The sequence below is a fragment of the Gracilibacillus sp. Marseille-QA3620 genome (assembly GCF_054950035.1).
Map to the genome: position 1 here is coordinate 3264456 of NZ_CM143102.1, position 57671 is coordinate 3322126.

56 protein-coding genes, 1 tRNA gene, 1 pseudogene and 1 other annotated feature (1 of these 59 only partly in view) are annotated in these 57671 nt (G+C 43.0%); of the genes and pseudogenes, 12 read left to right on the forward strand and 46 right to left on the reverse strand.

Annotated elements, in window-relative coordinates; genetic code table 11:
• The 3 genes from ACY8DX_RS16440 to ACY8DX_RS16450 form a co-directional block, all read right to left on the reverse strand.
• Positions 1 to 101 carry the 5' portion of an APC family permease gene (locus ACY8DX_RS16440; protein WP_439802578.1) on the reverse strand. 1246 nt of this gene lie to the left of the window's left edge, so 101 of the gene's 1347 nt are visible here — the first part of the coding sequence; its start codon is at positions 99 to 101; its stop codon lies off the left edge, out of view.
• 252 nt (positions 102 to 353) lie between these two features.
• Complete coding sequence (locus tag ACY8DX_RS16445; RefSeq protein ID WP_462405613.1) at positions 354 to 1157, reverse strand: GNAT family N-acetyltransferase; 804 nt, start codon at positions 1155 to 1157, stop codon at positions 354 to 356.
• Positions 1158 to 1272: 115 nt separating this feature from the next.
• Positions 1273 to 2271 carry an LLM class flavin-dependent oxidoreductase gene (locus tag ACY8DX_RS16450; protein ID WP_462405614.1) on the reverse strand — a complete coding sequence of 333 codons (999 nt, stop codon included), beginning with the start codon at positions 2269 to 2271 and terminating at the stop codon, positions 1273 to 1275.
• 144 nt (positions 2272 to 2415) lie between these two features.
• Between ACY8DX_RS16450 and ACY8DX_RS16455 the strand changes: the two genes are divergently transcribed.
• The 3 genes from ACY8DX_RS16455 to ACY8DX_RS16465 all read left to right on the forward strand — a co-directional run bounded on the left by ACY8DX_RS16455 (position 2416) and on the right by ACY8DX_RS16465 (position 5879).
• On the forward strand, positions 2416 to 2685 hold the full coding sequence (locus ACY8DX_RS16455; RefSeq protein ID WP_049669967.1) for a DUF1292 domain-containing protein: 270 nt from the start codon (positions 2416 to 2418) through the stop codon (positions 2683 to 2685).
• A 641-nt stretch (positions 2686 to 3326) separates the two neighbouring features.
• Complete coding sequence (locus tag ACY8DX_RS16460) at positions 3327 to 4889, forward strand: esterase/lipase family protein (protein ID WP_462405615.1); 1563 nt, start codon at positions 3327 to 3329, stop codon at positions 4887 to 4889.
• 189 nt (positions 4890 to 5078) lie between these two features.
• Positions 5079 to 5879 (forward strand): hypothetical protein, encoded by an 801-nt coding sequence (locus tag ACY8DX_RS16465; protein ID WP_439803223.1) that lies wholly within the window; start codon positions 5079 to 5081, stop codon positions 5877 to 5879.
• 242 nt (positions 5880 to 6121) lie between these two features.
• Here the strand turns inward: ACY8DX_RS16465 and ACY8DX_RS16470 are convergent, their stop codons facing one another.
• From ACY8DX_RS16470 to ACY8DX_RS16500, 7 genes are all read right to left on the reverse strand, one after another.
• Positions 6122 to 6457, reverse strand: coding sequence for a hypothetical protein (locus ACY8DX_RS16470; protein ID WP_049669961.1), 336 nt, complete (start codon positions 6455 to 6457; stop codon positions 6122 to 6124).
• 172 nt (positions 6458 to 6629) lie between these two features.
• Positions 6630 to 6803 (reverse strand): hypothetical protein, encoded by a 174-nt coding sequence (locus tag ACY8DX_RS16475; RefSeq protein ID WP_462405616.1) that lies wholly within the window; start codon positions 6801 to 6803, stop codon positions 6630 to 6632.
• 48 nt (positions 6804 to 6851) lie between these two features.
• Positions 6852 to 7076 carry a DUF1648 domain-containing protein gene (locus ACY8DX_RS16480; RefSeq protein ID WP_462405617.1) on the reverse strand — a complete coding sequence of 75 codons (225 nt, stop codon included), beginning with the start codon at positions 7074 to 7076 and terminating at the stop codon, positions 6852 to 6854.
• 181 nt (positions 7077 to 7257) lie between these two features.
• Positions 7258 to 7458, reverse strand: a complete 201-nt coding sequence (locus ACY8DX_RS16485; RefSeq protein ID WP_049669960.1) for a hypothetical protein — start codon at positions 7456 to 7458, stop codon at positions 7258 to 7260.
• 583 nt (positions 7459 to 8041) lie between these two features.
• Complete coding sequence (locus ACY8DX_RS16490; protein WP_462405618.1) at positions 8042 to 8458, reverse strand: hypothetical protein; 417 nt, start codon at positions 8456 to 8458, stop codon at positions 8042 to 8044.
• A gap of 445 nt (positions 8459 to 8903) precedes the next feature.
• Positions 8904 to 10805, reverse strand: a complete 1902-nt coding sequence (locus ACY8DX_RS16495) for a Xaa-Pro dipeptidyl-peptidase (protein WP_462405619.1) — start codon at positions 10803 to 10805, stop codon at positions 8904 to 8906.
• A 475-nt stretch (positions 10806 to 11280) separates the two neighbouring features.
• The gene (locus ACY8DX_RS16500) at positions 11281 to 12027 is read right to left on the reverse strand and encodes an SDR family NAD(P)-dependent oxidoreductase (RefSeq protein ID WP_462405620.1); all 747 of its coding nucleotides are present in this window, start codon (positions 12025 to 12027) and stop codon (positions 11281 to 11283) included.
• Between the two features lie 325 nt (positions 12028 to 12352).
• Between ACY8DX_RS16500 and ACY8DX_RS16505 the strand changes: the two genes are divergently transcribed.
• Both ACY8DX_RS16505 and ACY8DX_RS16510 read left to right on the forward strand, forming a co-directional pair.
• Positions 12353 to 12688: a TM2 domain-containing protein gene (locus tag ACY8DX_RS16505; protein WP_049669955.1), complete on the forward strand. Its 336-nt coding sequence runs from the start codon at positions 12353 to 12355 to the stop codon at positions 12686 to 12688.
• Positions 12689 to 13327: 639 nt separating this feature from the next.
• Complete coding sequence (locus ACY8DX_RS16510; RefSeq protein WP_462405621.1) at positions 13328 to 15310, forward strand: acyltransferase family protein; 1983 nt, start codon at positions 13328 to 13330, stop codon at positions 15308 to 15310.
• Between the two features lie 182 nt (positions 15311 to 15492).
• Here the strand turns inward: ACY8DX_RS16510 and ACY8DX_RS16515 are convergent.
• From ACY8DX_RS16515 to ACY8DX_RS16555, 9 genes and pseudogenes are all read right to left on the reverse strand, one after another.
• A pseudogene (locus ACY8DX_RS16515) lies at positions 15493 to 16851 on the reverse strand (IS3 family transposase).
• A 401-nt stretch (positions 16852 to 17252) separates the two neighbouring features.
• Positions 17253 to 17326 (reverse strand) — tRNA-Arg (locus tag ACY8DX_RS16520).
• Between the two features lie 174 nt (positions 17327 to 17500).
• Entirely contained in the window at positions 17501 to 18013 is a 513-nt protein-coding gene (locus ACY8DX_RS16525; protein ID WP_049669953.1) for a metallophosphoesterase family protein, read from the reverse strand.
• Positions 18010 to 18594: an XTP/dITP diphosphatase gene (locus ACY8DX_RS16530; protein ID WP_049669952.1), complete on the reverse strand. Its 585-nt coding sequence runs from the start codon at positions 18592 to 18594 to the stop codon at positions 18010 to 18012. Before ACY8DX_RS16530 ends, ACY8DX_RS16525 begins: the two co-directional genes overlap by 4 nt.
• A 45-nt stretch (positions 18595 to 18639) precedes the next feature.
• Positions 18640 to 19377, reverse strand: a complete 738-nt coding sequence (gene rph / locus ACY8DX_RS16535; protein ID WP_049669951.1) for a ribonuclease PH — start codon at positions 19375 to 19377, stop codon at positions 18640 to 18642.
• A gap of 121 nt (positions 19378 to 19498) precedes the next feature.
• Complete coding sequence (locus ACY8DX_RS16540) at positions 19499 to 20632, reverse strand: GerMN domain-containing protein (protein ID WP_462405622.1); 1134 nt, start codon at positions 20630 to 20632, stop codon at positions 19499 to 19501.
• Positions 20633 to 20769: 137 nt separating this feature from the next.
• Positions 20770 to 21585, reverse strand: coding sequence for a glutamate racemase (gene racE / locus ACY8DX_RS16545; protein WP_049669949.1), 816 nt, complete (start codon positions 21583 to 21585; stop codon positions 20770 to 20772).
• A 268-nt stretch (positions 21586 to 21853) separates the two neighbouring features.
• A complete protein-coding gene (locus tag ACY8DX_RS16550; RefSeq protein ID WP_049669948.1) occupies positions 21854 to 22078 on the reverse strand; it encodes a helix-turn-helix domain-containing protein in 225 nt (74 codons plus the stop codon).
• 109 nt (positions 22079 to 22187) lie between these two features.
• The gene (locus ACY8DX_RS16555; RefSeq protein WP_049669947.1) at positions 22188 to 22673 is read right to left on the reverse strand and encodes an acyl-CoA thioesterase; all 486 of its coding nucleotides are present in this window, start codon (positions 22671 to 22673) and stop codon (positions 22188 to 22190) included.
• 303 nt (positions 22674 to 22976) lie between these two features.
• Between ACY8DX_RS16555 and ACY8DX_RS16560 the strand changes: the two genes are divergently transcribed.
• The gene (locus tag ACY8DX_RS16560; RefSeq protein WP_049669946.1) at positions 22977 to 23480 is read left to right on the forward strand and encodes a DUF2798 domain-containing protein; all 504 of its coding nucleotides are present in this window, start codon (positions 22977 to 22979) and stop codon (positions 23478 to 23480) included.
• A 263-nt stretch (positions 23481 to 23743) separates the two neighbouring features.
• Here ACY8DX_RS16560 and ACY8DX_RS16565 read toward each other — a convergent pair whose 3' ends face one another.
• From ACY8DX_RS16565 to ACY8DX_RS16585, 5 genes are all read right to left on the reverse strand, one after another.
• Entirely contained in the window at positions 23744 to 25405 is a 1662-nt protein-coding gene (locus ACY8DX_RS16565; protein WP_049669945.1) for an FAD-dependent oxidoreductase, read from the reverse strand.
• A gap of 475 nt (positions 25406 to 25880) precedes the next feature.
• Positions 25881 to 26066: a hypothetical protein gene (locus ACY8DX_RS16570; RefSeq protein ID WP_156185553.1), complete on the reverse strand. Its 186-nt coding sequence runs from the start codon at positions 26064 to 26066 to the stop codon at positions 25881 to 25883.
• Positions 26067 to 26229: 163 nt separating this feature from the next.
• Entirely contained in the window at positions 26230 to 26991 is a 762-nt protein-coding gene (gene sdhB / locus ACY8DX_RS16575; RefSeq protein ID WP_462405623.1) for a succinate dehydrogenase iron-sulfur subunit, read from the reverse strand.
• Positions 26992 to 26993: 2 nt separating this feature from the next.
• Positions 26994 to 28754 (reverse strand): succinate dehydrogenase flavoprotein subunit, encoded by a 1761-nt coding sequence (sdhA, locus tag ACY8DX_RS16580; RefSeq protein WP_049669942.1) that lies wholly within the window; start codon positions 28752 to 28754, stop codon positions 26994 to 26996.
• A gap of 61 nt (positions 28755 to 28815) precedes the next feature.
• The gene (locus ACY8DX_RS16585) at positions 28816 to 29433 is read right to left on the reverse strand and encodes a succinate dehydrogenase cytochrome b558 subunit (RefSeq protein ID WP_049669941.1); all 618 of its coding nucleotides are present in this window, start codon (positions 29431 to 29433) and stop codon (positions 28816 to 28818) included.
• A 412-nt stretch (positions 29434 to 29845) separates the two neighbouring features.
• On the opposite strand from ACY8DX_RS16585, the gene ACY8DX_RS16590 reads away from it, so the two are divergent.
• On the forward strand, positions 29846 to 30301 hold the full coding sequence (locus ACY8DX_RS16590; RefSeq protein WP_049669940.1) for a YslB family protein: 456 nt from the start codon (positions 29846 to 29848) through the stop codon (positions 30299 to 30301).
• A gap of 40 nt (positions 30302 to 30341) precedes the next feature.
• Here the strand turns inward: ACY8DX_RS16590 and uvrC are convergent, their stop codons facing one another.
• The 7 genes from uvrC to ACY8DX_RS16625 all read right to left on the reverse strand — a co-directional run bounded on the left by uvrC (position 30342) and on the right by ACY8DX_RS16625 (position 37854).
• Positions 30342 to 32120: an excinuclease ABC subunit UvrC gene (gene uvrC / locus ACY8DX_RS16595; RefSeq protein WP_049669939.1), complete on the reverse strand. Its 1779-nt coding sequence runs from the start codon at positions 32118 to 32120 to the stop codon at positions 30342 to 30344.
• 149 nt (positions 32121 to 32269) lie between these two features.
• The gene (gene trxA / locus ACY8DX_RS16600) at positions 32270 to 32584 is read right to left on the reverse strand and encodes a thioredoxin (RefSeq protein ID WP_049669938.1); all 315 of its coding nucleotides are present in this window, start codon (positions 32582 to 32584) and stop codon (positions 32270 to 32272) included.
• A 161-nt stretch (positions 32585 to 32745) separates the two neighbouring features.
• On the reverse strand, positions 32746 to 33723 hold the full coding sequence (locus tag ACY8DX_RS16605) for an electron transfer flavoprotein subunit alpha/FixB family protein (RefSeq protein ID WP_049669937.1): 978 nt from the start codon (positions 33721 to 33723) through the stop codon (positions 32746 to 32748).
• A gap of 47 nt (positions 33724 to 33770) precedes the next feature.
• Positions 33771 to 34544: an electron transfer flavoprotein subunit beta/FixA family protein gene (locus ACY8DX_RS16610; RefSeq protein WP_049669936.1), complete on the reverse strand. Its 774-nt coding sequence runs from the start codon at positions 34542 to 34544 to the stop codon at positions 33771 to 33773.
• A gap of 126 nt (positions 34545 to 34670) precedes the next feature.
• Entirely contained in the window at positions 34671 to 35444 is a 774-nt protein-coding gene (locus tag ACY8DX_RS16615; protein WP_049669935.1) for an enoyl-CoA hydratase, read from the reverse strand.
• 22 nt (positions 35445 to 35466) lie between these two features.
• Complete coding sequence (locus ACY8DX_RS16620; protein ID WP_049669934.1) at positions 35467 to 36054, reverse strand: fatty acid metabolism transcriptional regulator FadR; 588 nt, start codon at positions 36052 to 36054, stop codon at positions 35467 to 35469.
• A gap of 99 nt (positions 36055 to 36153) precedes the next feature.
• On the reverse strand, positions 36154 to 37854 hold the full coding sequence (locus tag ACY8DX_RS16625) for a long-chain-fatty-acid--CoA ligase (protein WP_462405624.1): 1701 nt from the start codon (positions 37852 to 37854) through the stop codon (positions 36154 to 36156).
• A gap of 220 nt (positions 37855 to 38074) precedes the next feature.
• On the opposite strand from ACY8DX_RS16625, the gene ACY8DX_RS16630 reads away from it, so the two are divergent.
• Complete coding sequence (locus tag ACY8DX_RS16630) at positions 38075 to 39013, forward strand: GNAT family N-acetyltransferase (RefSeq protein ID WP_462405625.1); 939 nt, start codon at positions 38075 to 38077, stop codon at positions 39011 to 39013.
• 36 nt (positions 39014 to 39049) lie between these two features.
• Here the strand turns inward: ACY8DX_RS16630 and ACY8DX_RS16635 are convergent, their stop codons facing one another.
• The 5 genes from ACY8DX_RS16635 to zapA form a co-directional block, all read right to left on the reverse strand.
• Positions 39050 to 40009, reverse strand: a complete 960-nt coding sequence (locus ACY8DX_RS16635) for an alpha/beta fold hydrolase (protein ID WP_462405626.1) — start codon at positions 40007 to 40009, stop codon at positions 39050 to 39052.
• A gap of 275 nt (positions 40010 to 40284) precedes the next feature.
• Positions 40285 to 42642 (reverse strand): endonuclease MutS2, encoded by a 2358-nt coding sequence (locus tag ACY8DX_RS16640; RefSeq protein WP_462405627.1) that lies wholly within the window; start codon positions 42640 to 42642, stop codon positions 40285 to 40287.
• Between the two features lie 28 nt (positions 42643 to 42670).
• Positions 42671 to 44389 carry a DNA polymerase/3'-5' exonuclease PolX gene (gene polX / locus ACY8DX_RS16645; RefSeq protein ID WP_462405628.1) on the reverse strand — a complete coding sequence of 573 codons (1719 nt, stop codon included), beginning with the start codon at positions 44387 to 44389 and terminating at the stop codon, positions 42671 to 42673.
• A 109-nt stretch (positions 44390 to 44498) separates the two neighbouring features.
• Complete coding sequence (locus ACY8DX_RS16650; RefSeq protein WP_049669929.1) at positions 44499 to 45035, reverse strand: CvpA family protein; 537 nt, start codon at positions 45033 to 45035, stop codon at positions 44499 to 44501.
• Positions 45036 to 45042: 7 nt separating this feature from the next.
• On the reverse strand, positions 45043 to 45315 hold the full coding sequence (gene zapA / locus ACY8DX_RS16655) for a cell division protein ZapA (RefSeq protein ID WP_462405629.1): 273 nt from the start codon (positions 45313 to 45315) through the stop codon (positions 45043 to 45045).
• Positions 45316 to 45425: 110 nt separating this feature from the next.
• Here zapA and rnhC point away from each other — a divergent pair, with 110 nt between their 5' ends.
• Entirely contained in the window at positions 45426 to 46385 is a 960-nt protein-coding gene (rnhC, locus tag ACY8DX_RS16660) for a ribonuclease HIII (protein WP_049669927.1), read from the forward strand.
• A gap of 804 nt (positions 46386 to 47189) precedes the next feature.
• On the opposite strand, the gene pheT is transcribed toward rnhC, so the two are convergent.
• The 3 genes from pheT to ACY8DX_RS16675 all read right to left on the reverse strand — a co-directional run bounded on the left by pheT (position 47190) and on the right by ACY8DX_RS16675 (position 51777).
• A complete protein-coding gene (gene pheT, locus ACY8DX_RS16665) occupies positions 47190 to 49601 on the reverse strand; it encodes a phenylalanine--tRNA ligase subunit beta (protein WP_049669926.1) in 2412 nt (803 codons plus the stop codon).
• 23 nt (positions 49602 to 49624) lie between these two features.
• A complete protein-coding gene (gene pheS, locus ACY8DX_RS16670; protein ID WP_462405630.1) occupies positions 49625 to 50662 on the reverse strand; it encodes a phenylalanine--tRNA ligase subunit alpha in 1038 nt (345 codons plus the stop codon).
• 380 nt (positions 50663 to 51042) lie between these two features.
• The gene (locus tag ACY8DX_RS16675; protein WP_049672786.1) at positions 51043 to 51777 is read right to left on the reverse strand and encodes a TrmH family RNA methyltransferase; all 735 of its coding nucleotides are present in this window, start codon (positions 51775 to 51777) and stop codon (positions 51043 to 51045) included.
• A 128-nt stretch (positions 51778 to 51905) separates the two neighbouring features.
• Here ACY8DX_RS16675 and sspI point away from each other — a divergent pair, with 128 nt between their 5' ends.
• On the forward strand, positions 51906 to 52115 hold the full coding sequence (gene sspI, locus ACY8DX_RS16680) for a small acid-soluble spore protein SspI (RefSeq protein ID WP_049669924.1): 210 nt from the start codon (positions 51906 to 51908) through the stop codon (positions 52113 to 52115).
• A gap of 38 nt (positions 52116 to 52153) precedes the next feature.
• Here the strand turns inward: sspI and ACY8DX_RS16685 are convergent, their stop codons facing one another.
• The gene (locus ACY8DX_RS16685; RefSeq protein ID WP_462405631.1) at positions 52154 to 53242 is read right to left on the reverse strand and encodes a M42 family metallopeptidase; all 1089 of its coding nucleotides are present in this window, start codon (positions 53240 to 53242) and stop codon (positions 52154 to 52156) included.
• Between the two features lie 151 nt (positions 53243 to 53393).
• Between ACY8DX_RS16685 and ACY8DX_RS16690 the strand changes: the two genes are divergently transcribed.
• Together ACY8DX_RS16690 and ACY8DX_RS16695 are read left to right on the forward strand one after the other, a co-directional pair.
• Entirely contained in the window at positions 53394 to 53774 is a 381-nt protein-coding gene (locus ACY8DX_RS16690) for a hypothetical protein (protein WP_049669922.1), read from the forward strand.
• Between the two features lie 137 nt (positions 53775 to 53911).
• Positions 53912 to 54112: a hypothetical protein gene (locus ACY8DX_RS16695; RefSeq protein ID WP_462405632.1), complete on the forward strand. Its 201-nt coding sequence runs from the start codon at positions 53912 to 53914 to the stop codon at positions 54110 to 54112.
• Positions 54113 to 54161: 49 nt separating this feature from the next.
• Here ACY8DX_RS16695 and ACY8DX_RS16700 read toward each other — a convergent pair whose 3' ends face one another.
• The 6 genes from ACY8DX_RS16700 to infC all read right to left on the reverse strand — a co-directional run bounded on the left by ACY8DX_RS16700 (position 54162) and on the right by infC (position 57304).
• Positions 54162 to 55028: an aldose epimerase family protein gene (locus ACY8DX_RS16700; protein ID WP_049669920.1), complete on the reverse strand. Its 867-nt coding sequence runs from the start codon at positions 55026 to 55028 to the stop codon at positions 54162 to 54164.
• Positions 55029 to 55195: 167 nt separating this feature from the next.
• Positions 55196 to 55771 (reverse strand): TVP38/TMEM64 family protein, encoded by a 576-nt coding sequence (locus ACY8DX_RS16705; protein WP_462405633.1) that lies wholly within the window; start codon positions 55769 to 55771, stop codon positions 55196 to 55198.
• Positions 55772 to 55862: 91 nt separating this feature from the next.
• The gene (locus ACY8DX_RS16710) at positions 55863 to 56120 is read right to left on the reverse strand and encodes a DUF1294 domain-containing protein (protein ID WP_049669918.1); all 258 of its coding nucleotides are present in this window, start codon (positions 56118 to 56120) and stop codon (positions 55863 to 55865) included.
• Between the two features lie 64 nt (positions 56121 to 56184).
• Entirely contained in the window at positions 56185 to 56544 is a 360-nt protein-coding gene (gene rplT / locus ACY8DX_RS16715) for a 50S ribosomal protein L20 (protein WP_049669917.1), read from the reverse strand.
• 33 nt (positions 56545 to 56577) lie between these two features.
• Positions 56578 to 56778: a 50S ribosomal protein L35 gene (gene rpmI / locus ACY8DX_RS16720; RefSeq protein WP_049669916.1), complete on the reverse strand. Its 201-nt coding sequence runs from the start codon at positions 56776 to 56778 to the stop codon at positions 56578 to 56580.
• Between the two features lie 22 nt (positions 56779 to 56800).
• A complete protein-coding gene (gene infC / locus ACY8DX_RS16725) occupies positions 56801 to 57304 on the reverse strand; it encodes a translation initiation factor IF-3 (protein WP_049669915.1) in 504 nt (167 codons plus the stop codon).
• Between the two features lie 65 nt (positions 57305 to 57369).
• Positions 57370 to 57501, reverse strand: a sequence feature (ribosomal protein L20 leader region).
• Between the last annotated feature and the right edge of the window lie 170 nt (positions 57502 to 57671).

The window sequence follows — 57671 nt, forward strand, 5'->3', positions numbered from 1 at the left end:
ATAACCACTCCAACTACAATGGTAAGAGCTTCCTTCATGCCAATTTCTTTCTTTAACACTGCTCCTGCTGCATACATTTCTTTATCTTGTTGTTTTTGCATGATACCTCTTTTCCCTCTCAAAATTATTTATAAATAATAAAAATCTTAATTGATTTCTACGATATATTCAATATATACATTAAAAAGAATAGAATGGTAAATATTTTTTACCACATAAAATTATCGCATAAAAATACTATTTTGTGTATGATATACATCCCTTTCTTGGTTAATAAATACGCAAAAAAGCCGCCTCCCAACTAAAATCAGAGACAGCCTGTAAATGACTTATGCGCTCGATGCTAGATTCCTTTACCGATGATAAATATTCATTACCCAAAAACCAATATCCTCAAATCCCAGCTTCTTATAAATCGTCCCAGCCTCAGGATTATCATAGAATAAGCAAAGCTCCTTACCCTCGCCAAGTAATTCCTTACAAAGCTTCATCATGCAGGCGCTGGCCAATCCCTGTTTCTTGTAAGCCGGATCGGTCGCAACCCCAACGACCATGGCAGAGCTGGAATTTTCAGCTGTTGTTGAGGCCGTTGAAACCATTTTTCCGTCCTTTTCTATGTAGAAGGTGCGGGATGCTCCGCCTTCCAGGCTTTCCTTTTTACTTTCCTCCGTGATGATTGAATCACTAAATTCAGGAATAGCCTTCAGCAGGTGCACAAGGCGGTGCGCATCATTCGGAACAGCCAATTTCACCTCAGCTTTAGCTGGAGTAATATGGGCAGCCTCGCTCAAAGCGGTACATTTAGCATAATAAAATTGCCTTTTCTTCTTCAGCTTATTAGACAGGAAAGGCTCTATTCTTGTTGTGCAGCGCTCCAAGCCTGACAGGAAGGTAAAATCCCCATCAGCTAATATGATTTCCGCAAAACCCTTCCCATCAAATTCTTCCGTTTTGGCATAAGGGATATAATTCTCCCGATATTTCAACAGGACGGCAATCAATTCATTCTTCTCATTGAACTCTCCCCATACCCGCTGAAATTCCTGCTCATAGCCATATGCCTCAATATCTCCAATGATGAAGACATTTTCAGCCGCTTCCCCTTTCAAAAAATGAAAGCATTCTTCATGATCGTTTGAGTCCAGTCGCCTAATCATCCGCTACTCCTCCCATTCTCTCGATCTTAAAAATAGACAGGATTATTTTTCCATCTATTATATAGCAAATAGATAAGCGACGGTACCTTATTAAAAAGATTCCGTCGCTTATCATTTATTCGCTCGTAATCTCCTTCAAAATTTCATAGGAGCGTTTTTGTTTATCCGGATCAAAAATATAGGAAACTGCCATGATTTCATCGACATGATGGGCAGCCTGGAATTCAGCCAGCTGCTTTCGGACGGTTTCCTTGGATCCAATCAAGGAAACGCTTGTCATCGATTGTGCCATTTGTTTTTCACCCGGACTCCATAATCCATCCATCGATTCGACAGGCGGGCTTAATGGGTTTTTCGTCCCTCGGACGACATTCAGGAAGAACTGCTGCAATGTGGTCGATTCAAACAAAGCCTCTTCATCTGTTTCAGCCGCAATGACATTCAGGCACACCATCATATATGGCTTGTCTAAATACATGGATGGCTGGAATCTCTCTCTATAGTTCTCCATTGCCTCTTCCATATAGCGCGGGGCGAAATGGGCGGCAAAGACATATGGAAGGCCTAGGTTAGCTGCAAGCACCGCTGATTCTGTTGAGGAGCCAAGAATAAAGACTGGTACGTCTGCATCAACACCCGGATAGGCTCTGACAGCCCCTTGTTCATCCTCAGGTCCGAAATACGTTAAGATTTCCTCCACATCCGCCGGGAATGTGTAGACTGAGTTATGATTAGAGCGGCGAAGGGCACTGGCGGTAAGCATATCTGTCCCTGGCGCTCTCCCTAACCCCAAATTCAAACGATTCGGGTAAATTGTCTCCATCGTGCCAAATTGCTCGGCTACTACGAGCGGGGAATGGTTGGGAAGCATAATTCCTCCTGACCCCACTTGAATTTCCTTCGTGTGTTCAAGTATATGTTTTACCAAGATTGCGGTTGCTGAACTGACCAATGTCGGCGCATTATGATGCTCAGCCACCCAATAGCGTGTATATCCCATTTGTTCAACAGCCTGCGCTAAATCGACCAAGGAAGCAATGGCTTCCTTCGCTCCCTCTCCTTTGCGGATTGGCGCAAGATTCAGCACGGAGACTGGTACGTGCACATTTGACATGTAGGCATAACCTCCTGCTAGTTATTTCCATACCATCGTATCAATAAGCCATCAGTATGAAAAATGTAATGCTTATGAATATTTGTTTTTTCCTGCTGTAACCGTTATACTGTTCGGACAAAGGTTATAAAGGAGAATAAAAACATGAGCAAAATTGAAATTGGAGAGATCCTCGTACTCGAAGGCGAAAATGGCCAAGATGAAGAAATAGAAATTCTCGGCACACTGGATGTGGACGGCGCAGAATATGCAGTGGCTGGTCTTGTGGAGGAGATCAAGCGTGACACGAATGAGGACATGGAGATCTTTTTCTTCCGCGTTGATGAGGAAGGCGAGCTGCATGAGATTGAGTCAGACGCTGAGTTCCAGCAGGTCGCACGAGTTTTAGAGCATAATATGAAGCACAATCATTAAATACTGAAAAGCCCGAGCGATTATCGTTCGGGCTTTTTTTCTATCTAAAGATGCAAATTCAGGCTTATGGTTATCTCCAGTCATTTTTTCTTGCACATATTTCTAATACCATGGGCTTTTTAATATTCATATAGAAACGCAAATCCTGATGTTATATAACGAATTTAGTCCCGAATAATCTATTCATCCAACTTATCTGGACATTCGTATACGAAACAAAGCTATTCTAGTTAATACATGAAGAAACACGGAAGACCAATTTATAGAGAAAGTATCAATAGTTTGGGAGTTAATTGCTATTGAAGATATAAAAGCTGATTGGAAATATAGGGGGAAAGCCTCTTAATGTTCTACTATATTTTATTTTATAATTGGTCAAGGGTACCCTATATATGGAAGAAAGACGATAATATAGAAATATTTATCAAATAGGTATATCACTTCTCCTAACTGGTAGGCGCGACCGTTAAGTTAAGAGGATATACTCACCTTTAAGCTGTAATTAATTATCTTTAGCAACCTGTTTTGCTCAAATTATTCAGAATATTTAAAAATCTTATTTCCTCTTCTATGTTTGACTGACACTATCACTCACATTCAATTCCTTGTATTCAAAAAAACGAATGATATGGAGGATTTTAATGAACAGTCGATTGACGAGAAGATTCTTGGCTATTTTCTTATGTTTGATGGTTATTGCGCCGTTTGGTCTGTCTTCAGATGTATCAGCGGGGAAGCTGAAGCCGCCGGGTGAAACCTTTACCCCTGGTGAGTGGTTCCTCGGTGACCGTCCACCAAATTACAATTCGTCGAAACCGCCCATTGTCTTTGTCCAAGGAAAGAACGGAAGCTCAACAAGCTGGTATGGGGAAACAACGTATCACGGTGTCAATGATATGTATACGAAGGCATATGATGCCGGATATCAGACCGTTTTCGTCCAGCTGTATGACGCAGCCGGCAATGGCTCTGAAAATCAATACACAAACGGGCGCCTGCTCGCCTCCATGCTCGGACAGATATCACGCCACTTTAACGGACAAAAAGTGAATATTATCGCCCACAGCAAAGGGGGACCTGATACCCAGGCAGCGCTGATTCACTACGGAGCCCACCCCTATGTGGGCAGGGTGATTACATTAGGCTCACCTCATCATGGCTCTGAGCTTGCAGACCTATCATACAGCTGGTATGCGGGATGGCTCGGGGAACTGCTTGGTCAGAATGATGCCGGCACCTATTCCCTTCAGGTCGGTGAAATGGCCAAATTCCGCTCCTCCACTGACAGCCATACGAACCGCAGCAAGAATAAATACTATACAGTAGCAGGAACAAACAAAGGCCCTGCCTTCTCTGCCCTAGCACTCGGCGGAGCCTACTTATCTTCCTTTGGTGCCAATGACGGCCTCGTCACAGCGACCAGTGCAAAGCTGCCATATGGCACACATTTATTCACCGACAGCACAATCGACCATGATAATATCCGCCAAGGCTCCAAAGTCTTTTCCCGAATTGAGCCTTATTTACGCAGTGCCGCTGTCAGCCAATTATCCGCTAATACCGAAACAGTCAATCAAATGGACACTTCCATTCATAGTGAATCCTCCAGTTATATCACCGGGGGCAAGCTCTCAGATAATCAATTAACGAAAAAAGAAATCTATGTCCCTGCCAAAACAACCGGAACCATCTCCGTCTACACAGCCAGCCATGACACGGCTGTCGAGCTGGTTGCACCAGACGGAACGGTTATGAAAGCTTCAGCCCCAATAAAAGATGAGACCATTCTTTCTGGCGCAAGCCTCTATTCATTCCAGCAGGTTGAGCTCGCTGAAGGCTCCTGGACGGTGCAAATGAAGGCAGCAAACACCAAGGATGCCTATCTGCTTGTATCCTCTTTTGACGAAGCTGGAAAGCTAGAGCTTGAAATGGCCGGAAAGGGCAAGGCTGATCAAACATCCTTCACCTTGAAAACACCGAAGCAAGCAGGATCAACAAGCCTTTCCATTAAATTCAGCGGACCGGATGGAAACGAACTTAAGCAAAATATCGTTCCTAAAACAGCAAACGGAGCCGCATACACAGCCAAGCTGCCGAAGGTTTCAAAACCGGGCGTTTACAATATGACTGTTGATGTTAAGACGAAGCATGCGAATGGCAAGGAATCAATCAGGACTATGGTACGGTCGGTTTATATTGAATAGATAAATAGAAGGGGCTGTCCCATAAGTCAATGAAGATTGACTTTTACGGGCAGCTCCTTCTTTCTCGTAAACGCCGATTTTTTATTTATCATTTATTACCAAGGTATTTTTTGATACAATAAATTTGCAGATTATTCTGTTTTTGGGTATATATACTCTAAATAAGAACATCGGAGGATGGTTATGAGGATGAGGAATTTATTAGTCGTGTGCCTTGGTATTATTATTATTACTGGTGTGATGGCGGGCTGCAGCAACGAAGCCGCATCACCTAAAGAGGAAGTTGAGAGTCAAACAAAAGCAAAGGACACTTCGGAACCGCAAACGAGCGAAGATCAAGAAGTGGATGAGGAAGAAAAGTCAGAAGCGGAAGAAAGTACAGCAATGGCAGCTGATGTGGGAAATGCAATCGATTATACTGAAGCATTAGACCCTAAGAAGCCGATTCCATTTGGTACATACATGAAAACAACCATCTATTCTACGGAAGATAAGAAATACCACCCTGTTTATGTGAAACTCAATAAAATCACAAGTGAAAGCGACAATAGTGAATATGTACAGAAAGCACTGGATGAAAACAATGAAGAAGGTAATGAATATGATGCAATCCACAAAGAAGATTTAGATTTACCTGATGATGTCGAACTGAACATAATAGACTATGAAGTAATGGTACCAAAAGAATTCCCAGCCTCTGAGTTTGGCGGTGTCACTGGAATTAATATCAGTTTTACAGCGGATAACCTAGAAGGCGGCGGAATCCCGAGTAATAATGGCGGATCAGTCTATCTCGCTTTAGGTGCAGCAGACAAACTGTTGAGTCCAGGAGATAGAGAGACGACGTTTATGCCAGGCAGCACGTATCCATTACGCGCCTATTATAGAATGGTAAAGGGATATGATGATTACCTGCTTGAAATAAACGCTTTTCCTGAAGGAAGTGATGGTCAAAGCGATATGAAAACAGCCTACTTTGCCATTAAATAACGGCTGCCATATAACCGCAAAAAGAACCTCCATTTTAATCCCGAAAATGGAGGTTCGTTATTTCAGTCTGTTTTCATAAGGGTACTGAAACCTTACGTAACTAGAGGTTCAATAAAAAGCCAGAAATTTATTTATACGATAACGTTCATCTTCCGCTAATCAAGCAGGAGCCAATGACCCGAAACTTCATCAATAGTATTCTGTTATCAATATTATTTTTAACGGAGCCTTATTATTACAACCTACATCAAAGAGTTTAAATCTCCCCAATTTATAATTATTAATCCAATTACAATACTATTTTTAAGAATATTCACCAACAATCTGTTATATTGACGATTTATAGCTTTATCTTCACTTATAAATATGGGTAAGTTAATGTTTTCATCAGACTTTTCTATGTATGTAAATGCTCCCCAGACTATAACTGCTATTAGTGGCAACGCAATAAATCCCTTTACATCATCACCTCCTAAAACAGTCCATTTATAGAACACTTGGAAGAAACCTAAAGTAAGAACTACTAGTGCTAAAATATTCATCATAATTTCTAAAGGCATTTTCTTTGAAGGTGACATTTTAGGCCTTTCCTCCTCTTATCCCAACGTTTCAACCAATTATTGAATTAGTATATTGATCTGCTTCAGTACGCAGTAATCTATTCTTTCTTTAGCCTGACCCGATAGCTGCATAATAAAAAAGAGCTGATTAAAGCCCTTGATATGAGATATTTCCCCAATTTGTATAAAGTTATCTAATCTTTACTTGTTTGATTATTCCATATACGATGACGATAGCCACACTAACGATTAAAGCTGGAAAGAGCCAATTTCCTAATGGATTCTCCAATCCTTGTGCAATGGTGATGATTTCAAATGAACTTAAAGCAAAAAAAAGTAAACAGATATTTTTTAAACGATTCATCCTTTTTCTGCTAACCAAATAAAATTCTTTGACATTATTTTCATTTAATCATTGAGGATAATTATGTTTCTCCAGAAACCTTTCTATCCATTGCATTAAACCTGCAACGAAGGCCCCTAAAATCGGCAATATAATCATTTCTACCTTTGGACCAAAGCGGTCAACTTCCCCCGCTGCATTGAAATGTGCTGGCACTTTTTCAGGAAGCGCACTCCAATTAATCATTAAAAAGACGATAGAGCCTGAATAAACTGTATAGCCAATGATATCCAAAGCCAACTCACTCTTCGTTCTTTGAATGTTTATTTTGGGTCTTTCCCAAGAATTTGATATCCCCTTTACCTCCTTACTTCTCCCAGCCTTTATTTGTTAACCTGTTTCTAATCCTGCTGTAAACCACAACACGGTAGTAGTTTAAGAATACTGAAATTTCTTACTGAAGCTGTCAAATGATTTACATGAAGAAAGGCAATAGGATAACGAAAAATCCAACCACCAATAGAATAGTCCCAAAGATTCGAGATAACCACTTTTCGTTCCCAGTAACACCATTCCACAAAACAACATTCACTAAAAAGAGAGCTTTTTTCTTGAGTACTAAAAGGCCAATAAACATAATAAATACGCCAATAAAGATGGTCATGATGATTTCCATTCCCCTTCACCTCCAAGAGTACGATAATATTAACAGCCTCTTTTATTTTAACATAAATTACCAATCAACCAACATCGTATCCATTCACCAATTGACACCCTAAAATGTTTAGTCTTTTTATCAAATTCTTTACGAAAGAACTTACATATGCTCATAAAGCACAGAGTATATGTAAATATATGGTATAATGGTTAGCAAGGAGTATTTTGGAATGGAGGCTGCCGAAAATGATTCTTTTGATTGGTCTAATTGTTACAGGAGTCATGATAGCTTTATATTTTAGCTATTTTGTGAAAGGGACAGGAAGCTTTTTAGACAGAAAAACAATGTTAAAGGAAGAATCAAGGATGGTAAGTTGTACAAAGTGTCATACAATCATGAAAAGACAAACGTATGGGCAACAATGTCCTGAATGCAGAGCATCTTTTTGAAACGTTCAGATTTCGATCTGAACGTTTTTAATTGCTGCTTCTTTTCTTGCAAATTAAATTGCGCAATAACTATACAATCTTAGAAAGAAGGAGGACGCACAGGTTTTGTGGGTCAAACTTATTATATAAATCATGCAACGTCCCATCGTTCACTACTCTACTAATGAATCAAATAAATGAAGTAAATCTTTTAGCTCTACTGGAAAGTCAAAGGGGTCTCCATCCTCATCATATAAATCTTCCATAATACTACGATCAATGATTTGCATGAAGTGAAGGAATCCATCTAGTACCGCCTGCTTCATAATCGAAACCGGAATCCACTCTGTACTCGTTTCGTCATATATTAATCTTACATGTGGATTGTCTTTATCAGCATTATTAACGAGTTTATTGTCCGCATGGCCCATAAAAATAATGAACTTTTCTTTATAGTTAAAAGTGTAATTACTGTAATAAAGCATAAGGTCTAACCATGTGCTGTGCAGATCATCTGTCGAGAGGATTACAGTACGATTTTCACCATCTATGATGAATGAAATTCCTCCATAGATAAATCCACTGTTCATCCTATATTGCCGCTTATAAACTTCTTTGCAGTATGAATCGTCCAGATTCACCCAATAATCGTTTTTACTATAGTCTATATACGGAAAATCCTGAAGATATGTTCTAATGCTGACATTGATGTTCATCACCCCATCTAATCATGATCTATTTGACAAACCGCAAGATTATTACAGGTACCACTACACCTATTTTAAACTACTTGCATCGTTTCCCATCAAAGAAAAACACCTACTTGCTTTAGCAGGTGCTCTTCTATATACATCTTTTATTAAGCAGTATATCCCGCCGTCTCCGACAAGTTCTATTGCCTTCTGGCAATATATCTTTACGAATAATTACTCATTTTCATAGCCTTCTTACTATGAATAAAATGAGTAAACTGCCATATTTTCAGCAAGTCATATGCCATATCGCTCGCTAAGCCTAATCCTTCCTTTATTCATTCTATTCATTTAAAGCATTACGCCCGCCGACAATTGGCAATGTAATTTCACTGCGAGTTGGTATTACAGTGATTTTTGTACCGGCTTTAGGACGAATCGTGTAGTCGTAATCGCTGGCAATAAGAACAATTCCAATCTGGTTCCCAGCCTTAAATACATAATCTTTAGGCTCCATTTCCCATTCAAATGTGTAATCCCTGCCCGGAACGATTGATTTAGACCGCTCTCTGGATTGGATGTTTTGCGGGTCCATCCAGCCGCGCGATACAATGACTGGTCTTGATTGACTGTAATCAACGAGCAAGGCCGTTAAATTGGCAACAGGACGGTCAATGCTAGCACGGATGCTGACTGCAGGGGTCCCGCTCAACCGAACTGAATCAGTTAATGCCGGCGTCACATAAGCCAACCGGTTAGCGGAATTTAATTCCGGGTCGACAATAAGTGTATTGGCCTTTTTCATTGGATCATCAATAATCGTTTGTTTGTTATGCGGCTGATTCGGAACAGGCTTCAGATGCAGGGCTCCTAAATCATTTCCCGTACCTGTCAAATGAAGTCTTGTCGGAGCAGAACCAGCTGCTGGCCAGCTTGTTTCCTTCGTCCAAGTTCTGTCCTCACGCTGAATATCTACAGCCGGCTCATTCATAACCCCATTTTCGATCCCATAGAGATAATAATCAAACCATCTATTTTGTAATTGAGGCCAGTTATTGCCGGATGGGCTTGAATGGCCCCCCTGATGGAGCCATAATCTGCGAGGCACATCATTTTCTCCTAATGCTTCCCACCACTGTGAGAATTGCTTTGTTTTAACATTCCAATCATTCAGCCCATGAACAACGAGAACACCGGCCTCGATATTCTTGACATCCTTCACATAATCACGGTCTGCCCAGAATTCACTGTAGTCCCCTGTTTCTCTGTCCAGTCCAGCTGTTAACTCTGCCATGACATCTTTACATACCTGAGGATTTTCACGAGTAAGGACAGCTTCAGCCATATTGTCCGCATCTTCACCTTGATAGCCTCCAGGAGCGATAACTGCTCCGTTGGCGCGATAATAGTCATACCAGCTGCTAATCGCGGCAACTGGGATAATCGCTTTTAGTCCATCCACACCTGTGGCAGCAACTGCATTCGGCAAAGTTCCATTGTAGGAAGTACCTGTCATCCCCACATTGCCTGTGGACCAATCTGCAGAAACCTCTCTCCCATCTCCTGTATAAGCTTTTGCCCGCCCATTCAGCCAATCAATAACCGCTTTCGTTCCAAGAATTTCACGTTCATCCCCTGTTGTTGGACACCCATCCGACTTGCCTGTCCCAATACTCTCTGCCAGAATAACTCCATAACCTCGAGGGACATAGTAATTCCCCAAAGAACCAAGATTGGCAGCCTGTCCATTTGCAAGCGCGAATGGCTTTCCTCCTCGACCATTCCCAGGGTGTTTAACAGGATTTAACTCCACATCTACATCATAAACAGGAACATTTAGGATTCCGGAGCGATAGGGACTCATTTCATAAATGACGGGGACTTTAACACCGGGTTCTGTTTTTGGACGGTACACTTTAATAGACACACGGTCACGTTTCCCATCTCTGTCGCTGTCTATCTCAGTCTCAACGAACAATTCCTCCACTATCGCCTCGTCAGTAGAATAGATTGGTTTTGTCATTCCATTTTCCAGTTCAATTCTCGTAGCGTCTGAAGCAGTTTCCGGGATCAGCCCATTCAGCGGCATCCCCTTCCACTCTAGAACATTCGCCTTAGCTGCTGGTTCTAGCGAAGCGGGTAGATTTTGGCTGTTTGCTGCTTCCGCCGACCATGAATCTACACCAGCTACTAATGTAAGAGACAGAACAGAACACAAACTGATTGAAAGTACTTTTTTCCTCAAATTTCTCCCCCCATATCATCGAAATATCGGCAGTTTCTACCATATTTAATGATATAGTTAAATATTCAAAGTTTTTGTATTAACCTGTCGAACAACCAAAAACGGGATAATAGTAATAGGCAGAAACAATCAAAAGCGCAATAGCCCTGTTTCAATTATAGAAACAAGGCTTTTTATAAGTTCATAAGAAAAAGGAAAAATAGTTGAATAATCCTTTTTCATTCTTTCGGGGTATCTATTTATCAAGTTCCCATTCCTTTGATGGGTCTTACATATTAGTGACTGTCCGCAAACTCATCAAGTAGCTGCTCAACCTTAGAATCTCTTTTAACAACTTATCCTCCAACTTCATCATCCGCTATGTCGTATTTGAATAAGAGCTATCACCACTCTTCTATTAGATTAATTGCATGGTATCGCTATAAAGAAAAACACCTGCTTGCATTGGCAGGTGCTCTTCAATACACGTTTTATTTTATTGAGCAGTATATCCGCCGTCTACGACAATTTCCGCTCCAGTCATAAAGGTATTTTCGATGGCGAAAATGATAGCATGCGCAATTTCTTCCGGTTTTCCAAGACGTTCGATTCCTTTTGAGAGCGGATGAAGTGATTTTAACATTTCGATTCCTTCCGCTCCTGCCACGTCCTCATTTACCATGCCCGTAATAATATAGCCTGGGTGGATACTATTCACGCGTATATTATGCGGTGCGAATTCTACTGCCATCGACTTCGTCATTAATCTTACTGCACCTTTGCTGATGTTATAGAAACAAGCACCCGCTGAACCGACTAAACCGAGAATAGAAGAAACGTTAATGACCGCTCCGCCTGTGCCTTGCGCAACCATTTGGCGGATTGCTTCACGGCTGCAGTAGAATACACCGTTTTGGTTAACGCCAATGTATTTCTCATATTCAGCTGTTGGAAGGTCCAGTGTACTGCCTCCACCGCCAATCCCCGCATTAGCAACCATAATATCAAGGTGACCATATTTCTCCACCACATATGATACCATTTCTTTCACTTGAGTCTCATCTGATACATCGACCTTAACGAATTCAACATTTAATTCCTCTGCAGTTTGATTTCCCAAGTCTTCATTAAAATCTGCAATGACTGGTATCCCGCCTTTTTTCAGGATCGCTTTAACAGCTTCTTTTCCTATTCCATTTGCTCCACCTGTAACAATCGCAACTTTACCTTGGATTTCAAACATGCTAACATCTCTCCTCTTCTTTGTATTTTTAGATAAAGAGTGTATTTTATCAGAATAATCACTCATAAATATTCTAATAATTTTTTAACTGCTAGTCATGCAAGTCTTTGGTTGTCTTTTCAATCGAAAAACTCCTATAAGTATAGCGTATACCATAAAAGCTACTTATTGTTTTATGTACGAGATTATTCATCAGATAAAAGAAATATTAGTTATATTAAAAAAATAAATCTCCTAGACTCTCCTATCTATTTGATTACCTTAATCTACATATAGACAGGAAAGATATCTACGTTTAAAGTGCCATATATAGGAGGAAACATAGATGAAACATTATGAGAATTACCCTGTAAGAAGGAAATCCAAAGGCACGGCTTATGCAGTTTGGTTCTTCTTAGGACTGCTTGGAGGACATCAATTCTACTTACGTAATTATGGCATGGGCATTCTTTATCTCTTCACCGGCGGTTTCTTCGGTATCGCTTTGCTCATTGACGCATTACGTCTAAGCAAAATGGTAGATGAGTATAACTACAGATTCGCACGAGTGCATCATCACTATAGGGGTAATGTAAATACCACCACTAACAATAATAGCAACAATATCATTATCATCAATAATGTGACCATAAATGCAACAAAGGTTGAAACAAGAGAATAGACGTTTAGGATGACTAATGTCTATCATCGGGACGTTATTTAATGCAAACATACCTCAATCGAGTTTGGTAATAAATTTACAGCACCCAAAACTGAATGATGGATGGAAATTTTACTAAAAAAAGCTGAACTATAATCAAGCTTAAGCGGTACTTGATTATAGTTCAGCTTTTTTTAATTACCTCCTACTACTAGATTGATTATATATAATTTTTTCTAAATTTATACTTGATCTATAAGTCCTTATTATCTTGCTCTAACTTCACCAACTGCTCCGTCTTAACCGCAAACTCAATCCCAAGTTGGCCGATACGCTACGATAGAATCTGAATCACCTCATTTCCGTCCACGTTCATTGCTTCGCACCTCCTTCAATTAAAAGTCGTAAGTCCCGTGCCGTATGCTGAAGATGGCTGTGTTTGGTGATGTGTATTCCGGCGTGACAATCGGCTCGCCTTTATCGTTTAACTATCCTTCACCGGGAATGTAGTCGATAAATTGCCCGTGTCCATCGTGTGCTTGAACGTTTTCCGCAATGAAAATATTGTCATATTTTATATAAAATTGTAATATTGTAAATGAGTTGTTCTCTATAGCTTAACAACGAAGAAAATGATAAAAAGTAGGGAGATAGAATCTAGTGAATCAACCATTAATTAATATTGAACGTAAATTCAGACCCGAAATCGAAGGATTACGCGTTGTCGCGGCATTACTGGTAGCGGTTTATCATATATGGTTTAATCGTGTTTCTGGTGGGGTTGATGTATTCTTTGTAATTTCAGGTTTTCTTATTACTACTTCAATAATTTCCACAATTAATCGAACAGGGGAATTTCGTTTTCGGCCATATGTCACAAAGTTAATGAAAAGATTACTTCCTTCTGTATTTTTTATTCTTGCAATTGTTCTGGTTTTGAGTCAGTTTTTATTACCTAAATCAATTTTAGATAAAACTATACAGGAAGTATTTGCCTCAATGTTTTTTTATCAAAACTGGCAACTAGCTTTTTCGAGCACGGATTATTTAGATTCCACCCAAATGAAAACACCTGTTGAACACTTTTGGGCTTTGTCTATACAAGGACAATTTTATATAATTTGGTTTTTAATATTTACTTTAATTTTATTTTTAATAAAAAAATATAAATTAACTAAAGTTAAAACATTAATAAATACTGTTTTAGGAGTATTATTTGTTTCTTCTTTTATATACTCAGTATATTTAACATCTGTCAATCAGCCATGGGCTTATTTCATTACGATGACACGTGTGTGGGAATTTGCTTTAGGTAGTTTGCTCTGTATCAATTTATCGTCAATTAAGGTAAATAAATTTACTGCTGCAGTGGTAGGTTGGCTGGGATTAATCGGTTTAATTTTAACTGGAATAGTTTTCAATGTATCTGAGATGTTTCCAGGGTATATTGCCTTATGGCCAATGACCTGCGCATTATTCATTGTTTTATCTGGAGCACGCGATACAAAATATGGTGTCAAACGCTTTTTAGGTTCAACTGTAATGGTAAGGCTAGGCGGAATTGCTTTTGGAATCTACTTGTGGCATTGGGTATTATTAGAATTCTATCGTTATAATGTCCAAGAAACTCCGGGATTTATCGTTGGAACTCTTATTATCATTTCATCAATTGCCCTTTCGTTTTTGATGACAAAATATATAGAAGAGCCAATTCGAAGCTCAAAGGACAATAAGTTCTCATTTAAGAGATTAGGGATAATGGGCAGTGTAAATGTACTCTTAATTGCATCGCTATTTATTGGGGCATATATAGATCAAAATAGACTGGAAAACAAAATAACGGATAAAAATTATCCCGGAGCGTTAGCTGCGAAAAATCCTGATGGTATACCTGATCAAGAACCAATACCTTCATTTTCTGAAGTCTTTAATGATTTACCACAGGCGCATTTGGATGGCAGTAATCAGGAGTTAGATGACAGCGACTTAAAGATAGGAGAATATGGAAAAACTAAAAATTACGATGCTACAATTGCTCTGATTGGCAGTTCTCATTCAGAACATTGGTTAGGGGCAATATTAGAAGCCACAAAAGATGAAAATTATCGAGTCTTGAGTTTGACTCGTTCAGGTACACGATTTTCAACAGGGTATTCGGATAATGATTTAAAAGGTATCTGGAACAATAATGTTAAAGATTATCTAAAGCATGCAGATGTAGATCTTATCGTTGCACAAGCCACAGCTTCTGATACGTCTAATAATAAAATACAACAACAAATGGTTGGTCAGCTGCAGTCTGTTAAAGATGAATATGGGATTGAAGTATTAGCTATTCGTGATGTTCCTAGATATAGTTTTAATGTATTGGAATCATTAGAAACAGGTGGACTAGAACACACTACAAAAAGAATGAATTCAGAAGATAATCAGAAAGACGAAAGCTTTTGGAGACAATTTGAAAATAAAAATGAATCATTAAATAAAATTGACTTAACTGATTACTTAAGAGTAAATGGAAAATTCCAGCCTGTTATTGGTAATATTATAATTTACCGAGATAATAGACATTTAACGAATACTTATTCTGAAAGTTTCGGGCCTATATTTGATGAAAAAATCAACGAGATACTCAAAGACTAACTATGTTTAAAGGAAATATAGTTAAAGGAAAATTTATTTGAAGTATAATGTGTTGGTTATCTTTTTATCTTGATTTAAAAAATCTAAGTTCTGTGAAAAGAAAAGGCCGAGGCTGAAGTGCACCCCAAAAGTTCAGAGTCAAAATCTGGAGTGACCCCTAAAAGTTAGACATGGTTATTTCATTAGGCAGCTTGGGTAAAATGAGTTCGGTACTGCACCGGACTCATTTTTAATTTTGCCTTCATGCGTTTCGTGTTGTAATAGTTTATGTAATTTTCTAATTCAAATTTAAACTGTTCTATACTTTCAAATTCCTTTAAATAAAGGAATTCAGACTTCATGATGCCAAAGAAATTCTCCATCACGGAATTGTCATAACAATTCCCTTTGCGAGACATACTTTGCACAATGCCTCTTGATTTAAGGGCCTGGCGATACTGTTTCATTTGATAATGCCAACCTTGATCTGAATGTATCAGTAGCTGGTGTTCCTCTGACAAACGATCTATAGCCTTTTCTAACATCTCTGAAACAAGTGAAAAGGTTGGTCTAGAGCCAATTGTGTAGGTAATGATTTCACCATTAAACAAATCTAATACAGGCTATAAATACAGCTTCTCGCCCAATAATTTAAATTCTGTAATATCCGTTACCCACTTCTCATTTGGCGCTTCCGCTGTAAAGTTACGATCCAAAATATTTGGTGCGATTTTACCGACCTTACCTTTATAAGATTTATATTTCTTCATACGAACGACGCATTTTAAACCAAGTTCTTTCATAATGCGTTGAACTTTCTTATGATTCACTTTTCGCCCACGATTCGCCAACCCATCACGAATACGACGATACCCATAACGCCCTTCGTGCTCCCCATAAATCGCTTGAATTTCATCCTTTAACTCGGCATCTGGATCAGGTCGATTCATCTTTTTTACTAAATTGTAATACGTGCTGCGTGGAATGTCCGCGAATGAAACAAGTGCCTTCACCGTGTATTTATGCCTTAATTCATAGATGACCTTTACTTTGTCTTCTTTGGTGATTTTCCCTTGGCTTGAACTAAGGCGTTCAACTTTTTTAAATACCCACTCATTTTCCATACGCAAACGATCAATTTCTGCTTGAAGTGCTTCTGTAGAGCCTTTTACCGGTACTGATTTTGGCTGTATCGTTGAATCTTTTTTCATGGATGGATGCCCCTTTTTCTTTGATTGAAGGGCACTGAATCCTTTTGTTTCAAATTGTTTCTTCCATTCTCGAAGAGAAGTAGGAGATGCTATTTTAAAGATAGCCGCTGTTTCAGTTAAGGACGTACCATTTTCAATCATAAAATTTAGTACGTCTAGTTTAAACTGTGTTGAATAATTTGTATATCGTTTTATAAAAGCTTCTACACCATTGTATTGATATTGTTTAGCCCATTTAAGAATCGCTTTATGATCTATTCCAATTGATTTAGCAATCTCATGGGAACTTTCATTGCCCTCTAAGTAACGTAGTGCTGCCTGTAATTTTTCTTCTGATGTATATTTCGCCATAAAAAACTGCTCCTCCAATTGTTAAATGTGTCTAACAATTGGAGAGCAGTTCATTCGAATATGTGATGCGCGTTTAGTGCCTCAAGAGTATTGGCGCTTAGTCGTTTCCGCAAAATGTGTCACATGAATTCGTAATCGCTGATCGTCATTGCCCGTAGGCCCACCGCCTTCATTTGCTTAAGGACGGTTGAGAGCACTTTATCAATCGAGTAACATTTTTGTGGATTTGCGTTAGAGGCGATGCTCTGAACAGATCGGATAAATCCGTCTGAACAACGAGTGATGCTTTACGTTTGGTCATAAGAAAAAAGCCTCCTTATTCGCCAGTTGACCGGTACATTGACCGTATCAATCCAACGTATAAGAAGGCTTTGTTTCAACGTTTTCCAACGTTTTAGTAGCGTCCCAGGAGAGATTCGAACTCCCGACCGACGGCTTAGAAGGCCGTTGCTCTATCCAGCTGAGCTACTGGGACATGATAAGAAGTATGTAATTCGTTTTTCTTTTTTGTCATCATCGCCTGACGACATTTATTATTATATCTGCTGTCCACCGTTAAGTCAATAACTTTTTTGAAAAAGTTTTTTTAAGTTTTTTCGGTGAAGGAGAGGATGAATCTCCTTCACCTACTATACAACTTTTTTGCGTTTTAGGAAAGGGTTGTTTTTAAATGCCAGCTTGGTAATTTTTCCCCATCCAATGTGTAGAAATCAACGATTGCCTTGTTTCCTTGTTTTTCGAGGATCGCGTATGTTTTGTACCGGCTGCCTTTTGGCAGGCGAATGCTGCCAGGGTTGATAAAGAGGCAGTCATCGATTTTTTCAGCCCCTGCGATGTGGGAGTGACCGAAGCAGACGATCTCTGCGCCCATTTCTTTCGCTTTGAGGCTCAAGTTGAGCAAGGTGGATTTCACATTAAATAGGTGTCCATGTGTAACATAGATAGACCATGTATCTAAGCTGATAACACTATCGGTCGGGAAATCATCACCAAAGTCGCAGTTGCCTTGTACAGCTGCATAAGGCTTAATGACATCATCCTCTTGAGACAGCTCCGAATCGCCGCAGTGGATAAAGATGTCTACATCATCCTTATGGCGGGCATATAGCTCGTGCAGTTCATCATAGAGTCCATGGCTGTCACTGACGATCAATGCTTTCATCCAAGCTTCGCCTCCAATGCTTTTAAGGCATTGGCACGGTGGCTGATTTTGTTCTTCACAGCCGGCTCTAGATTAGCCATGACCGTTTCTTTCTCGGGTACATAGAAGATTGGATCGTAGCCGAAGCCGTACTCACCCTGAGGCTCACGGGCGATATAGCCTTCACATGTTCCTGATACAGTAATGGTGCCGATTTCTGGACCGACCATCGCTATGGCACAATAAAATCTTGCCGTCCGCTTTTCGTCAGGAACGTCCTTCATTTCCTCTAGCACCTTTTCATAGTTTTCCCGGTCATTTTTAGCTGGTCCGGCATAGCGTGCGGAATACACGCCTGGACGGCCGTCCAGAGCGTCAATGATGAGCCCTGAGTCATCAGATAGGACGGTCATATTCATTTGCTCAGAGATCGCTTTCGCCTTCAGGATGGCATTCTCCTCAAAGGTTGTGCCTGTTTCCTCCACATCAATGGCGTCCTCGATATCGAGCAATGTCAGCACCTTGATGCCTTTTGGGGCGAAGAGTGCTTCAAACTCCTTCGCTTTCCCTTTATTCTTCGTTGCGATTAAAACGGTTTTCATAGTCTCTCTCCTCTCAAGATAAGAAAAAGCGCAGAATCTACGCTTTTACTTGATTTTCTCGGCAATCGGCCCTAATGCTTCCTTTTGCGCCGCAAATAATTGATGGATTCCTGCAGTCGCTAAATCAAGCAATTCATTTAATTGGGCACGGGTGAACGTCGCTTCCTCACCAGTTCCCTGTAATTCTACGAATTCCTCCGCTCCGGTCATGATCACATTCATGTCAACGAGTGCACGGGAGTCTTCATGATAGTTTAAGTCAAGAACGGCACCCAGCTCTTCAATGATTCCAACAGAGGTCGCAGCCAGGTATGATTTAAGCGGGAATGAAGCAATTCTGCCTGCTTCCTGCAATTTATGAAGCGCAAGTGCCATGGCAACGAATGCGCCGGTAATAGAAGCTGTGCGTGTTCCTCCGTCCGCCTGGATGACATCACAATCAATCCAGATGGTCTTCTCGCCTAACGCTTCAAGGTCAACAACCGCGCGGAGAGCTCGTCCGATCAGACGCTGGATTTCCATCGTTCTGCCGGTCACCTTCCCTTTTGTTGATTCCCTCATTGTCCGCTGCTCAGTCGCACGCGGAAGCATGGAATACTCAGCTGTGATCCAGCCTTTCCCTTCCCCGCGCATGAATGGCGGAACACGGTCATCCACACTCGCTGTGCAGATAACCTTCGTATCACCCACAGAAATCAGCACTGAGCCTTCCGGATGTTTAATATAATTCGTTTCTATATGTACGGGTCTTAACTCCTCAATTTTTCGACCATCAAATCTCATAAGTACCTCCTAATATGTTCCCATCATGCTTAAGTTTAGCATACCCTTTTTTAATTAAAAAGCATCCAAGACAATTGGGAGCAAAAAAGGCAAACCCGCACGCGCAGGCTTGCCCTTTCTCTCAATATTCGCCTGTGTTTAAGTTTTCCGGACGGGAGACTGGCTCGGTTAATTTCTTGCCGTCCTCCTGCATTAAATCATATTCCCCATTCACCTGGACGTCCACCTTTTCAATCCCTTTCTGTTCTGTTAAGGATAGGACCAATTCATTCAGCAGATGCTGAGATACGACCTTCTCCTCCCCATCAAAGCTTGAATAGATGGATTCATTGAAATTCAGACTGACGACACCATCCTTCACGCTTGGTTCATCGAGAAGCTCTGTATCGGGCCTGAATTCACTCACAAGCGGTGTAGAGTAGCCCGGCCCCTTAATCAAGCTCGCAAGGACCGCTTCCACATCCCCCTCCGCATTACTGATGCGCTTTGTCACAGGCACATAGTAATAATTATCTGTATCACCGGCCATGAAGTAGACCGTTACTGGACGCGTGTTCATAATGTCGCTAGATTCCGATGTATCTGTATTGATGCCCATATTTCTTGATGTATTGCTAGGGATGGCCGTTTTATTGACCGGCATTTCCTTCAGGGCTGTACCTTCAATTTGCAGCTTCACCTTCTTCACACCTTCAAACTGTGTGAGTGTCCAGGTGACGGCCTCCAGAATACTTGTCTCTTCCTCTGCCTTATATTCCTTAAACTCCTTCGAGAAGTCGACCGTTGCTACACCATCTTTAATATCAACGCTATTGATGCTTGTATCAGGCGGTAAGACGGCCTTGAAACCATTTGGAAGAATCTCGCTTACCGGGTCGTTGGCAACCATGTATTCAAGTGCCTGCTTGGCCTCATTTTCTGCTTTCGGAAGGGTCAATGTCTGTGGGACGACATAGCCGTTCGCATCAATCAGGTAGATCTCCGTTTGACTTGTACCTGCCTTTTCGCCTTTCTCCTCTGCTTTTTCAGCACCCTCTTCCTTGGCAGCCGCATCCTTTTCTTCTACCGTTCCGTCGCTCGTTTCTGTTTCAACATTCGCGGTTACCTCAGTCTCCGTTGAGTCCTCTAAGTATGCAATATCCTGCGGTGGGTCTATTTCTTCCTTCTTTTGAAAATCAAGCATCCCGCATCCCGATGCCAATGTGGTGGTCACAAGCAACGTGGCTGCTAATGCCGATTTTGTTCGTTTAGGCATACACCATACCTCCTCAGACTGTTTGTACTACATTTATACGAGGCTTGGCTTATTTTATGCCATCTTCCAAAAGAAAAAGTTCCGTGCATCCAACAAAAAAATCTCCCGTCAGGAGATTTTTTCTATAGAGATTTCTCTCACATATTCAGTGATGTAAGTTTAGCATGTTCAACCGTCTCAACCGTTTCTCCAAGCCATGAATAAGCAATGGATTTGAAGATTCTGCGGGAGCCTGTCGTATAAAAACGATAAGCAGGCTCTTCATTATCCAAATTCAGCATGCCAGTATGTTCAAGCAGCACGCTTGCTTCCCTGGCCGTTTCCTCGCTGGATGAGATTACTGTGACATATGACCCCATATAATTAGAGATGGGCTCCTTTAATAATGGATAATGGGTGCAGCCAAGAATGAGCGTATCCATGCTGCGATTCTTGAGCGGCTTCAAGGTTTCAGCCACAATTTTCTTCGCAATCGCACTATTCCATTCCCCGGATTCAACCAAAGGGACGAATTTCGGGCAGGCCAATGATTCAAGATGCACCTTTGGTTGGATGCTTAATAGAGCTTTATTATAGGCTTTGCTCTTGATGGTTCCGGCTGTGCCGATAATTCCGATATTCCTATTTTTAGAGACATCAATAGCCGCACGGGCACCTGGCTGAATGACACCGAGGACAGGAATGGGAAGCTTTTCCCTCATCTCCTCAAGCACAGCAGCCGTCGCTGTATTGCAGGCTATGATGAGCATCTTGATATTATGCTCAAGCAGGAAATTCGCCATCTCCCATGTGTATTGGCGTACTTCCTCCATCGGGCGCGGCCCGTAAGGACATCTTGCCGTGTCACCTAAGTAGATTAAGTTTTCATTGGGAAGCTGACGGATAAATTCCTTTAATACCGTTAAACCGCCAACCCCTGAGTCAATCAGACCGATTGGGTTCTGTCTATCCACTTCATATCGCCTCTATCTACATAATGCGTTTCTTTATCATGTACCGGTTCATTTTTATGAAACCTGGACTCTGTTTACTTTATCATTTGTCTGTGTTTTTTCCAACCCGTAAGGAGCACAAAAAAAAGAGAGCTTCGGCATGAAATCCAGCTCCCTGTCATGTGTGAAGGGGAAGCTGAACATCGCCTCTGCTCTTTCATTATATGGACTCATAAGGATTTGGACCAGAACCGCTCACTCTTTAAAGGAAAAGAGTGTCTATGTGCTTTTATAGTTCCAGCTCACCCATCCGAAGAAGTTCAACGACCGCTTGGGAACGGCCTTTTACGCCCAATTTCTGCATCGCATTGGATATGTGATTTCTCACGGTTTTCTCACTAATGAATAGATCCTTGGCGATTTCTTTCGTGGTTTTGTCCTGTACCAATAACTCAAATACTTCTCTTTCTCTTTTTGTGAGTAAAGGCTTGTGAGTGAAATCGTTCTCCTTCAACTATTGTAACCCTCCTTGCTGCCAGCCATAACCTTAGGATTGGGTATATATTTAGTCAAAATAGTGTATGTGATAGGTTGATAAGGAGTGACTATTTTGGAGAACCTCTTCAGGCTTTTTCAACATTTGTTTGAGGATGTTTATGGACGCTCTTTTGGAACAATTCCTTCATCTCATCTGTCCACGGGACAGACTTGCCCGTATGCCTAGAAATTTGAACAACCGTTCCCCGCCCGGTAAAGCAAGGGTTGCCGTCCTCCCGCATTCCCGCATAATGAATATCAACAGAGGAGCTGCCCACTTTCTCTGCTTTTACCATGATATGGATATTTTCGTCAAAGAATACTTGCTGAAGATAATCACATTGCAGATCGGCGACGACAGGGATGGTTTCTTTTCTTGTATCGACCCAATCCTGCATGAACCCCAAGCTCTTAAAATATTCAATCCTTGCTTGCTCAAAGTACGTAAATGGAACAGTATTGTTCAGGTGACCGAACATGTCCGTCTCAGAGAATCTCACCTTAATTGGATAACTGAAGGAGAAGCCCTCCATCCATTTTTTCATGTCATTTATATAACCAATCTTGCCCATGCATTTTTGCCCCTCTCTATAAATGAATGACTATTCATTCATTATATATAAAAACTAGCAAAAATGTCATTATTTTTACAATCAAAGAGGGACAAACCCATAAAAAAGACTGTTTTCCTTTATCATTCCAGCATAAAATTTTTTCACCTGACAACAACTTCTTCATTCTTGAAATCTATGAAAATATCATGATAGGATAGTTAAATCAGTTTGTGTGGAGATATTGGTCACCCTACGGCCAAAAATATATGTCTTGCGATACGTCTGCCATCTGAAATATGATTCATGGAGATGACAAACATTATGAATGCAGAAACAAGACTGCCCAGAAATGCCAAAGAAGGGATCCTGTTCTTACTGATTATCTCAATTATTTCAGTCAACACTATCGCTCCAATTATTATGGGACTAGAGCGAGGCTTCAGCAAAGATGTCTACATGGATACCTTAAAGATTATTCCATTCATGTGGGTGATTGTTGTGCTCTTAGTCAGACTAGTTGCCGGTCCGGTTGTCGGCAAAGTAATGCCTAAATTTATTGGAAAAACAGATGGTTTCAATGCAAGGATTTTATTAAATACATTATTGAATGTTACGGTCCTTTCCCTGTTGCTATCGATTATCGGATCATGGGTTGGCCTGGGAGAAATCAGCCTTGAACCTTTGAAAAACTTCCTTCATATCTGGCCTAGAAACTTTGCCGTTGCATTCTGGATTGAATTATTACTTGCACAGCCAATTGCACGATACGCAATGAAACGCATTCATTTAAAGCAGGATCAGAATAGAGAAATTGTGCATTCATAATTTTGCACTGAACGAATAATAAGGTTTTCAACCGTATGCAGCCGATTGGGTTTTGTCTATCCAATCGGCTTTTATTAAGAAAAGGCTGCGCCCAGTAAGCAGCCTTTCGATTTTATCTACTTTTCTTATACACTCATTTCTTAGTTAATCCAAAAACCAATAATCTTGTCATCCTATCTCATCAATACCCTTTCATTCCAAATCGATAGCCCCCAAAATAACAAAAGCATTTGATTTTGTTACTCAAATGCTTTTGTTAATCGTTATTTTTTATCTTTACAGTGCATGGAAGCTACATATCCAAATGTCATACCTGGCCCTAGCGTTGCCCCTGGTCCAGGGTAGGAATGCCCCATAATGGAAGCTGAACAGTTACCGCAAGCGTACACATTGTCGAAGACCGTTCCGTCTTCTTTTACGACCCTTGCGTATTCGTCCGTAACGACGCCGCCCTTTGTACCGATATCGCCCGGATAAACTTTCATAGCATAATAAGGAGCCTCATTGATTTCAAGTAAATTAGGATTTGGTAAGGAGGGATCCCCGTAATATCGATCGTGTGTTGTTTCTCCTCTATGGAAGTCTAAATCTTTTCCATTTCGAGCAAACTCATTGAATCTGTTCATCGTTTTAACTAAATTTCCTTTTGGAATATTTAATTTATTCTCTAATTCCTCGACTGTATCCCCTTTCAAAACAACACCATTCTCATAGTAGGCCTCAGGGAAATCCTGACCCGGGAATAGACCTGTAAAGATATATCTCTTCTTAGCTCGCCCATCCAAAATAATCCATGAGGTAATCGCTTTACCGCCCGTTTTTTCATTATGTTCATACATTTTATCGACGAACTCATGGTATGGCGTCGGTTCATTTATATATCTATTGCCATCTTGGTCAACGATAATCATATTCGGAAGACCTCTATCTGCAACTAAGAAAAAAGGCATTCCCAAGTGATTAATGACAGTAGGTGCACCCCACACCCTATCCATTAAACCAAACTTAGCATTTAGTTTAGCAAACGGTTCAATAATATCCCCCGTTTGCCCTTTTGGTGAACTTGTCCAGTTCACATCTTGCGGGCTTGGAAGATATTTTTCTCTCTTTGCTTGATCCCTGGAGAATCCTCCGGAACCAAAAATTAGCCCCTTATTGATTTTAATCGTCATTTGTTTTCCATCTTTGCTTACCTTTAGGCCAGTTACTTTGTCATTTTCGTATACAAAATTCACAAAAGGAGAGTTAAGCCAGATTTCACCATTTAAATCCTTATAGGTTAAGGCCATTCGAGCCATTAGAGCTCTACCTAATGCCGCATAATCTTTTTTAAATAATTTGTGCTTAATTAAACGCCATCCCAATGTTAAGGAAGCTCTTTTCCCTGCCCATGTTCTAGTAATCATATTAACCTTGACGAAATCCTGCCCTGTCATAACGAACCCTTTTGTATCCATAGCTGGAGGCAGAAGGGTATCCTTCCAATCTTGCAATTCATTGAGATCTATCACTTTTGGTTCAATCGATCTGCCTTTTCCTTTTCCACCTGGAACCGTCGGGTAATAGTCAGAGTAATCATTGGCATAGGAAAATCTCATATGCGGACCTAAATTATGCATATAATCCAGCATTTCGATTCCCTTTTTTAAATACGTTTCCTTAATTGTATCACTTACTAAATCTCCAACAGTTGAATCTAAATATAATTTAGCCTCTTCAAAACTGTCGGCAGCTCCCGCTTCAACCAAATATCGATTATTCGGAACCCATACACCTCCGCCAGATAAAGCGGAAGCTCCTCCAAAAAACTTTTCTTTTTCAATTAACAGCGTACTTAACCCCTCTTTTTTGGCTGTAATGGCAGCCGAAAATCCTGACGCACCAGAGCCAACTACTACAACATCATACTCATAATCCCACCCCATTTAAAAACCTCCTTATGATATTTTTAAAATTTCAATGAATATTCAGACAGTTAAATTTTACACTATTTAGCACATGTTATACAATAACTCATTAGACTTAATTAAACCTCTAAATCTTTAAACGATGAATGAAGTTATTTTTCCATACAATTGATTACAGCGGCTCAGAGAATCTCACCTTGATTGAATAACTGAAGGAGAAGCCCTCCAGCGATTTTTTCATGTCATCGATATAACCAATCTTGCCCATGCATTTTTGCCCCTCTCCAAAAATGAATTTCTATTCATTCTTTATATATAAAAACTAGCAAGAATGTAATTATTTTGATAATAAGGGGAGGAAAGCAACATCAATATAGTCTAGATTTAGGACGATTGAGCCCTGCTAGAGTCAACTAGCACTTTATACATCCGCAAAATAAAAGACACAGAAATAGCAGCCAGCCTTTCTGTGTCTATACTCAAAATCCCGTTATTACCTGAAGGTCTCTTTATCCTCCAAATAGCTTAAATAACTCAGCTTGCCCGCGATTCTATGCAGAATCATATTTCTTTCTCTTTGAAGCTTAACCATGGTGATTGCCCACCAAACGACAAAAATAATGGGAGCGATATAAATAACAATAATAGCAAGAGGAAGAACACCTGTTATGGTATTCACCCAAGACATCTCCATTGATATGACCATTCACCCTTTCTCTATTTCTTTTAATCTATAATCTATTCTCGTTCTTTATTGAAATCCCCTTTTCTTTAACAGATTTTTCTACCCCTCAAAGAAAAAGCCATCTTCCCAATCGGAAGATGGCCATTCTTACAATAGATTAAATATGATCGCTTCCAAACATATTTTTGAAAGCTTGCAAGTTTGTATCGCGGTTCAAAGCCGCAATGGATGTAGTCAACGGAATGCCTTTCGGACAAACCTGTACACAGTTTTGGGAGTTACCGCAATCCTGGATTCCTCCATCTCCCATTAAAGCGTTCAAGCGTTCTGCTTTATGCATCGCACCTGTTGGATGGGCGTTGAATAAGCGAACCTGTGAAACCGGAGCAGGTCCGATGAAGTTGGAATTGCTATTTACGTTCGGGCAAGCTTCAAGGCAAACGCCGCAAGTCATACATTTAGATAATTCATAAGCCCATTGGCGTTTCTTCTCAGCCATACGCGGCCCTGGTCCAAGATCATACGTACCGTCGATTGGGATCCAAGCTTTGACTTTTTTCAAGGAATCGAACATTCTGCTTCTGTCCACTTGAAGGTCGCGAATGACAGGGAATGTGCGCATTGGCTCAAGCACGATTGGCTGCTCAAGCTGGTCCACAAGAGCCGTACAAGATTGGCGCGGTCTTCCGTTAATCACCATGGAACACGCTCCGCACACTTCCTCAAGACAGTTCATATCCCAAGTGACAGGTTTCGTTTCTTTGCCGTCCTTTGTGACAGGATTGCGCCTGATTTCCATTAAGGCAGAGATGACATTCATGTTCTGGCGATAAGGCAGCTCGAATTCTTCGAAATATGGTTCAGAGTCCGGGTTGTCTTGGCGCTGAATTTTAAAGATTACCGTACTTTGCTCAGCCATGATTAATTAGCCCCCTTACTCTTAGTATAGTCGCGTTTCCGTGGCTTGATCAGTGATACATCAATGTCTTCGTAATAAATATTTGGTGCAGATTTGCTGTCAACGAAGTCAGCCATCGTTGTTTTCATGAAGTCCTCATCATTACGATCAGGGAAATCTGGTTTGTAATGGGCACCGCGGCTTTCATCACGCTTAAGGGCGCCAAGCGTAATAACGCGGGCCAATTGCAGCATGTTGAAGAGCTGACGTGTAAAGGAGGCACCTTGGTTGCTCCATTTCGCTGTATCATGGATATTAATGTTTTCCCATCTTTCCAATAGCTCTTGAATCTTATTATCTGTTTCTTGTAATTTATCATTGTAGCGGACAACCGTTACATTATCCGTCATCCATTCCCCTAATTCCTTATGAAGGGAATAGGCATTCTCTGTGCCGTTCATGGAAAGGATGTGATTCCATTTCTCTGTTTGCTCAAATACATGGTTATCATATAAAGAATCAGGCAGAGAATCTGCACTTCTTTCTAGTCCATTGACATAACGAACCGCACTTGGACCTGCAACACTTCCGCCATAGATGGCTGACAACAGGGAGTTAGCGCCTAAGCGGTTTGCCCCGTGCTGAGAAAAGTCACATTCTCCTGCAGCGAATAAACCAGGGATATTAGTCATTTGATCCATGTCAATCCACAAGCCGCCCATAGAATAGTGAACAGCCGGGAAGATTTTCATTGGAAGCTTGCGTGGGTCATCCCCTGTAAATTTCTCATAAATTTCAATGATTCCGCCAAGCTTGATGTCCAGCTCTTTCGGATCCTTATGGGAGAGATCCAAGTAAACCATGTTCTCGCCGTTGATACCCAGCTTCTGATTGACGCACACATCAAAAATCTCACGCGTCGCGATGTCACGAGGTACAAGGTTTCCGTAGGCAGGATATTTCTCCTCAAGGAAGTACCAAGGTTTGCCGTCTTTGTATGTCCAAATACGTCCACCCTCACCACGGGCAGATTCACTCATCAAGCGGAGTTTATCATCTCCTGGAATGGCAGTCGGGTGAATTTGGATGAATTCTCCGTTTGCATAGGTTGCCCCCTGCTGATAGACAATTGCCGCAGCAGATCCAGTGTTGATAATGGAATTCGTTGATTTCCCGAAGATGATTCCAGGTCCGCCTGTTGCCATGATGACGGCATCCGCACGGAATGCTTGAATGTCAGAAGACACAAGATTTTGGGCTACGATTCCGCGGCAGACCTTCTCATCGTCAAGAACGGCGCCTAGGAATTCCCAGCCTTCATATTTCTGAACAAGTCCTGCCACTTCATATCGGCGAACCTGTTCATCTAGTGCATATAATAATTGCTGGCCAGTAGTTGCCCCAGCAAATGCTGTTCTATGATATTGCGTACCACCGAAGCGTCTGAAATCAAGCAAACCTTCAGGTGTACGGTTAAACATTACCCCCATACGGTCGAACATATGAATGATGGACGGTGCTGCATCACACATCGCTTTAACTTGAGGCTGATTAGCCAAGAAGTCTCCGCCATAAACCGTGTCATCAAAGTGTTCCCAAGGTGAATCCCCTTCACCCTTCGTATTTACCGCACCATTAATGCCGCCTTGCGCACAAACGGAGTGGGAGCGTTTGACGGGTACGACTGAAAAAAGTTCTACTTTATGTCCAACTTCAGCGATTTTGATGGTAGCCATCAAACCAGCTAGACCACCGCCGACTACGATTATATTCCCTTTACTCATAAACCGACCCTCTCCTTATATAACTTGCAGGTGTCAAACTGCTAAGCTCCTTTATTCGTGATTAAGCCATGTTGATAAACGCTAGCAGTGTACGGACAGACATGACAGCCAAGATTACAAATACACCGACAGTGATATATGTAAAAATCCGTTGAGATTTTGGCGTTACAATAAGTCCCCATCTTACTGCAAAAGACCATAAACCATTAGAAAAGTGGAAAATTGCTGATAAAACACCAACCATATAGAACACGACCATAAATGGATTAGATAAAATATCAACCATCATATTGGCATTGACATGTGCTCCAAAGAAAACCTGAATCCTTGTTTCCCATACATGCCAAACGATGAATACGACCGTAATAATACCTGTAATCCTTTGCAGAGCAAACATCCAGTTACGGAAGTAGCTATAGCTGCCAACTGAATATTTAGCAGTAAACGCAATATAGATTCCGTATACGGCATGGTAAAGAATTGGCAATGCAATTATAAAGATTTCAAGCGCTGTCCTAAAAGGCAATGCCTCCATAAATGCAGCTGCCTTGTTAAAGGCTTCGGGCCCCCTGGTTGCAAAATTGTTAATGACCAGATGCTGAACCAAAAATAGTCCCACTGGCAAGACCCCTAGTAAAGAATGCAACCTGCGATAGTTAAACTCGCGATGACTCTCCATTGATTTACCCCTCCCTCTTAATGTAAAAAAATCACTGAATAGCTGGTGTGCATCTTTACAGTGCAGGCTATTCGTAAATAATTGCCGCAGGTCATCTATATGCTGCAATTATCTCTCCCATTAACCTATCAATAGACATATTTTTTGCTAAGTAAATAGGTTAATAGTAAAAATACAAATAAAATTCCACATATTCTTACAACTATGTGACGGTTTTATTTTACTCCTAACAATGGAACAGCGTCAAGAAAACGGATACACCGTATTTCCAATAATCCCTATAGAAGGAAAATAATGCGTCGTTTCATACTGATCTAACAACATGTACGGGCCAGATGATGGAAATTAATAATTAGTGTTGCAAGTGACACCCTATATAAAGCTATAATATTAGTAAGAAAGAGGGGAGACCATGGCAAAAGAAGAAAAAATCGAAGAAAATGCGCCTTCCATTGAAAATGGACCATTAATACCGGCTTTTGGCTATGAATTAATTAGAGAATTTCTATTAGATGACTTACTAGGAAAAGAGGGACCTCAGCTGCTTTACTGGGCTGGAAAACAACTAGGAAGAAGGTTCCCGCTTTCAACTATAGATGAGACGATTGCTTTCTTTAGAGATGCAGGCTGGGGCAATCTCCGCGTCGTGAAGGAATCAAATGATGAAGTGAAATGGGAATTATCAGGAGAATTAATTCAAAGAAGATATGCAATCAATGAGCACGCTAATTTTCAATTGGAGGCAGGTTTCTTAGCTTTCCAGCTTGAAAACATGAAAAAAGTTGTATCAGAAGCTTATGAGGAACAGAAAAAAAGAGCGAATATTGTATATTTCACTGTAAAAACAGACAATAAGGATTTTCTGTAACTTGAAAGGGAAAAAACCGCCAACATTTTGTTGGCGGGTTTTATTTTTGTTCATCCAGCTTTTCTTTCAATGCCTTAGCGCTTGCTTCTGGAATGCCGAGGGAAGTGAAATCAGACAACTCGGCTTCTTTCATTTTCTTCAAGGATCCAAAGTGCTTAAGTAAAAGCTTTTTCCGTTTCTCTCCAATGCCCGGAATGCCATCAAGCGTGGATTGGAAGGTGGATTTCCCTCTAGTCTGGCGGTGAAAGGTTATCGCGAATCGGTGGACCTCATCCTGAATCCGCTGCAATAAGTAGAATTCTTGACTTGTGCGTCCGAGCGGGATAATTTGAAGCGGATTCCCAAAGAGCAATTGCGAGGTCCGATGTTTATCGTCCTTCGCCAGCCCAGCAACCGGAATCTCTAGTCCATATTCATCCTCCACTACCTCGCGGACAGCCTCGATATGCCCTTTCCCTCCATCAACGATAATCAAATCAGGAAGCGGCAGATTCTCGCGCAGCACACGTGCATACCGCCTCCTAACTACCTCACGCATGGATTCATAATCATTTGGTCCTTGGACAGTCTTAATCTTATATTTTCTGTACTCATTACGGGCTGGTTTTCCATCAATAAACGTTATCATTGCTGAAACAGGATCCACACCTTGAATATTAGAGTTATCGAAAGCTTCGATACGATGCGGCGTATAGATTCCCATAGCTTCCCCAAGATTCTCTACAGCCTTGATTGTCCGTTCCTCATCCCGTTCAATCAAGGAGAATTTCTCCTGCAGGGCAATCCGTGCATTCTTCACGGCCAGCTTGACCAAATCCTTTTTCTGGCCCCTCTTTGGCTGGGTCACCTTCACATTAAGAAGCCCTTCAGCAAGCTCAAGGTCAACATCATTGGTCAGGAGAACCTCCTGAGGCTTAAAGTGATTTGGCTGCTCATAGAATTGTCCAAGGAAGGTCAGCAATTCCTCTGCCGGGTCATCATAGAATGGGAATAAGGATACATCCCGTTCTATCAGCTTCCCTTGGCGGACAAAGAATACTTGCACGCACATCCAGCCCTTATCAACCGCGTAGCCAAAAACATCGCGGTCTGCCAAATCACTGAATTCAACCTTCTGCTTCTCCATTGTCGCTTCTATATGGGAGATTTGGTCGCGATATTCCTTCGCACGCTCGAAGTCCAGCTCATCTGATGCCTTCAGCATATTCTCATGCAATTCCTTCTTAATATCCTTAAAGCCCCCATTTAGGAAACGGGTGATCTGTTCTGTCATTTCCTTGTATGTCTCTTCCTTTACTGGCTTCTCGCATGGAGCCAGACATTGGCCGATATGATAATAAAGACATACCTTTGAAGGCAAGGTCGTACATTTACGAAGAGGATATAGCCGGTCTAGGAGCTTCTTCGTTTCGTTAGCGGCGTACACGTTCGGATACGGACCAAAATATTTCCCTTTATCTTTCTTTACATTGCGGGTAATAATGAGACGCGGATGACGTTCAGCTGTAATCTTAATGAATGGGAAGCTCTTATCATCCTTGAGCATGATGTTGTATTTCGGGTCATATTTCTTAATGAGGTTCATCTCTAGGATGAGGGCTTCCATATTGGAGCTTGTGACAATGTATTCAAAGTCCTCTATTTCTGCAACCAGCCGCTGGGTCTTTCCATCATGCGAGCCGGTGAAATACGATCGGACCCTGTTCTTCAGCACTTTTGCCTTGCCGACATAGATGACGACGCCTTGGCGGTCCTTCATCAAATAACAGCCCGGCTGGTCGGGCAAAAGCGCCAGCTTATCCTTTATATGCTGCTTCAAAAAGGGTTCCCCCCTCTGGTTATCGTGTAATTCAGGCATAGCCTGGTATATCTTCAAATAGAATATTGAGTTACCTTTAGTATATACCGTTAGATAGGAGTCTTTCATAAGAAAAAGACCCCGGCTGCGCCGAAGTCTTTCCATCCTTATTAAGCGTGTTTAGAGATTAAGTTAACAAGCGCTTCTTTTGGCTGGAAGCCAATCACTTTATCCACAACTTCTCCGTCTTTGAAAAGGACAAGAGTCGGGATGCTCATGACACCAAATTTAACCGCTGTTTCTTGGTTCTCATCAACGTCTAATTTGACGATTTTTACTTTATCGGAAAGCTCTGCATCAATTTCTTCTAAAACAGGTGCAATCATTTTACAAGGTCCGCACCAAGGAGCCCAAAAGTCAGCTAAAACCAAGCCTTCGCTTGTTTCAGTTACAAATGTTTGATCCGTAACGTTAGAAATTGCCATATTTGTTAACCTCCTAAAAACTACATAAAGTATAACTCTAAGTGGAGTATACCACTGATTATTATAGGATGCTACTGTATTGCTCGATTATCCACACGCATGAAAATGTTTCCGTTTTCCACAAAAAAGACCGGCTCAATCAGCCGGTCGTTCGGTTTCCATTAAGATTTAACGAGCAATGCTTTAATCTCTTCCGTTAACAGCGGCACAACCTCGAACAGGTCGCCTACGATTCCGTAATCCGCTACTTTGAAAATGTTTGCTTCAGGATCCTTGTTGATTGCCACGATAACCTTGGAGTTAGACATACCAGCTAAATGCTGAATAGCTCCAGAGATTCCGCAAGCAATATAAAGATCCGGTGTTACGACTTTACCAGTTTGTCCGATTTGCAGGGCATAATCGCAATAGTCAGCATCACATGCACCGCGGGAAGCTCCGACAGCACCGCCGAGGACATCAGCCAATTCCTTTAATGGCTCAAAGCCTTCTGTACTCTTCACGCCGCGTCCGCCTGCAACGATCACTTTCGCTTCAGAGAGATCCACGCCCTCTGTCGCCTTTCTCAACACTTCCTTAATAACCGTGCGCAAATCTTTAATATCCACAGATAAGGATTGGACATCCCCTGAACGGCCCGCGTCATGCTCAAGCGGATTGATATTGTTAGGACGGATCGTAGCAAAGATGATACCGTCTGTCACAACACGTTTTTCAAATGCCTTACCGGAATAGATTGGGCGAGTGAAAACGATGTTTCCGCCTGCTTGTTCAACCGCAATCGCATCGGAAATTAATCCAGAACCTAATTTTCCGGCTACACGCGGGGCAAGATCCTTTCCTAAGGATGTATGTCCCAAAATGATTCCTTCAGGAGACTCCTGGTCAATGACAGCCATTAAGGCTTGTGTATAGCCGTCAGAGGAATATTGTTTAAGCTCTGCATGCTCAACTACGATGACGCGGTCTGCACCATAATGGATTAATTCTTTGCCGGCCTCAGCCACTGATTCTCCGAATACGACGCCGATTACTTCACCGCCTTCAGAAACTGTCTTTGCTGCAGCGACCGCTTCAAAGGATACATTACGTAGAGAAGAATCTCTTGTTTCTCCTAAAACGATAACTTTTCTGGACATAATTTTACCTCCCGTTATTTTCCCTTTATGTTCGTTGCCTTAAATGATTAGATGACTTTCGCTTCAGAACGGAGCAATTGAACAAGCTCTTTCACTTGATCAGGAATATCGCCTTGAAGGACTTTACCTGCTTCTTTTTGAGGCGGCAGGTAGATTTCGATGCTCTTCGTTTTCGCTTCAACATCGTCCTCCTCAAGATCTAAATCATCAAGCTCCAGCTCTTCAAGCGGCTTTTTCTTCGCTTTCATGATCCCTGGCAGGGAAGGGTAACGCGGCTCGTTCAAGCCTTGCTGTGCCGTAATTAATAAAGGCAGGGATGTTTCAATGATCTCTGAATCTCCTTCAACATCCTTGGTAACGGTTACATTAGTTCCGTCAATTTCAAGCTTCGTGACAGTTGTGACATAAGGGATATCAAGCAAACCAGCTACACGCGGGCCGACCTGTCCTGAACCTCCGTCGATGGCCACGTTACCGCCGATGATTAAATCTGCATCTTGTTCCTTCAAATATTCAGATAGAATCTTAGCTGTTGTATATTGGTCACCATCTTCAACATCATCTTCAATGTTGATCAGGACTGCTTTATCTGCTCCCATAGCAAGTGCTGTGCGAAGCTCCTTCTCAGCATCTTCTCCGCCAACCGTTACAACGGTTACCTCGCCGCCTTGTGCGTCACGCACTTGAATAGCTTCCTCTACCGCATATTCATCATAAGGATTAATGATAAATTCTGCGCCATCTTCCTGAATTCGGCCATTTGATAAAGAAATCTTCTCCTCTGTATCAAATGTTCTTTTCAACAACACATAGATATTCATGTAAGGCCCTCCTATTTGTTCGTATGAAATATGAAGATCTAATTCTAGCAAACTTGATGTATATTCACTCCCTGCCTGGAAAATCCAGTCAGGATGCTGTTAATGAAATTATTCGATATTAGGTTCTTATTTCCCTTTAAATATCGGTGAACGTTTTTCGATAAATGCACTTATACCTTCTTTTGCATCCTCTGTTCCAAAGATTTCGCCAAAATACTCAGCTTCCTTTTTAACACCCTCATAATACCGCTCATGCTTTCCATAATTGATCAGCTGAATGGTCTTATCAAGCGCAATCGGACTCTTGTTCGCAATCTTTTCAGCAAGCTTCTTCACGGAATCCATGAATTCTTCTTCCTTAAACGCTTTGTTGGCAACCCCCCAGGCGACAGCATCAAGACCGGAAATCGGTTCAGATGTGAACATCATCTCTGCCGCTTTCGCCGGTCCTGCAAATCTCGTCAATCGTTGAGTGCCGGCATAGCCCGGAATCAATCCAAGCTGAAGCTCTGGCAAGCCAAGCTTGGCCGTTTCTGTCACATAGCGTAAATGGCAGGACAGAGCCAGTTCTAATCCTCCGCCAAGCGCGGCTCCATGTATAGCTGCAATTACTGGTTTTTTGAATGTTTCGATTCTTTCAAACAGTTTTTGCCCTTTTGCTGAAAGCTGCGCAAATGCTTCTTCAGATTCCACGGTTGTGAATTCTTTAATATCAGCACCCGCTGAGAAAAACCTTCCTTCCCCATGTAAAACTACAGTACGAATATCGTCCTGCTCCTCAATTGTATCAAGCATAGAGGATAAATCCTGCAGTAATTCTGATGCCAAGGCATTGGCAGGCGGCCTGTTAATTGCCACATAGGCCACCTGATTCTCCTTGTGCAAATGTAAAGTATTCATACTAGCCATCTGCCCCTTTACTTTACGATTTAGCTCCAAGACCCTTGATGATGAGCTCATGTACAGGCCTTGCCTGCTTCACAAGATCATATTTCTGCTCATTCATCACCCAAGTGGTGACAATCTCATCCAGCGTTCCAAACACCATATGTCTAGCCAGGCGGATATCCAGGTCTTGATGAAACTCCCCTTGCTCGACCCCAGTAACGAGGATGGAATCTACAAGCTTCAAATACCCTTTCAGGACATCATTGATCTTGTGCCTAATCTCTTTATTGGATTGTCTTAATTCAAGCTGGGTAACAATGGCCAGATGCTTATCCTCAAATAGAATCTCGAAATGCTTGCTAATCAGGACAAGCATCTTTTCCTTCGCACTTGTTACCCGAGCCATTTCTTCATCAATATTGGAGATAAAGACTCCGAGCTTCTCCTGAAACATCGAAATCAAAATATCCTCTTTGTTTTTGAAATATAAGTAAATTGTTCCATCTGCCACGCCCGCTTGCTTTGCAATCTTGGAGACTTGTGCTTGATGGTAGCCGTTTTCGGCAATGACGATGACGGCTGCATCAATAATCTGTTTGTATTTTGGGCGGTCCTTCTTCATCCTGCGTCCTCCTCTGACAAAAATGAATGAATCATCATTCATAATTTCATATTAGTCGCGGATTGAAGGAAAGTCAAGAAAAAAGCCAGTAATTCTAGCTTATGCCTCTTTTTTGTCATTGGCAAGTTTTTGTCTCTCTTCATCTACAAGCGCACGGCGCAGAATCTTCCCAATCGCTGTCTTTGGAAGTTCATCACGGAATTCATACAAACGCGGCACCTTAAATGCCGCCAAATGCTTACGGCAGTATTCATTCAACTCTTGCTCGGTCACTTCACTGCCTTCCTTTAAAACAATATAAGCTTTGACTGTTTCACCGCGGTATGGATCTGGCACACCAGCTACAACAGCCTCTTGAACAGCCTTATGCTCATACAATACTTCTTCAATCTCACGAGGATAAATATTAAATCCGCCTGCTATAATAATATCTTTTTTCCGGTCCACCACATAGAAGTAGCCTTCCTCATCCATATAGCCCATATCACCGGTTAACAGCCACTCCCCTGAGAAAGCGCTTTCGGTTTCATCCGGACGATTCCAGTATCCTTTCATCACTTGAGGACCTTTAATGGCAATTTCACCGATTTCACCAGCAGGAAGAGGTTCATGATTCTCCGATGATAATACGGCAACATCTGTGCTCGGCCATGGCAATCCAATGCTTCCCTTCTTGCGCGGTCCATCCCAGAGAAGATTGGCATGAGTAACAGGAGAGGTTTCTGTTAGTCCGTATCCCTCGACAAGCTTTCCGCCCGTTACCTTTTCAAATTCCTCTTGGACTTCCACTGGCAGGGCAGATGATCCGCTGATACAGGCATCAATGGATGATAAATCATATTTAGCGATATCTGGATGGTTCAGCAACCCGATATACATGGTCGGTGCTCCTGGAAATAAGGTTGGACGCTGCTTTTGGATCGTCTTTAACGTATCTGTTGCATCAAATTTCGGCAGGATAATCATTTTGTGGGCTTTCATGACGGATAGAATCAAAACGGTTGTCATTCCGTATACGTGGAAGAATGGCAGTAATGCCAGCACTCTTTCTTCCCCTTCCTTATACTTATAGAGCCAGGCATCACACATCTTTGTATTCGCAACAAGATTATTATGCGTCAGCATGACTCCTTTCGGAAAGCCTGTCGTTCCTCCCGTATATTGAAGCAGAGCCAGGTCGTTCTCCGGGTCGCCCTCATACTGAATATCCTCTTTTGAAGCCGTTTTCAAAATTTCCATAAACAAATGATGGTTGCCCTCATGCTTGACCTTGACGACGATGCCATATTGCTTCTTCTGGATGAATGGATAAATCATGTTCTTTGGGAAAGGCAAAAAGTCTTTGATGGCAGTGACGATGATGTGTTCAACGCTCGTGTTCTTGACGGCACTTGAAACGCGGGGGAATAGGATATCGAGTGTAAGAATGACCTTTGCGCCGGAGTCCTGAAGCTGGTATTCCACTTCCCTTTCCATATAGAGAGGATTGGTCTGAACGACAATACCTCCAGCCATTAACGTACCATAATACGCTATGACCCCTTGCGGCAAATTCGGCAGCATGATTGCAACACGATCACCCTTCTCGATTCCGATATCCTTCAGGTAATGAGCAAATTGCAAGGCATGCTCATACAGTTTCTGATAGGACATTTCCGTTCCCATGAAATGAATGGCGTTCTTCGTTGGATACTTACGGGCTGAATCCTTTAAATAATCAGGAATTAAATTCTGTCCATACTCGATGCTTTTTGGGATTTCATCTGGATATTGCGTATACCACGGTTTTTCTTCCAACAATGTAAAAACCTCCCTAAAAAAGCTATTTTTCCTATTTAATTATAGTATAGTGAGAATAGTATGACAATATTTTACGAAAGACGACCCGTCAAAAGTCTCAATTTACAGGAGATAAACAATTATTCCCTCGAATAATAGAGGAAAATCACTCAAAAAGAAAGAAGGAAAGAAGGAGCAGTCAAACATTAGAAGTATCAAAGTTGAAGGGAGCTTATTTCAAATGGATAAACAAACCGTTCTCGAAGATTTTCAGCATTACTCTCCGTGGCTTTCCTTATTAGAGGATATGGAAGAAGAGACTTGGACTATGCCAATTGCACCAGATAAATGGTCCTGCGGAGAAATCATTACTCATATTACAAAATGGGATAACTATCTTCTCTCTGATGTCATTCCTTCAATCAAACTCGGCGAAGACATGTCCTTCCCAGAATTTGATTCTTTTAATGCCGCTGCAGCAGCCTATGCTCGATCAGGCCTATCAAAGGAGGAGCTTCTTCAAGAGGCGAGGGAAACGAGAGAACGCCTTATAAGCGAATTGTATGAGCTGCCGGCAGAGCTGCTTTATAAGCCAGTCTCAACTAATGGAGAAACCCATTGCCCTCATACCGGCACACCCTATTCCCTCCTTTTCATCATCACAGACTTTACCTGGCATGACCGTCATCATCAAGAACAGATTGAGACATTCTGGGAGAGGAATCCTGTGTATATCAAGCAGGCCGGGCTGGAAAATATGGAGGGCGTTTCTCATCTCTTTGATGCCTATAGAATGTTTTATAACCAAGCCTCCAACCAGAACGGAGCGAAAGACTTTCTTAAGGAGCGTTTGAAGAGGCAGGAATCTGTCCTATTCTTTGCCGGCGGGCGACAAGGATATCTCGGCTTTATCCAGCTTTATCCCTCCTTTTCTTCGATTTCCATGCAAAGAACTTGGATTCTAAATGATCTTTATATTCACCCCGACGCAAGAAACAGAGGAGTAGCGGCCAAGCTATTAAATTACGCGCGAGAATTTGCCGTTCAGACAGGCGCGAAGGAAATCACCTTATGCTCAGCCGTTACAAATGAACCAGCTAAACGGCTCTATGAGAAACATGGCTATAGAGAGGATACTCATTTCAGCTATTATGAACTTCTTCTGCAAGAGAAAGGGTAAGAAAGCCTAGCCTACTTACCCCGCCAATCTATTAGATTATGATAGGTCTTGCACCCTGCTTCGGAACTTTCGGAGGATACCAACGAAGTCCTCCGGCTTTTCAAAATGAAAGTCATGCCCGGTTTTGACATTGACCAGCTCGCAGTCTCTCATAAGGCTTCGGGCTTTTTCAGCATCTTTTCCATCCATGGCAGCTAATAATACACCATTTTCATCATATTTCCACTTTGTATGAATGAGTATCGTTGGGCAGACGATGCTTTCTAGCGCCTTAGCATGATCAAAGTTTCGATGCCAGGTTGCATCATAAAAGCAGTTGCCGAATTCAGGATCATAATTTAGGAGGCCCCTCAATGCCTCATTTAAGGATGCCGGCAGGAAGAAGAGATACAATGGGCGATCAGGATGCTTTTTACGATAGGACTTAGCATAGTTCACAATCCTCTGCTCCCCCTTCTTGAAGAAACGAATCCAGGCGGAGTGCTCGATATAGTAGGAGGAAAAGTCAGTTTCCTTCGTCTGGTTCAAGAAATTATGGCAGGTCAAGCTCATATCGAGAAAAGCAAAGTTTTTCTCATTGTACCTTTTGGCCTCTGAAGAAAAAAGCGGCGGGTCCTCAAGCACAGCACCTTTGACTAAATCAGGCCGATTGGCCGCAAGCCATACAGCAAGCAAACCTCCAGAGGAATGACCGGCCACAATTACAGGCTCTTTCACAACCTCTTCAATGAATCTTGCAAAATCGGTTCCCATTGCCTCTGCTGAGTATTTATACGGATTCTTATTGGAATGGCCATGACCATGACAATCAATCGCAAAAACATGATAGATTTTTGACAAGGCAGGCAGGACCTTGAAATAGCTTGTCCAATCCACCGATTGCCCATGAATTAACAAAAGGGCAGGCCCGTTAGCAGGCCCTTCGGCATAATGGAGAATATCCTCGTCAATGATAATCTCTTTCTCTTTAAAACCAGCTTGGACAACTTTTTTCATTCCGCGTTTCACATATCTTGGCATGATGATCGAATCCCTCCCTGGATGACTTGAAACTGCACATATTCCTTTATGTACCCTTTATGAAAGAACCCCAAATACACAATAAATTCCATACAAAAATACCCTATAGAAGACAAAACTCGTTTGTTTTCCATAGGGTATTTCTTTACGCTATAACCGTCACATAGATGATTCCCACCAGAACAAATAAAGCTGACACTACTAGCAGCACTTTCGCCAATGTCTCCATAGGTTCCTCCCGTTAAGCCCCTTTATTTTAGCTCCACAATCGTTACACCGGTTCCGCCCTCAGATGCTTCCCCAAAGCGCATTGATTTCACGGAACGATGGTTCTTCAAATAATCCCTCACTCCTTGGCGCAAGGCTCCAGTACCCTTTCCGTGGATAATGGACACGCGCGGATAACCGGCTAGCAAGGCATCGTCTATATATTTCTCAACCCGCGACAACGCGCTCTCATAGCGCTCACCGCGAAGGTCCAGTTCCAGGTTAACGTGGAAGTCCTTCCCTTTCACACTCGCAATCGTTCTTGTCTCAACAGGCTTTGGACTGCTCTTGAATTCAAGATCCTTTTCCTTGACCTTCATCTTCAAGATACCCATTTGGACATTCCATTCATTATCCGATACCTTCTCAAGCAAGGTTCCTTTTTGACCGAAAGACAGTACCTTAACCTCATCCCCCGGCTTAAGGGTTCTTTGCGTTTGGCCGCTTCCTGTTTTTCTGACTTGCTTTGTCAGCTCCGGCTTGGCATCTGTCAACCTGCGCTTCGCCTCAATCAGCTCATGCTCCTTCACTTCGGCGTTTTTCTCTAAACGGAGCTTTCTAAGGTCGCTGATGATTCCCTCTGCTTCCTTCTCGGCCTGGCTGACAAGCTCTCTTGCCTCCTGTTTAGCCTTCTCGATTAAGGCATCCTTCTTCTCATAGTATTCCTTCATTTCTTCTTGAAGGTCCTTATGAAGCCGTTCAGCATTTTTCAAGTATGCCTCAGCCTCTTTCCAATCCTTCTCCGCTTCTCTTCGGGAAGTCTCCAGTGAAGCAATCATATTCTCCACTTTATTGGATTCCACACCGACCATGCTTCTCGCATCGCGGATAATGCGGTCGCTTAGGCCAAGCTTCGTTGAAATCTCAAAAGCATTGCTTCGCCCCGGCACACCAATTAAGAGGCGGTAAGTCGGGCTGAGCGTTTCAACATCAAACTCCACGCTCGCGTTAATGACGCCCTCTTTATTGTAGCCGTATGCCTTTAGTTCAGGATAATGAGTTGTCGCAATAACCTTCGCTCCGCGGGTATGGACCTCATCAAGAATAGCAATCGCAAGCGCTGCACCTTCCTGCGGGTCTGTCCCTGCCCCGAGCTCATCAAACAGCACAAGGCTCTCGAAATCGAGCGTTTCGAGAATCTCCACAATATTGACCATATGAGAAGAGAAGGTACTCAAGCTTTGTTCAATCGACTGCTCATCACCGATATCCGCATACACGGAACGGAAGACAGCAAGCTCGGAGCCCTCCTGTGCCGCTACCTGTAAGCCGGACATCGCCATCAATGTGCAAAGACCAACCGTTTTTAGGGTGACTGTTTTACCCCCAGTATTCGGACCCGTGATGACCATTGTTCCGTAAGTTTCACCCAGAATGATATCGTTGGCCACGACAACCTCGGGGTCAATTAAAGGATGACGGGCACTCTTCAATTTAATGATGCCCTTATTGTTCATCAAAGGCATGGTCGCTTGAATCGCCCTCGCATATTTTGCCTTCGCGAAGGCAAAATCAAGGGCAGCAAGAATTCCAACATTAGACAGGATTTCCTCTGAATGCTCCCCAACCATATTGGATAGATTCGTCAGGATTCTCTCCACCTCACGCGCTTCCTTAATACGAATATCTGATAAAGAGTTATTCAATTGCACAATGGATTGCGGCTCAATGAATAAGGTTTGCCCTGAGGCAGATTGATCATGAATGATTCCGCCGTAATGACTTCTATATTCCTGTTTGACTGGGATAACGAAACGGTCATTCCGAATGGTAATAATGGCATCAGAAAGCATTTTAGCCGCATTGCTTGAGCGAATCATGCTTTCTAGTTTTTCACGCACCCTTGCTTCATTCGTCCGTAATTGCTGTCTTAACGAACGCAGAGTATCGCTTGCAGAATCAAGGACCTCTCCATTGTCACCAATAGCGCCATTAATTTCCTTCTCAACATCATGCAAGGTAACCAATTCATCCTTATACGCATATAAAATGGGCAATTCAATTTCGTTCTCTTGCATATCCTCGAGGAACTTGCGGATATTGCGTCCCGCACGAAGCGTGCTCGCCGTCTCCATTAATTCGGTCGCGCTGAGCACCCCGCCAATTCGTGCCCGCTTCATTGAGCCGCGAATGTCAAAGATGCCCCCAAGCGGAACGGAACCTTTTAAGCGGTAAACCGTTCTTGCTTGGTCCGTCTCTTCCTGTGAATGCTTCACTTCCTCTAAAACAGCGTTTGGAAGGAGGTGACGGCATAAATCCTTCCCTAAGCTTGAGGACGCATGCTGTTCAAGCTGTTCAATAATCTTGTTATATTCTAATGTCTTTAATACTTTTTGCTGCATGGAGAAAAATCCTCCCCTTAATCTATAGTCAGTCATTCCGGTTCAAAAATGACAGCAGTTGTTCCTCCCTACGCGCATTCAGAACTGTCTCCTTCTTAAGCCAGCCCCTCTTGGCGTTTGCGATGCCCACTTCCATATTATCAAGCATTTCCATGCTGTGGGCATCCGTATTGATGACAATTGTGACGCCTGCCTCCTGTGCCTTTTTGACATTTTTCGCTGCCAGGTCAAGACGATTTGGATTGGCATTCAATTCAAGCGCTGTATTCGTTTCAGCTGCCAGCTGAATCAATGCATCCATATCTACATCATACCCGTCACGTCTGCCAATCACCCGTCCAGTCGGATGGGCGATGATGTCTACATGCTTATTCATGAGGGCAGTCTTCAGCCGCTCCATAATCACATCCTGCGGCTGTGAGAAGGAGGAATGGATAGAGGCAATCACAAGATCGAGCTCACTAAGAAGCTCATCATCGAAATCAAGCGTTCCATCCGGCAGGATATCCATCTCAATCCCGGATAAAATCATGATATCATCATATTCTTCATTCAGCTTGCGAATCTCTTCTTTCTGTTTCCTGACTCGCTCAGCCGTCAACCCGTTTGCTACCTTTAAATACTGGGAGTGGTCCGTAATTGCCATATAGCGATAGCCCTTCGCACGGCAGGCCTCCACCATCTCACGCAGCGTCTGGGCACCATCACTCCAAGTCGTATGCATATGAAGGTCTCCCTTAATATCCTCTTCCTGGATGAGTGGATAATCCTTCGTAAACTTCTCGATTTCCGTTCCATCCTGTCTGAGCTCCGGCGGAATAAACGGCAATCCGAAATGGGCGAACATCTCCTCTTCCCGTTCAAAGGTCAAAACAGCACCTGTTTCCAGGTTCTCAACCCCATACTCACTGACCTTTTCTCCCCGGTCTTTCGCCAATTGACGCAATCTCACATTATGGTCCTTCGATCCGGTAAAGTAATGGAGAGCTGTAACAAATTCCTCCGGTTTCACCATCCGGAAGTCAACCGCAATCTCATGGTCATAGGAAAGAGCGAGTGACACCTTTGTATCTCCGGCCGCAACAATATGGTCGATATGCTCAAATGCCAGAATTGCCTCTTTAATTTTGCCCGGTTCATTTGTGGCAATAATAAAATCCAGATCCTTAATCGTCTCTCGGCCTCGTCTGATACTTCCAGCCCGGGAGAAACGGATAATTTCCTTCATCCCTTCAAGCCGGCTTTCAATATCCTCCACAATCGGAAGCATAACAGCAAGAGGGAGCCTGTCCGGCTTTGTATTCATCGTCTTGATAGCCTCTAAGATATTCTCCTCCGTTTTCTTGCCGAACCCTGAGAGTGCGGACACTTTCCCTTCTTCACAGGCAGCCTTCAGCTCTTCTGCATTCGTGATATGTAATTCCTTATAGAGCTTAGCAATTTTCTTGCCGCCTAGGCCTTGCAGCCTCAAGAGAGGAATCAATCCCTTTGGAACCTCCTCCTGCAGCTCTTTCAGCACTTCTGAGGCCCCTGTCTCCAAATACTCGGTAATTACCGCAGCCGTGCCTTTGCCAATGCCGGATAGCTTGGTAAAATCCTCGATTTCTGTGATGCTCCGGTCGTCAATTTCCAACGCCTGTGCAGCCTTACGGAAGGCAGATACCTTAAACGGGTTCTCCCCCTTTAATTCCATATATGTCGCAATCGTTTCCAATAATTTAATGACGTCTTTTTTATTCACGCTCATCCTAATCACCCACCCGTACGTTCTTAATGTTAAAGATACCGTTAACTATTATTATATACAAGCTGACTCCCGCAACATAAAAAGAAAGACTTCCCCATGAATGGAAAAGTCATGACAGCGGATTAAACCATAAATCCGTTACCCAATTGGACAAAAATGGCGTATCAAGGATAATAGCCTCCGCTAAGAAAGACCCTTGAATCCATTCCTGCAGGGTGCCGATTGGCAGCATTGCCGCGATATAAAGTAGGATAAAGATCCCAAGATAGGTTTGTACGAAGCCTAGAGCACCGCCGGCCAATTTATTGATTTGTTTTAACAATGGCAGCTGGGCAAGGAAATCAAGCATTGAACCAATCATTTGCAGCGCAAATTTCACCAGGATAAATATCAGCAGGAAGGCAATCGCATTATAAAACGCCGCATCAAGATGGACGGCATCAAACAGCATCGTCAACGTTCCATCATCAGAGGACGGGAATGGAACCCACATCTCCAGCTTATCTCCCAAATCCTTGTAGAACATCCTTGCGACAATCAAGGCAATGATAAAGCCGACCAAATGGATGGTCTGGAGGATAAGTCCTCTTCTTAACCCAACGAAGAATCCCAACAACAAAGCAAACAGTATAATTAATGTAACCATGTTACCCTCATTTCTTCTCTTGATTTAATTCTAATTCCAACTCTTCCATTTTCTCCAATAATTTATAATAATCGTGAATGGCATTGACCGCTGTCAAAACCGCCAATTTCGTCGTATCCAATCCCGGATTCTTTTGGCCGATTTCTCTCATTCTCTCATCCACTGAAAGGGCGACCTTACGCAAGTGGGACGTTGCCTCATCCCCTACAATGGTGTATTGTTGTCCATATATCTCAACGTTGACCCTGTTTTTTTGAAACGACAAGGTGTGTGCCTCCATTCGTAAAAAATCCTGTCTTATATCATACCACGAAATTGATTTTCTTGGAATTACTTGATAAAAACTGTTAGTTACATAATAAAACGAAATTGCTAAAGAGGTGAAGTAGAATGTCCAATACCGTCATCAAGGTATCCAATGACACTCTCTATAAAATGAAAGACCACTATGCCGCTTCCATCACGGCGAATACACCTGCTGGCGCTGTGTTTTCAGCTAAAGTCAATGGTGCGACGATAACAGCCTATAAATCAGGGAAAGTATTATTTCAAGGCAGCAATACAACGGCTGAAGCGAAGAAATGGGGAAGTACGGGAACAGCACCTGCTCAAAAGAAAAGCGGCTCACCCTTCACTAAACGAAACGTCTCTGACCATTCATACCGTCCACCTGGCACGATTAATCAATTAAATATTATCGGGACAGATGAGGCCGGCACCGGCGACTACTTCGGACCTGTAACCGTCGCTGCTGCCTATGTTTCATCCGAGCATATCCGGGTGCTTGAGGATATGGGCATTCGTGATTCAAAAACGATCAAAGACCCGCAAATTCTCATTCTCGGCCGAAAGATCACGGAGATGATTCCATATAGCCTGCTCGTTTTGCGCAATGAAAAATACAATCAGCTGCAGGCGAAGGGCTATAGTCAGGGCAAGATGAAAGCGATGCTTCATGAGCAAGCCATCAACCATTTGCTCGGCAAATTGAACGACATCAAGCCCGACGGTATTCTCATTGACCAATTCTGCGAGCCTGGCGTTTATTTTCGCCATACTGGAACAACGGGAAAACGTGAAGTCCCGCTCTATTTCAGCACAAAAGCAGAAAGCATTTCTACTGCTGTTGCCGCTGCTTCAGTCATTGCCCGCTATGCCTTCTTAAAGCATATGGACTTATTGAGCGAACAGGCCGGCGTCACCATTCCAAAGGGAGCCGGCTCAAAGGTCGATGACACAGCTGCCCTAATCATCGCAAAAAAAGGCGAAGCCGCTTTAGGACCGCTCGCCAAAATGCATTTTGCCAATACAGAAAAAGCCCGCCAGATTGTGCGTAAGGCAGGCTTGTAAAGGAACTGCCGGAGCTGTTGAAAACTCAACAGCTCCGGCAGTTTTTAGGCCGACACGACGTCGGTCACGAAGACGGTGCCGCATAACGCGCCGTTCTTTGTTCCTCTATCAGCCGCCTCAGCCCTTCAATTAACCTCTTAACTAATCCAGCTTCGGCTCCTAGCTGCTCGAGACATAAGAAAAAGCGCTACGGGAGGCCGATACGACATCGGTCACAATGACGTCGCCACACGATGTGGCGTTTCTTAGTCTTTGTTCCTTTTCCTTCCCTTCGCGCTTTTTTCTTATGCTTGTCGCAGGCCGACACGACGTCGGTCATGAAGACGGTGCCGCACGATGCGGCGGCCTTAGTCTTTGTTCCTCTATACCAGTCACCGTGTCTAGCTTCGGGCGGCTAGGAGCTTGGGTCATAAGCATAGCCACTGCGGGGGAAGTACACCCCCTTCGTGCCTCTGTCTTATGCCCGGTGCGGGCCAACACGAGGTTGGTCATGAAGACGGTGCCGCACGACGCGGCGTTCTTAGTCTTCGTACCTCTATCAGCCGCCTCAGCCCTTCAATTAACCTCTTAACTAATCCAGCTTCGGCTCCTAGCTGCTCGAGACATAAGAAAAAGCGCTACGGGAGGCCGATACGACATCGGTCACAAAGACGTCGCCACACGATGTGGCGTTTCTTAGTCTTTGTTCCTTTTCCTTCCCTTCGCGCTTTTTTCTTATGCTTGTCGCAGGCCGACACGACGTCGGTCATGAAGACGGTGCCGCACGACGCGGCGTTCTTAGTCTTCGTACCTCTATCAGTCGCCTCAGCCTCTTAACGATGCTCCTTTTTCTTCCACAGCATACAATACTTTGCCATGGGCTTTCGTTACTTCTTCGTCCGTCAATGTTTTTTCTGGGTCGAAGTATTTTAGGGAGAATGCGAGTGACTTTTTGCCTTCTTCCATTCTTTCGCCTTCATATAGATCGAAGAGGTGGACTTCTTTCAGTAGTTTACCGCCTGCTTCTTTGATGATGGCGCTCATTTCTCCTGCAACTACATCCTTGTCAACGACTAGTGCGATGTCGCGTGTGATGGATGGGAAGCGCGGGATAGCTGTGTATTGAATTTCGTTTGTTTCAGCGTTTAATAGCGCATGAAGGGATAATTCGAATACATAGGTTGCTTTCAAGTCTTCTTTCTTTTCCACTTTCGGGTGGACTTGGCCGGCAAATCCAATGACTTCACCGTCTAAAAGAATATCGGCTGTGCGTCCTGGGTGCAGATCGGCTCTGACAGCCTGCTTCCACTCAATACGTTCGCTCACGCCTAATTGACGGAATAAGCCTTCAAGGATTCCTTTTACAACGAAGAAATCAACTGGTTTCTTCTCGCCTTGCCATAGGTTAGCGTTCCATAGACCAGTCACCGCTCCAGCGAGATGTTCTTTTTCTTCTGGAAGCTCATCACTGCTGGTTTTCAAGAAGACACCGCCTGTTTCATATACAGCAACGCTGTCCATTTGGCGGGCTACATTGTATTTCACTACATCCAGAAGACCTGGAAGCAAGCTCATGCGAAGAGTGCTTCTCTCTTCACTCATTGGCATGGCAAGACGGATGCTTTCGCGTTTATCTAGCGCATACATGGAAGCTTTCTCTTCTGATGTGAGAGAGTACGTCACGTTTTGCATTAAGCCGGAGCCTTCAAGATAACGGCGTACGATGCGGCGTTTCAATTGATAGTCTGTTAGCAGGCCTGGCTTTGATTCACCGACAGGCAATGTTTTCGGAAGATTATCATATCCGTATAGACGGGCTACTTCTTCAATGATATCTTCTGGAATCGTGATATCGCCGCGGCGAGTCGGTACCGTGATAACGAACTCTTCTCCTTCTGTCTTCACTTCAAACTGAAGGCGGGAGAGAATGTCTTCCACATCAGATACTTGCAGTTCTGTACCAAGGACTTTATTGATTTTGCCAAGCGTGATGCTGACAACGGCTGGTTCAACCGTTAATTCATTGACTTCTGCATAGCCGTCAAGCACAGTTCCGCCTGCAAGCTCTGCAATCATTGCAGCAGCGCGGTCTCCTGCAGCGCGAACGCGGTTCGGGTCAACCCCTTTTTCAAAGCGGGCACTTGCTTCAGAACGAAGGCCGAAATCTTTGGATGCTTTACGCACTGGGCCGCCAGCGAAGTAGGCTGCTTCAAGCAGAACCGTTGTCGTTTCATCCACAACCTCAGAGTTTGCTCCGCCCATGACACCTGCAAGGGCAATTGGCTCTTTGCCGTTTGTGATCACTAAATGATCTGGTGTAAGCGTACGTTCTGCCTCATCAAGTGTTACGAGCTTCTCGCCCTCATGTGCCATGCGTACAACGATCTCTTTTGAACCAAGACGATCATAGTCAAAGGAATGAAGCGGCTGGCCGTATTCAAGAAGAATATAGTTCGTCACGTCAACGACATTATTATGCGGGCGGATGCCGCTCTTCATCAGGATGGATTGCAGCCATAATGGAGATGGCCCAATTTTGACATCCTTGATCACTTTTGCAATGTATAAAGGATTTTGTTCCTTCGCTTCTACCTTGATAGAGATGTAATCAGATGCCTTTTCCTCAGAACCGGATACAACTGCCTCTGGAAGCTTCACTTCTTTGCCGAGGATGGCTGCCACTTCATACGCGACACCAAGCATGCTCAAGCAGTCAGAACGGTTTGGCGTAAGCCCCAGCTCAAGGATTGCATCATCTAGACCAAGCACTTCAAGCGCATTCGTTCCAGGAACGACATCACTCGGGAATACGAAGATGCCTGTTGCATATTCCTTCGCGACAACCTTCGCTTCGATGCCAAGCTCTTGAAGGGAGCAGATCATTCCGTTGGATGCTTCCCCGCGAAGCTTGCTTTTCTTGATTTTAAAATTGCCTGGAAGTACCGCTCCCACACGGGCAACCGGCACTTTTTGGCCTGCTGCGACATTTGGTGCGCCGCAAACGATTTGGATTGGCTCCTCTTCGCCGACATCTACCTGGCAGACACTTAATTTATCTGCATTTGGATGCTGTTCTTTCTGCAGAACATGACCAATCACGACATTCGTAATGGATTCTGCCGGTGCTTCCACACCCTCTACTTCAATCCCGCTGCGGGTAATTTTCTCTGCTAATTCCTGTGCGCTGATTCCATCTAAATCAACATACTCTTGTAACCATTTATATGATACGAACATGATTTTTCCTCCTGACTCATTCTTTACTCGTGGCAGTGAAACTGGCTGGTGAAACGAACATCATTTGTATAGAAATGGCGAATGTCATCAATGCCATATTTCAGCATCGCAATACGCTCTACACCCATACCAAAGGCAAATCCAGTGTATTTGCTGGAATCAAAGCCAGCCATCTCAAGGACGTTCGGATGCACCATACCGCCGCCTAAGATCTCAATCCAGCCTGTTCCCTTACATACGGAGCAGCCTTTGCCGCCGCAGATTTTGCAGGAGATATCCATCTCAACGGAAGGCTCTGTGAATGGGAAGAAGCTTGGGCGAAGACGGATTTCACGATCTTCACCGAAGAATTTTTTCGCGAATACTTCTAACGTTCCGTTTAAGTCAGCCATCGTGATGTTCTCATCCACGACAAGCCCCTCAATTTGCATGAATTGGTGAGAGTGTGTCGCATCATCATTATCACGGCGGTACACTTTACCTGGGCAAATGATTTTAACCGGGTCTTTTCCTTCATGCTTCTCCATTGTACGGGCTTGTACTGGGGAAGTGTGTGTACGCATTAAGATCTCATCTGTGATATAGAAAGAATCCTGCATATCTCGTGCCGGGTGGCTCTTCGGCAGGTTAAGCGCCTCAAAGTTATAATAATCCTGTTCCACTTCCGGACCTTCGGCAATCGTGTAACCCATGCCTAGGAATAAGTCCTCAAGCTGCTCTGTGATTTTCGTGAGCGGGTGATGATTTCCTTTTCTGACAGGAGCACCTGGAAGGGTAACGTCAATCTTCTCTGCCGCTAACTGCTGGTTTACTGCCTCTTCTTCAAGGGCTGCGTGTTTCTCCTCAATAGCCGCTGTGATTGCCGCACGTACCTCATTGGCAAGTGCGCCAAGCTTCGGTCTTTCTTCCGCTGAAAGGCTTCCCATGCCTCTCAATACTTCCGTAATCGGCCCTTTCTTGCCAAGATAAGCAACACGGACATCATTTAACGCCTTCAAATCAGCTGCTTCAGAGACTTTTTGCAAAGCTTCCTGCTGCAATGCGTGTAATTTTTCTTGCATGATACATCCTCCTATTTAATCAATCTGATGAAATTAAATGAAAACACAAAAAACCCCGTCTCCTAAAAAAGGGACGAGGTTATGAGTCGCGGTACCACCCTTGTTAGCGCAAGCCTAAACAGGCAGCGCTCGCTTCATTTCATAACGGCTTTCATGCCGGCAAACCTTTACGCTGAATTCCAGCGGTCCCGGTTGCAGCTCCAGAGGTGAATTCATTGTTTCCGGCTTCTAAAAATGCTTTCAGTCAGCGGCATTTTCTCCCTGAATAGCAGCCCTTTCAACGAAACAATTACTTGTTCTCCATCATTGCTTTTCATCATCAATTTTTATTGTTTCATTATAATCGAATTCCCTGTCTGTTTCAAACCCTTGGCGAAAAATTAATTCTTTAGCCCATACATCAGAATACCTGCTGCGACCGCCACATTTAGGGATTCACTTTTTCCGTAAATCGGGATGTACACATTCTGATCCGTCTTTTGCAGAAGCTCCTCGCTCACACCGCTGCCTTCATTCCCGACGAGGAGGGCAAAACGGTCAGCACGTCCAATCTCCCGGTAAGGCTTCGCCCCCTGTAAGGCCGTACCAAATACTTTTACACCGCTTGCTTGCAGCCGCTCCGTCCAGTCCACTAAATTTCCTTTTAAAATCGGCAGATGGAACAGGCTCCCCTGAGTAGAACGGACAACCTTCGGACTGTATGGGTCAGCACAGCCATCCCCTAATATAACGGCACTAAAGCCGGCTGCATCAGCCGTGCGGATCATCGTGCCGATATTGCCGGGATCTTGTACGCGGTCAATAAGCAGGACCGTTTCCAGGCTTCCTTCCTCAAGCTCTAAGCGTGGTTTATGGCATACCGCGATAACTCCCTGCGGTGTATCCGTGTCTGCGAGTACAGCAAATACCTCATTATGTACGGTAAACAGGTCAGTCGATTCCACATTCCATTTCAGCGGAAGATCTGTTCCCTCCTTAATGATGATATCCTCCACAAGGCCGTTCTTAAGCGCTTCTTCGACTAAATGAAAGCCTTCTACAAGGAACTTCCGGCTCTTATCGCGTTCCTTCTTGCCAAGAAGCTTCTTCCATTGCTTCACACGCGCATTCTGCATTGATTCAATATATTTCAACTTTCCTTCACCTTCTTCATTAACGTTCTTCCATTATAGCCGATTTTGTATACATAGAAACAGGAAAGAATAGCTAAACTAGTAGAAAGACGACCATTGGAGGAATGAACATGAACCTTAATCTGCGCAATGCCATCATTCATAATGTCACCGGCAACTCCCAGCAAGAGCTTGAAGCAACGATTGTCGATGCCATTCAAAGCGGCGAAGAAAAGATGCTCCCAGGACTTGGCGTGTTATTCGAACTGATTTGGCAGAAAGCCTCAAACGAAGAGAAGCACGAGATGCTTGAGTTACTTGAAACAGCCTTAAAACAATAAAAACGATGACGGAGTTTTTACTCCATCATCGTTTTTTATTAGCTGTATTTAATCCTGTCAACGGCTTCACGATCAAGTCGCTTAACAAGCTCAACAATCAAGTTGACTGTATTCTCGAAATCCTCTCGGTTCAGAATTCCTGCGTTTGAATGGATATAACGCGTTGGAATTGTGATAGCGATGGAAGGAGCGCCTGTTCCTGCTAGATGGAAGGAGCCTGCATCCGTCCCTCCTCCTGGAATATGATCGTATTGGTACGGGATGTTCATCTCTTCAGCCACACCCTCAATGAATTCACGCAGTCCTTTATGGGCAACCAAGCTGGCATCATATAAGACAAGTGCTGGACCGTCTCCCGCTTTAGCGATGCCATGTTTCTCAGATAATCCCGGGGTGTCCACAGCGATGCCGACATCAACCGCAATGGCAATATCCGGTTTCACTGCCGCAGCTGCAGTTTTCGCTCCACGTAAGCCAACTTCCTCCTGGACGGTTCCCACACCATAGAAAATATTCGGGTGCTTTTCATCCTTCAGACGTTTCATGGCCTCAATGGCGATGGCGCAGCCAATTCGGTTGTCCCACGCTTTTGCCATTAGCATCTTCTCATTCTTCATCACCGTGAATTCAAAATACGGGGTAATCATATCACCTGGGCGGATGCCCCACTCCATCACTTCCTCACGGCTGGCCGCACCGATATCAATAAACATATCCTTAATATCTGCTGGTTTCTTTCTTGCTTCAAGCGGCAAAACATGCGGAGGAGTCGAACCAATGATACCCGTGATTTCTTCTCCCTTTGAGGTTGTAACAGTCACGCGCTGCGAAAGCATAACTTGTGACCACCAGCCGCCAATGGTTTGGAAGAACAGGAAGCCCTTCTCGTCAATTCGAGTCACCATGAAGCCGACCTCATCCAAATGCCCTGCCACCATGATACGCGGTCCGTTTCCATCTCCTTTCTTCTCTGCAATCAAGGAGCCGATCCCATCCATCGTGATGGATTCCGCATACGGTTCAATCATGCGTTTCATTACTTCTCTCGGCTGTGATTCATTGCCTGCGATGCCATTAACATCAGTCAATTCCTTCAGCATTTGAAGAGTTTCATCCCATTTGGTCATGCTCATCATTCCTTTCAGTTCATCTTTATATGTATTTTCCTTTTATTAACCCTAACCTATCCTGCCTGAAAATAAAAAAGTCACTCAACCCGAAACTTTTCCCCTTCTCACTCGTAAGAAAACCTAGATGGAAGTGAAAGGAAGTAAACCAATGGCACTAATTCTGCAAATTGCAATCATATTCACCATCTTCTATTTCCTATATAAAGGAGTGAAGCGGTTCCTGCATCCTGCCCGCAAGCTCCGCTCCTCCCAGAAGCACAAGCAATTCTTCCTGCTGGATGAGAAACATAACGCACGGAAGAATTTCACGCTTACATACAAAGGCTTCTTATTTGAGGGAGAAAAATACCTGCGGGATGGTGAAGACACTGAGTCGGTCAACTCCATTCTTATTTCAGCTGTTTCACCCCCTGATGCGGAAAGCCTGACACAAGCGGATCTTCTCTATATCGAAGAACAAGTCAAGCAGCACTATCCAGAGGCAGAAGTAGAATGGGAAGAACCGCTGCAAACCCTTCCCGTTCAATAAGCTCAGGGCTGATATCATTATACTGCACCAGCACGCTATTCCATTCCAATCATGCTCTTCCAGTCTCCTTTTGAAACCTTATACTTGCTGAATTCGTATAATAGGTAGAAGCAGAGTAAGGAAGGAGTGGTGTTTGCATGAATACGGATACTCGATTAAATCGTTTATTAACCATTACTTCATTGTCGTTATGGTCTGTCCTGGGCTTAATGTTCATCCTATCGTTTGCCATTCCCTTCACGAAACCGGTTTTTGATTTCATGATATTATTGGGTGCAATCGGTCTTGGACTCTTACTCGTTACATTCATGAACAAACGAAACAACATCGTACAATAAGATTTCGATAAAAATGACTATTCGGCTGTCCGGCTATAAGGGCAGCTTTTTATTTTGCTGATATCGTAAGGACGGTTTTCAAAGTCTCTTTTGGCTGAATATAGGTTAATTCGTCCTTCCGATTGAATTCATCTGTTTGAGCAAACCAAGGCTCCACACAAACAAATTCCTTTCCAGCCTCTGTCCATAAGACCACATAGCGGAACTCCTCCCCGTACTCCAGTGTAACCGACTTGGAGACCTCTGGAAGCGGGAAATCAATTCTTTTTGCAGCTGCATCAAGCAAGGCTAAGGATTCCTTTTTCCCTTCAAGGCTCAGGCCGCTCTCAACAGGCTTGACCTGCCCGTCATTATAATCAAGGAAGGTCTTCGCGTCTGTATGATAAGAAAGATTCTTTTCTGCTGTTTTGAAATAAGGGTGGAAACCAGGATAGATTGGCATTTCCACATCCGATTCGTTCTTGTATTCCTGCTCAATAGAAAGTTTTCCTTCCTGCAGGCGGTATGTATAAATGACCTCGAAATCAAATGGATACGATTCTTTCGTTTCTTCATTGCTTTTCAGGCGGATGGTCATGAAAGCCTCATCGTTCGTTGCGCCTGTCTCCATAACCTCCCAAGGCATATTTCGGGCAAAACCATGGTTCTTCATCTTATAGACAGTACCAGCCCATTCATATTTTCCGCCCTCTAGCTGACCGGAGATTGGGAATAGAATCGGAATTCCTCCTCTTACATTCGCCTTCTCGTCCTGGAAGGTCTCATTATTCAAATAAAGAAGCTCCGTACCTTCTGTGCCATATCCAATAATGATACCTCCACGCTCTGGCGCAGCCTTCACCCAAGCTTTAGATTGGGAATCAATCAACTCATATACTTGATATTGTCCGTCTAAATATTGTTTAATTTGATACATCGGCAACCCATCCTTTTTATTTTCAAAAGGCTGATTTCACAGAAAAATCAGGCTCTCCTTCATCTTCCCATACCAATACAGCCAATTCAAACCCCATTTAGCTACCCTTAACAAGAAAAATTATCCAAAACAAAAAAATCCTGCCGCCTATACAAGCTGCAGGATCCTTAACGCTCAGAATGAGAGAAGAAATGACTCCATTTAATGACGACCTTTTTCTCACGCATGAAAAAAATCAATCCAGCGAGAGCAACAAGAATAATGACGCCCATCTCGATTGAAAAGCTCGCTATCGAATGGCCAAAAATCGTATAGAAAAAAGCCAGTGGGACGTTCGTCCAAAACACAGCCTTTGCATATTGAGAAAAACGGCGGCTATTGCCCATTAAATAAAAATTCAACAGCTGAAAATGGATGAACGGAATCAAACGCAGCACACACGCCTGAAAAACATTGATTCTTCCCCCGAATTTCAGCGTCTTCTCATCCAAGCGTTCAAGCTTCTTCTGCAAGGATGGCGTTTGATTGATCATAAAATAAAACACAACAGATGACAGCCATAATCCAATCAGCGATAAAATCGACCCGAGCAGCGGGCCGAAAAGCATGCCGCCCGCCAAACACACGACGGCTACCGGAATAAATAAGAGCTGGCGAAGCACATGGAATAACACAAAAATGATAGGAGCCATATATCCAGCTGACTCGATGAAGGCCAGTAAGATCGTATAGTTTTCTCCCATGGTCACACCCCATTTGGTTGTCTGTCTTGCTGCTAAAGTCTTGTACCTTCACTCTTTATTAATATATGCAAGCCCCGCTGATTATGACCACTTAAATCAGTACAAATACCAATGCCGCCGCATCCACGAGAGCCAAAAGAGGAAAGCCGATTCGAAAGGACAAATGCTTCGTCTTATGCCTGAAAAGCTGCATACCAAGCACCCCGCCAATCGCTCCTCCAAGAAGCGCCGTCACCCACAGGGTCCTCTCGCTTATTCGGTATTGATTGCGTCTCGCACGTTCCTTATCAATCTTCATCATCACAAGCAGCACCACACTCATCACAGCTATGTAACCAGCCAATATCATATATAATCCCCCCTCTAAGATAAAACGAAAGGCGCCTCCATCTGGAAGCGCCTTATCCTAACAATTACTTGTTAAGTTCTTTTTTAGCTGTTTCTGCCAATTGAGCGAAAGCAGCTGCATCGCTGATAGCAAGCTCAGCAAGCATTTTGCGGTTCACTTCGATACCAGCAAGTTTCAAACCGTGCATTAAACGGCTGTAAGAAAGACCGTTGATGCGTGCTGCTGCATTGATACGAGTGATCCAAAGTTTACGGAAGTCGCGTTTCTTTTGGCGACGATCGCGGAATGCATATTGCAAGGATTTCATTACTTGCTGATTAGCAACTTTGTATAATGTATGTTTTGAACCATAATAACCTTTAGCTAGCTTTAATACTTTTTTACGACGTTTGCGCGTCACTGTACCGCCTTTAACACGTGGCATATCTAATTCCTCCTAAAATTGAGTCGTTCTCAATTACTTGATATTGTCTAAAAGATGACGAATGCGTTTGAAATCTCCGGAGCTAACCATTCCACTTTTACGTAGTTTACGTTTTGCTTTAGTAGATTTGTTAGCGAATAAGTGGCTAGTGTAAGCATGGCTGCGCTTAAGCTTACCAGAACCAGTTTTTTTGAATCGCTTTGCAGCGCCTCTGTGAGTTTTCATTTTTGGCATAGGAAATTTCCTCCTCGAAACATTACTTTTCGTTTTTCGGTGCTAAAATCAAGAACATGCTGCGTCCGTCCATTTTCGGCGCTGTTTCCACAGACGCCACTTCTTTGCATTCTTCTGCAAAGCGAACCAATACGCGTTGTCCGATTTCTTTATGGGTAATAGCCCGTCCTTTAAAACGAATGCTTGCTTTAACCTTATCGCCTTTTTCAAGGAACTTGATGGCATTGCGAAGCTTCGTATTAAAGTCATGCTCGTCAATCGTTGGGCTTAAACGAACTTCTTTTAAGCTGATTGTTTTTTGATTCTTTCTAGCTTCTTTTTCCTTCTTCTGTTGCTCGAAACGGAACTTACCATAGTCCATGATACGGGCGACAGGAGGCTTTGCATTCGGTGCAACAAGCACAAGGTCCAAATTCACGCGAGTAGCGATTTCTAACGCCTCATTGCGGGATTTGATTCCGAGCTGCTCACCGTTTTGGTCAACTAGACGTACTTCACGGGCACGAATGCCTTCGTTTAAGATCATGTCTTGTTTGCTAATAATAAGCCACCTCCAAAAATTTTAGGGCAAAATAGTTTATATAGCTTTTTAGGCAATAAAAAAGACCGGTGTACACACACCCGCCCATAATAAGACATACTGTCAGATTAACTAATCGTAACCGGTCAGCTGCTCATCATGAGTGCCATACAGGTGAGAAGCGGGTGCTTCTTCTTTCAAAAAGTGCTATATTAAATTGCTCACTAAAACATAATAACACATTGCCCAGTAACATGTCAATAATTGTTCGTTCTTATGACAACAAAAACAATTTTAACAGACTATCGATTGTAAGGCAAGATTTTTTTGATAAACATTTGATTTGAGAGGTTTTATGATGAGGAGAATTGGG

Coding starts and splice junctions, on each gene's coding strand:
- ACY8DX_RS16445 (WP_462405613.1), bottom strand. CDS start 1,157: ATGATTAGGCGACTGGACTCAAACGATCATGAAGAATGCTTTCATTTT.
- ACY8DX_RS16450 (WP_462405614.1), bottom strand. CDS start 2,271: ATGTCAAATGTGCACGTACCAGTCTCCGTGCTGAATCTTGCGCCAATC.
- ACY8DX_RS16455 (WP_049669967.1), top strand. CDS start 2,416: ATGAGCAAAATTGAAATTGGAGAGATCCTCGTACTCGAAGGCGAAAAT.
- ACY8DX_RS16460 (WP_462405615.1), top strand. CDS start 3,327: ATGAACAGTCGATTGACGAGAAGATTCTTGGCTATTTTCTTATGTTTG.
- ACY8DX_RS16465 (WP_439803223.1), top strand. CDS start 5,079: ATGAGGAATTTATTAGTCGTGTGCCTTGGTATTATTATTATTACTGGT.
- ACY8DX_RS16470 (WP_049669961.1), bottom strand. CDS start 6,457: ATGTCACCTTCAAAGAAAATGCCTTTAGAAATTATGATGAATATTTTA.
- ACY8DX_RS16475 (WP_462405616.1), bottom strand. CDS start 6,803: ATGAATCGTTTAAAAAATATCTGTTTACTTTTTTTTGCTTTAAGTTCA.
- ACY8DX_RS16485 (WP_049669960.1), bottom strand. CDS start 7,458: ATGGAAATCATCATGACCATCTTTATTGGCGTATTTATTATGTTTATT.
- ACY8DX_RS16490 (WP_462405618.1), bottom strand. CDS start 8,458: ATGAACAGTGGATTTATCTATGGAGGAATTTCATTCATCATAGATGGT.
- ACY8DX_RS16500 (WP_462405620.1), bottom strand. CDS start 12,027: ATGTTTGAAATCCAAGGTAAAGTTGCGATTGTTACAGGTGGAGCAAAT.
- ACY8DX_RS16505 (WP_049669955.1), top strand. CDS start 12,353: ATGAAACATTATGAGAATTACCCTGTAAGAAGGAAATCCAAAGGCACG.
- ACY8DX_RS16525 (WP_049669953.1), bottom strand. CDS start 18,013: ATGAAAGCATTGATCGTCAGTGACAGCCATGGACTCTATGATGAACTG.
- ACY8DX_RS16530 (WP_049669952.1), bottom strand. CDS start 18,594: ATGAAAACCGTTTTAATCGCAACGAAGAATAAAGGGAAAGCGAAGGAG.
- rph (WP_049669951.1), bottom strand. CDS start 19,377: ATGAGATTTGATGGTCGAAAAATTGAGGAGTTAAGACCCGTACATATA.
- ACY8DX_RS16540 (WP_462405622.1), bottom strand. CDS start 20,632: ATGCCTAAACGAACAAAATCGGCATTAGCAGCCACGTTGCTTGTGACC.
- ACY8DX_RS16555 (WP_049669947.1), bottom strand. CDS start 22,673: ATGGGCAAGATTGGTTATATAAATGACATGAAAAAATGGATGGAGGGC.
- ACY8DX_RS16560 (WP_049669946.1), top strand. CDS start 22,977: ATGAATGCAGAAACAAGACTGCCCAGAAATGCCAAAGAAGGGATCCTG.
- ACY8DX_RS16565 (WP_049669945.1), bottom strand. CDS start 25,405: ATGGGGTGGGATTATGAGTATGATGTTGTAGTAGTTGGCTCTGGTGCG.
- sdhB (WP_462405623.1), bottom strand. CDS start 26,991: ATGGCTGAGCAAAGTACGGTAATCTTTAAAATTCAGCGCCAAGACAAC.
- sdhA (WP_049669942.1), bottom strand. CDS start 28,754: ATGAGTAAAGGGAATATAATCGTAGTCGGCGGTGGTCTAGCTGGTTTG.
- ACY8DX_RS16585 (WP_049669941.1), bottom strand. CDS start 29,433: ATGGAGAGTCATCGCGAGTTTAACTATCGCAGGTTGCATTCTTTACTA.
- ACY8DX_RS16590 (WP_049669940.1), top strand. CDS start 29,846: ATGGCAAAAGAAGAAAAAATCGAAGAAAATGCGCCTTCCATTGAAAAT.
- trxA (WP_049669938.1), bottom strand. CDS start 32,584: ATGGCAATTTCTAACGTTACGGATCAAACATTTGTAACTGAAACAAGC.
- ACY8DX_RS16605 (WP_049669937.1), bottom strand. CDS start 33,723: ATGTCCAGAAAAGTTATCGTTTTAGGAGAAACAAGAGATTCTTCTCTA.
- ACY8DX_RS16610 (WP_049669936.1), bottom strand. CDS start 34,544: ATGAATATCTATGTGTTGTTGAAAAGAACATTTGATACAGAGGAGAAG.
- ACY8DX_RS16615 (WP_049669935.1), bottom strand. CDS start 35,444: ATGAATACTTTACATTTGCACAAGGAGAATCAGGTGGCCTATGTGGCA.
- ACY8DX_RS16620 (WP_049669934.1), bottom strand. CDS start 36,054: ATGAAGAAGGACCGCCCAAAATACAAACAGATTATTGATGCAGCCGTC.
- ACY8DX_RS16630 (WP_462405625.1), top strand. CDS start 38,075: ATGGATAAACAAACCGTTCTCGAAGATTTTCAGCATTACTCTCCGTGG.
- ACY8DX_RS16635 (WP_462405626.1), bottom strand. CDS start 40,009: ATGAAAAAAGTTGTCCAAGCTGGTTTTAAAGAGAAAGAGATTATCATT.
- ACY8DX_RS16640 (WP_462405627.1), bottom strand. CDS start 42,642: ATGCAGCAAAAAGTATTAAAGACATTAGAATATAACAAGATTATTGAA.
- polX (WP_462405628.1), bottom strand. CDS start 44,389: ATGAGCGTGAATAAAAAAGACGTCATTAAATTATTGGAAACGATTGCG.
- ACY8DX_RS16650 (WP_049669929.1), bottom strand. CDS start 45,035: ATGGTTACATTAATTATACTGTTTGCTTTGTTGTTGGGATTCTTCGTT.
- zapA (WP_462405629.1), bottom strand. CDS start 45,315: ATGGAGGCACACACCTTGTCGTTTCAAAAAAACAGGGTCAACGTTGAG.
- rnhC (WP_049669927.1), top strand. CDS start 45,426: ATGTCCAATACCGTCATCAAGGTATCCAATGACACTCTCTATAAAATG.
- pheT (WP_049669926.1), bottom strand. CDS start 49,601: ATGTTCGTATCATATAAATGGTTACAAGAGTATGTTGATTTAGATGGA.
- pheS (WP_462405630.1), bottom strand. CDS start 50,662: ATGCAAGAAAAATTACACGCATTGCAGCAGGAAGCTTTGCAAAAAGTC.
- ACY8DX_RS16675 (WP_049672786.1), bottom strand. CDS start 51,777: ATGCAGAATGCGCGTGTGAAGCAATGGAAGAAGCTTCTTGGCAAGAAG.
- sspI (WP_049669924.1), top strand. CDS start 51,906: ATGAACCTTAATCTGCGCAATGCCATCATTCATAATGTCACCGGCAAC.
- ACY8DX_RS16685 (WP_462405631.1), bottom strand. CDS start 53,242: ATGACCAAATGGGATGAAACTCTTCAAATGCTGAAGGAATTGACTGAT.
- ACY8DX_RS16690 (WP_049669922.1), top strand. CDS start 53,394: ATGGCACTAATTCTGCAAATTGCAATCATATTCACCATCTTCTATTTC.
- ACY8DX_RS16695 (WP_462405632.1), top strand. CDS start 53,912: ATGAATACGGATACTCGATTAAATCGTTTATTAACCATTACTTCATTG.
- ACY8DX_RS16700 (WP_049669920.1), bottom strand. CDS start 55,028: ATGTATCAAATTAAACAATATTTAGACGGACAATATCAAGTATATGAG.
- ACY8DX_RS16705 (WP_462405633.1), bottom strand. CDS start 55,771: ATGGGAGAAAACTATACGATCTTACTGGCCTTCATCGAGTCAGCTGGA.
- ACY8DX_RS16710 (WP_049669918.1), bottom strand. CDS start 56,120: ATGATATTGGCTGGTTACATAGCTGTGATGAGTGTGGTGCTGCTTGTG.
- rplT (WP_049669917.1), bottom strand. CDS start 56,544: ATGCCACGTGTTAAAGGCGGTACAGTGACGCGCAAACGTCGTAAAAAA.
- rpmI (WP_049669916.1), bottom strand. CDS start 56,778: ATGCCAAAAATGAAAACTCACAGAGGCGCTGCAAAGCGATTCAAAAAA.
- infC (WP_049669915.1), bottom strand. CDS start 57,304: ATGATCTTAAACGAAGGCATTCGTGCCCGTGAAGTACGTCTAGTTGAC.